Annotated in this window: 50 protein-coding genes, 2 pseudogenes and 3 riboswitches (1 of these 55 only partly in view); of the genes and pseudogenes, 4 read left to right on the forward strand and 48 right to left on the reverse strand. The window is 47.3% G+C overall.

Annotated elements, in window-relative coordinates; translation table 11 throughout:
- Window positions 1–28: 28 nt before the first annotated feature.
- From DYE48_RS10900 to DYE48_RS10980, 17 genes are all read right to left on the reverse strand, one after another.
- Window positions 29–316, reverse strand: coding sequence for a YkvS family protein (locus DYE48_RS10900; protein ID WP_115823656.1), 288 nt, complete (start codon window positions 314–316; stop codon window positions 29–31).
- A 295-nt stretch (window positions 317–611) separates the two neighbouring features.
- A complete protein-coding gene (locus tag DYE48_RS10905) occupies window positions 612–812 on the reverse strand; it encodes a hypothetical protein (protein WP_115823657.1) in 201 nt (66 codons plus the stop codon).
- Between the two features lie 13 nt (window positions 813–825).
- Window positions 826–2,229, reverse strand: coding sequence for a 23S rRNA (uracil(1939)-C(5))-methyltransferase RlmD (gene rlmD / locus DYE48_RS10910; RefSeq protein ID WP_115823658.1), 1,404 nt, complete (start codon window positions 2,227–2,229; stop codon window positions 826–828).
- Between the two features lie 149 nt (window positions 2,230–2,378).
- Window positions 2,379–3,299 carry a diacylglycerol kinase gene (locus DYE48_RS10915; protein ID WP_115823659.1) on the reverse strand — a complete coding sequence of 307 codons (921 nt, stop codon included), beginning with the start codon at window positions 3,297–3,299 and terminating at the stop codon, window positions 2,379–2,381.
- A 155-nt stretch (window positions 3,300–3,454) separates the two neighbouring features.
- Complete coding sequence (gene gatB / locus DYE48_RS10920) at window positions 3,455–4,885, reverse strand: Asp-tRNA(Asn)/Glu-tRNA(Gln) amidotransferase subunit GatB (RefSeq protein ID WP_115823660.1); 1,431 nt, start codon at window positions 4,883–4,885, stop codon at window positions 3,455–3,457.
- Window positions 4,885–6,354, reverse strand: a complete 1,470-nt coding sequence (gene gatA / locus DYE48_RS10925; RefSeq protein WP_115823661.1) for an Asp-tRNA(Asn)/Glu-tRNA(Gln) amidotransferase subunit GatA — start codon at window positions 6,352–6,354, stop codon at window positions 4,885–4,887. The genes gatB and gatA overlap by 1 nt, the downstream gene beginning before the upstream one ends.
- Before the next feature lie 12 nt (window positions 6,355–6,366).
- Window positions 6,367–6,657, reverse strand: a complete 291-nt coding sequence (gatC, locus tag DYE48_RS10930) for an Asp-tRNA(Asn)/Glu-tRNA(Gln) amidotransferase subunit GatC (RefSeq protein WP_089651494.1) — start codon at window positions 6,655–6,657, stop codon at window positions 6,367–6,369.
- 638 nt (window positions 6,658–7,295) lie between these two features.
- Entirely contained in the window at window positions 7,296–8,807 is a 1,512-nt protein-coding gene (putP, locus tag DYE48_RS10935; RefSeq protein ID WP_115823662.1) for a sodium/proline symporter PutP, read from the reverse strand.
- A 495-nt stretch (window positions 8,808–9,302) separates the two neighbouring features.
- A complete protein-coding gene (gene pruA, locus DYE48_RS10940) occupies window positions 9,303–10,853 on the reverse strand; it encodes an L-glutamate gamma-semialdehyde dehydrogenase (RefSeq protein ID WP_115823663.1) in 1,551 nt (516 codons plus the stop codon).
- 854 nt (window positions 10,854–11,707) lie between these two features.
- Entirely contained in the window at window positions 11,708–12,853 is a 1,146-nt protein-coding gene (locus tag DYE48_RS10945) for a CamS family sex pheromone protein (protein WP_115823664.1), read from the reverse strand.
- A gap of 89 nt (window positions 12,854–12,942) precedes the next feature.
- Window positions 12,943–14,943, reverse strand: coding sequence for an NAD-dependent DNA ligase LigA (ligA, locus tag DYE48_RS10950; RefSeq protein WP_115823665.1), 2,001 nt, complete (start codon window positions 14,941–14,943; stop codon window positions 12,943–12,945).
- A 14-nt stretch (window positions 14,944–14,957) separates the two neighbouring features.
- Window positions 14,958–17,195 carry a DNA helicase PcrA gene (gene pcrA / locus DYE48_RS10955; protein WP_115823666.1) on the reverse strand — a complete coding sequence of 746 codons (2,238 nt, stop codon included), beginning with the start codon at window positions 17,193–17,195 and terminating at the stop codon, window positions 14,958–14,960.
- On the reverse strand, window positions 17,192–17,902 hold the full coding sequence (pcrB, locus tag DYE48_RS10960) for a heptaprenylglyceryl phosphate synthase (protein ID WP_115823667.1): 711 nt from the start codon (window positions 17,900–17,902) through the stop codon (window positions 17,192–17,194). Before pcrB ends, pcrA begins: the two co-directional genes overlap by 4 nt.
- A gap of 295 nt (window positions 17,903–18,197) precedes the next feature.
- Window positions 18,198–18,785 (reverse strand): YitT family protein, encoded by a 588-nt coding sequence (locus tag DYE48_RS10965; protein ID WP_115823714.1) that lies wholly within the window; start codon window positions 18,783–18,785, stop codon window positions 18,198–18,200.
- A 129-nt stretch (window positions 18,786–18,914) separates the two neighbouring features.
- Window positions 18,915–19,217 carry a YerC/YecD family TrpR-related protein gene (locus tag DYE48_RS10970; protein WP_089651501.1) on the reverse strand — a complete coding sequence of 101 codons (303 nt, stop codon included), beginning with the start codon at window positions 19,215–19,217 and terminating at the stop codon, window positions 18,915–18,917.
- Window positions 19,218–19,230: 13 nt separating this feature from the next.
- Complete coding sequence (locus tag DYE48_RS10975; protein ID WP_425269301.1) at window positions 19,231–20,298, reverse strand: DUF3048 domain-containing protein; 1,068 nt, start codon at window positions 20,296–20,298, stop codon at window positions 19,231–19,233.
- Window positions 20,299–20,325: 27 nt separating this feature from the next.
- On the reverse strand, window positions 20,326–22,071 hold the full coding sequence (locus DYE48_RS10980) for an adenine deaminase C-terminal domain-containing protein (protein ID WP_115823669.1): 1,746 nt from the start codon (window positions 22,069–22,071) through the stop codon (window positions 20,326–20,328).
- A 73-nt stretch (window positions 22,072–22,144) separates the two neighbouring features.
- Between DYE48_RS10980 and DYE48_RS10985 the strand changes: the two genes are divergently transcribed.
- Window positions 22,145–22,399: a YgaP family membrane protein gene (locus DYE48_RS10985; RefSeq protein WP_115823670.1), complete on the forward strand. Its 255-nt coding sequence runs from the start codon at window positions 22,145–22,147 to the stop codon at window positions 22,397–22,399.
- 215 nt (window positions 22,400–22,614) lie between these two features.
- Window positions 22,615–22,722 (forward strand): EYxxD motif small membrane protein, encoded by a 108-nt coding sequence (locus DYE48_RS21555; RefSeq protein ID WP_341865616.1) that lies wholly within the window; start codon window positions 22,615–22,617, stop codon window positions 22,720–22,722.
- On the opposite strand, the gene purD is transcribed toward DYE48_RS21555, so the two are convergent.
- The 14 genes from purD to DYE48_RS11055 all read right to left on the reverse strand — a co-directional run bounded on the left by purD (window position 22,684) and on the right by DYE48_RS11055 (window position 36,402).
- The gene (gene purD, locus DYE48_RS10990; RefSeq protein ID WP_115823671.1) at window positions 22,684–23,964 is read right to left on the reverse strand and encodes a phosphoribosylamine--glycine ligase; all 1,281 of its coding nucleotides are present in this window, start codon (window positions 23,962–23,964) and stop codon (window positions 22,684–22,686) included. The genes DYE48_RS21555 and purD overlap by 39 nt on opposite strands.
- 18 nt (window positions 23,965–23,982) lie before the next feature.
- Entirely contained in the window at window positions 23,983–25,515 is a 1,533-nt protein-coding gene (purH, locus tag DYE48_RS10995) for a bifunctional phosphoribosylaminoimidazolecarboxamide formyltransferase/IMP cyclohydrolase (RefSeq protein WP_115823672.1), read from the reverse strand.
- A complete protein-coding gene (purN, locus tag DYE48_RS11000; RefSeq protein WP_115823673.1) occupies window positions 25,512–26,090 on the reverse strand; it encodes a phosphoribosylglycinamide formyltransferase in 579 nt (192 codons plus the stop codon). Before purN ends, purH begins: the two co-directional genes overlap by 4 nt.
- Complete coding sequence (gene purM, locus DYE48_RS11005) at window positions 26,087–27,091, reverse strand: phosphoribosylformylglycinamidine cyclo-ligase (RefSeq protein WP_115823674.1); 1,005 nt, start codon at window positions 27,089–27,091, stop codon at window positions 26,087–26,089. Before purM ends, purN begins: the two co-directional genes overlap by 4 nt.
- A 13-nt stretch (window positions 27,092–27,104) precedes the next feature.
- Window positions 27,105–28,517: an amidophosphoribosyltransferase gene (purF, locus tag DYE48_RS11010; RefSeq protein WP_115823675.1), complete on the reverse strand. Its 1,413-nt coding sequence runs from the start codon at window positions 28,515–28,517 to the stop codon at window positions 27,105–27,107.
- Window positions 28,493–30,718, reverse strand: coding sequence for a phosphoribosylformylglycinamidine synthase subunit PurL (gene purL, locus DYE48_RS11015; protein WP_115823676.1), 2,226 nt, complete (start codon window positions 30,716–30,718; stop codon window positions 28,493–28,495). The genes purF and purL overlap by 25 nt, the downstream gene beginning before the upstream one ends.
- Complete coding sequence (gene purQ / locus DYE48_RS11020; protein ID WP_115823677.1) at window positions 30,702–31,385, reverse strand: phosphoribosylformylglycinamidine synthase subunit PurQ; 684 nt, start codon at window positions 31,383–31,385, stop codon at window positions 30,702–30,704. The genes purL and purQ overlap by 17 nt, the downstream gene beginning before the upstream one ends.
- A 1-nt stretch (window position 31,386) precedes the next feature.
- A complete protein-coding gene (gene purS / locus DYE48_RS11025; RefSeq protein ID WP_089651512.1) occupies window positions 31,387–31,632 on the reverse strand; it encodes a phosphoribosylformylglycinamidine synthase subunit PurS in 246 nt (81 codons plus the stop codon).
- Complete coding sequence (gene purC, locus DYE48_RS11030) at window positions 31,620–32,342, reverse strand: phosphoribosylaminoimidazolesuccinocarboxamide synthase (protein ID WP_115823678.1); 723 nt, start codon at window positions 32,340–32,342, stop codon at window positions 31,620–31,622. The genes purS and purC overlap by 13 nt, the downstream gene beginning before the upstream one ends.
- A gap of 115 nt (window positions 32,343–32,457) precedes the next feature.
- Window positions 32,458–33,750: an adenylosuccinate lyase gene (gene purB, locus DYE48_RS11035; protein WP_115823679.1), complete on the reverse strand. Its 1,293-nt coding sequence runs from the start codon at window positions 33,748–33,750 to the stop codon at window positions 32,458–32,460.
- 10 nt (window positions 33,751–33,760) lie between these two features.
- Window positions 33,761–34,888 (reverse strand): 5-(carboxyamino)imidazole ribonucleotide synthase, encoded by a 1,128-nt coding sequence (purK, locus tag DYE48_RS11040; protein ID WP_115823680.1) that lies wholly within the window; start codon window positions 34,886–34,888, stop codon window positions 33,761–33,763.
- Window positions 34,878–35,369 (reverse strand): 5-(carboxyamino)imidazole ribonucleotide mutase, encoded by a 492-nt coding sequence (purE, locus tag DYE48_RS11045; RefSeq protein ID WP_115823681.1) that lies wholly within the window; start codon window positions 35,367–35,369, stop codon window positions 34,878–34,880. The genes purK and purE overlap by 11 nt, the downstream gene beginning before the upstream one ends.
- A 106-nt stretch (window positions 35,370–35,475) precedes the next feature.
- Window positions 35,476–35,576, reverse strand: a riboswitch (purine riboswitch).
- Between the two features lie 81 nt (window positions 35,577–35,657).
- A complete protein-coding gene (locus tag DYE48_RS11050; protein ID WP_089651517.1) occupies window positions 35,658–35,864 on the reverse strand; it encodes an NETI motif-containing protein in 207 nt (68 codons plus the stop codon).
- The gene (locus DYE48_RS11055) at window positions 35,827–36,402 is read right to left on the reverse strand and encodes a DUF2179 domain-containing protein (protein WP_115823682.1); all 576 of its coding nucleotides are present in this window, start codon (window positions 36,400–36,402) and stop codon (window positions 35,827–35,829) included. Before DYE48_RS11055 ends, DYE48_RS11050 begins: the two co-directional genes overlap by 38 nt.
- A 143-nt stretch (window positions 36,403–36,545) precedes the next feature.
- On the opposite strand from DYE48_RS11055, the gene DYE48_RS11060 reads away from it, so the two are divergent.
- Window positions 36,546–36,971, forward strand: a complete 426-nt coding sequence (locus DYE48_RS11060) for an Hsp20/alpha crystallin family protein (RefSeq protein WP_089651519.1) — start codon at window positions 36,546–36,548, stop codon at window positions 36,969–36,971.
- Between the two features lie 295 nt (window positions 36,972–37,266).
- On the opposite strand, the gene DYE48_RS11065 is transcribed toward DYE48_RS11060, so the two are convergent.
- From DYE48_RS11065 to DYE48_RS11130, 13 genes and pseudogenes are all read right to left on the reverse strand, one after another.
- Window positions 37,267–38,601 carry an NCS2 family permease gene (locus DYE48_RS11065; protein WP_089651520.1) on the reverse strand — a complete coding sequence of 445 codons (1,335 nt, stop codon included), beginning with the start codon at window positions 38,599–38,601 and terminating at the stop codon, window positions 37,267–37,269.
- Window positions 38,602–38,890: 289 nt separating this feature from the next.
- Window positions 38,891–38,993, reverse strand: a riboswitch (purine riboswitch).
- A gap of 79 nt (window positions 38,994–39,072) precedes the next feature.
- Window positions 39,073–40,611 (reverse strand): glutamine-hydrolyzing GMP synthase, encoded by a 1,539-nt coding sequence (guaA, locus tag DYE48_RS11075; RefSeq protein WP_115823684.1) that lies wholly within the window; start codon window positions 40,609–40,611, stop codon window positions 39,073–39,075.
- 107 nt (window positions 40,612–40,718) lie between these two features.
- A riboswitch (purine riboswitch) is annotated at window positions 40,719–40,820 on the reverse strand.
- A gap of 34 nt (window positions 40,821–40,854) precedes the next feature.
- Window positions 40,855–43,050, reverse strand: coding sequence for a transglutaminase TgpA family protein (locus DYE48_RS11080; protein ID WP_115823685.1), 2,196 nt, complete (start codon window positions 43,048–43,050; stop codon window positions 40,855–40,857).
- Window positions 43,050–44,315, reverse strand: a complete 1,266-nt coding sequence (locus DYE48_RS11085; RefSeq protein WP_115823686.1) for a DUF58 domain-containing protein — start codon at window positions 44,313–44,315, stop codon at window positions 43,050–43,052. The genes DYE48_RS11080 and DYE48_RS11085 overlap by 1 nt, the downstream gene beginning before the upstream one ends.
- Window positions 44,312–45,277 carry an AAA family ATPase gene (locus DYE48_RS11090; RefSeq protein WP_115823687.1) on the reverse strand — a complete coding sequence of 322 codons (966 nt, stop codon included), beginning with the start codon at window positions 45,275–45,277 and terminating at the stop codon, window positions 44,312–44,314. Before DYE48_RS11090 ends, DYE48_RS11085 begins: the two co-directional genes overlap by 4 nt.
- Window positions 45,278–45,793: 516 nt before the next feature.
- Window positions 45,794–46,867 (reverse strand): HAMP domain-containing sensor histidine kinase, encoded by a 1,074-nt coding sequence (locus DYE48_RS11095; protein WP_115823688.1) that lies wholly within the window; start codon window positions 46,865–46,867, stop codon window positions 45,794–45,796.
- Window positions 46,854–47,537 (reverse strand): response regulator transcription factor, encoded by a 684-nt coding sequence (locus DYE48_RS11100; RefSeq protein ID WP_115823689.1) that lies wholly within the window; start codon window positions 47,535–47,537, stop codon window positions 46,854–46,856. The genes DYE48_RS11095 and DYE48_RS11100 overlap by 14 nt, the downstream gene beginning before the upstream one ends.
- A 10-nt stretch (window positions 47,538–47,547) precedes the next feature.
- Window positions 47,548–48,111: a redoxin domain-containing protein gene (locus DYE48_RS11105; RefSeq protein WP_115823690.1), complete on the reverse strand. Its 564-nt coding sequence runs from the start codon at window positions 48,109–48,111 to the stop codon at window positions 47,548–47,550.
- A gap of 16 nt (window positions 48,112–48,127) precedes the next feature.
- The gene (locus tag DYE48_RS11110) at window positions 48,128–48,880 is read right to left on the reverse strand and encodes a cytochrome c biogenesis CcdA family protein (protein ID WP_115823691.1); all 753 of its coding nucleotides are present in this window, start codon (window positions 48,878–48,880) and stop codon (window positions 48,128–48,130) included.
- Window positions 48,870–49,472: a hypothetical protein gene (locus DYE48_RS11115; protein WP_115823692.1), complete on the reverse strand. Its 603-nt coding sequence runs from the start codon at window positions 49,470–49,472 to the stop codon at window positions 48,870–48,872. The genes DYE48_RS11110 and DYE48_RS11115 overlap by 11 nt, the downstream gene beginning before the upstream one ends.
- 615 nt (window positions 49,473–50,087) lie before the next feature.
- Window positions 50,088–50,171: pseudogene (locus tag DYE48_RS21400) on the reverse strand (hypothetical protein); the annotation flags it as partial.
- A 44-nt stretch (window positions 50,172–50,215) separates the two neighbouring features.
- Window positions 50,216–50,428, reverse strand: a pseudogene (locus tag DYE48_RS21560) (cytidylyltransferase domain-containing protein); the annotation flags it as partial.
- Window positions 50,429–50,501: 73 nt separating this feature from the next.
- On the reverse strand, window positions 50,502–51,485 hold the full coding sequence (locus DYE48_RS11130; protein WP_115823695.1) for a ring-cleaving dioxygenase: 984 nt from the start codon (window positions 51,483–51,485) through the stop codon (window positions 50,502–50,504).
- Window positions 51,486–51,721: 236 nt separating this feature from the next.
- Between DYE48_RS11130 and DYE48_RS11135 the strand changes: the two genes are divergently transcribed.
- Window positions 51,722–53,116: an L-cystine transporter gene (locus DYE48_RS11135; protein ID WP_115823696.1), complete on the forward strand. Its 1,395-nt coding sequence runs from the start codon at window positions 51,722–51,724 to the stop codon at window positions 53,114–53,116.
- Between the two features lie 41 nt (window positions 53,117–53,157).
- Here DYE48_RS11135 and DYE48_RS11140 read toward each other — a convergent pair whose 3' ends face one another.
- The 4 genes in view from DYE48_RS11140 to pgsB are tightly spaced (at most 21 nt apart) and all read right to left on the reverse strand, a layout consistent with a single transcriptional unit that may run on beyond the window.
- Window positions 53,158–55,002 (reverse strand): gamma-glutamyltransferase family protein, encoded by a 1,845-nt coding sequence (locus tag DYE48_RS11140; protein WP_115823697.1) that lies wholly within the window; start codon window positions 55,000–55,002, stop codon window positions 53,158–53,160.
- A gap of 13 nt (window positions 55,003–55,015) precedes the next feature.
- Complete coding sequence (locus DYE48_RS11145; protein ID WP_115823698.1) at window positions 55,016–56,272, reverse strand: CapA family protein; 1,257 nt, start codon at window positions 56,270–56,272, stop codon at window positions 55,016–55,018.
- A 13-nt stretch (window positions 56,273–56,285) separates the two neighbouring features.
- Complete coding sequence (gene pgsC / locus DYE48_RS11150; RefSeq protein WP_115823699.1) at window positions 56,286–56,735, reverse strand: poly-gamma-glutamate biosynthesis protein PgsC; 450 nt, start codon at window positions 56,733–56,735, stop codon at window positions 56,286–56,288.
- Between the two features lie 21 nt (window positions 56,736–56,756).
- A protein-coding gene (gene pgsB / locus DYE48_RS11155) for a poly-gamma-glutamate synthase PgsB (RefSeq protein ID WP_167449497.1) crosses the window boundary here: on the reverse strand, window positions 56,757–57,671 show its 3' portion. It continues 333 nt past the right edge of the window; only the last 915 of its 1,248 coding nucleotides appear in the window; its start codon lies off the right edge, out of view — the gene reads right to left on this strand; the stop codon is at window positions 56,757–56,759.

Raw genomic sequence — 57,671 nt, forward strand, 5'->3', positions numbered from 1 at the left:
TCTTATATATATATTACTATTGTTGAACTTACACGTCGCGACGTTTTTTAACGCTGTAGTTTGTATGAGCAACAACGGTTTTTTCGAAATCTAAATTGCGCTCGTGGAAATCATCCATAATGGTCATATCGCAAACAACGGAGTTTTGTAAATTAACAGAAGTTACGACAGCTTCAAACTGTTGGCCGTCTTTTTGAAAAGTTATAATATCGCCTACTGTTGCTTTTTCCTCTTCTTTTACTTCCTGTTCTTCTTCTGAGTTTTTCTTTTTAAAAGCAGCATCAACTAAATTTTTGCTTATATTTTCATCAGCCATGAGAAATTCCCCTTCCTAGTGAGTGAATGTAATGTGATTTTTGTAGTTTAGCTTACGTTTGTGGCAAGATTCTGGCCAAGGGTTTCCTTATCTATACCCTTAATCAATTGCCCTCATTCTCCTTAGAGTATTACTCTGGCACGATTCTTTTTTAAAAGAATCGGACAAAGCTCCCTAGATAAAGTTACCCTGCAACTCAAAGAATATAACATGTATAAAAACAAGCCGGTCGTTGTGTGGTTACCTCTCCAAACACAACAACCGACCCTTATAGGCTTAAGAATTTACTTTTTCTTCATTCATCCATCTCCACTACTCTCGCTACCTTACTGCCACAGTTTTCACATTTGCCATCCAACATAACACCCACAGGATGATCAACGATAATGAAGTCAGTAATTGTGACAGTATCACTACAGTTTGTACAATAGACATTGGCTATAAGTTGCTTTCTAAAATCCTTTGGTAAAGACAACCACATTTTGTTCGCTTCCACTTCAAGAACTCCCTTAAAAAATACTTCTGAGATTTACACTTCTTTCTTTCTCCAACCATGTCACACACTCTACATGACTCGTCTGCGGGAACATATCGACAGGCTGAACTTCCTTCGTTTCATACCCGCCATCTTCTAAAATACGCAAATCACGAGCAAGCGTCGACGGGTTACAGGATACATAAACAATCCGCTCCGGTTCCATATCCAGCATCGCTTTCAACAGCTCCTCATCACAGCCTTTACGTGGAGGGTCGACAACAATAACATCTGGACGAAGTCCCTGGTTACGCCACCAAGGCATAAGCTCTTCCGCTTGTCCGACATAGAATTCCGCATTGTCCATCTTGTTCAAGCGTGCGTTTTTCTTGGCATCAGTAACGGCTTCAGGTACGATTTCAACGCCGTAAACTTTCTTCGCTTTTTGAGCGAGGAACAAGGAAATGGTTCCAATACCGCAGTAAGCGTCAATGACGGTTTCCCCACCTCTTAAATCGGCATAGTCGAGAGCCTGGTCATAGAGTTTCTTCGTCTGGGTCGGGTTAACTTGGTAGAACGATTTCGGTGAGATCATGAATCGGATATCGCCGATCGTGTCATAAATGTACTCATCGCCCCAGATAATGTTCGTTTCTTTTCCGAGGATGACGTTCGTTTTCGCACTGTTGACATTATGGACGATCGATTTCACGTTTGGAAAAGCATCACGGATTTCATCAATCATTTTGTCTTTGTGTGGAAGCTTTTTCGTCTTCGTCACGAGGACAATCATGATATCTTTCGTATTTTGACCGGTACGGACCATGATGTGTCTCAGAACGCCGCGGTGGGTCTGTTCATCATAGGCATCGATTCCATGCTTGGATGCGATTCGGCGGACAGCTTCGACCATGCGATCGTTCATTTCGTCCTGAATAAGGCATGTGTCCATGTCGATGATGTTGTGGCTTCGTTTCTGGTAGAAGCCTGTCATCAGTTCGCCGTCTTCTTTCTGCCCGACAGGAATCTGGACTTTGTTCCGGTAACGCCACGGATCCTCCATACCGTCCGTCGGGTGGACAGGGACGTGTTCGAGGTGGCCGATTTTCTTCATGTTGTCTTTCACTTGTTTCTGTTTCATATCGAGCTGCATTTGGTAGCTCATATGCTGAAGCTGGCAGCCGCCGCACTGGTAAAACACATCACATGGTGGCTCGACACGGTCTTCACTTGCTTCAGTCACTTTCACCAGCTTGCCAAAGCCGAAGTTCTTCTTCACCTTGACGACTTTCACTTCAGCCTTTTCACCTGGAAGGCCATACGGTACGAAAAGTGGATAGCCATCGACTTTCCCTACCCCATTGCCTTCGTGAGTCAAATCTTCAAAGCTCAGTTCAATCGTCTCGTTTTTCTGTACGGGCGGTTTCGGTTTCGCCATTGTTCATCCGTCCTTTATCGCTTTATCTATATACTCTACATGTAAGTTTATCATATCTCTAAGTGCGGAGTCGCCCTGAGTAGTTATGACATGAACCACTCATAAACAAAACAAAAGAACGCCACTGTCTCACACAGCAGCGCTCCCCATTATTCTTCTTCGTCAGTTTCTTCTTCTCTGAATTTATCTTCTGGGACAAAAAAGTCCAGATGTCTGTATAAATTGACAAATTCCCCGGGCAATAATCCACCGAATTCCCCGTCAATATTCAACTGCATCTTTTCGTCTGTCTTCACCTTCACACGACTTGCGGTCGTGTGAATGAATTTCGGATGATTCAAGTGGTGGCCCTGGATCGCGAGTGTTGCTAAGCGGACGAATTCGGCGATGTTCATTTTTTCAATGATCATCAGATCAAACAGTCCGTCATCCATACGGGCGGATGGCGCTAGTTTTTCAAGGCCGCCGACAGAGTTGGTGTTACTGACGAGGAAAAGCATGATCTCGCCTTCATACCATTTGCCGTCATACTCCATCTCGACGTAGGTCGGACGGATGGATGGCAGCATTTCGATGCCTTTTAAGTAGTAGGCGAGCTGGCCGATCATCGTCTTCAGCTTACTTGGTACTTCATAAGAGATTTCGGTGATCTTACCGCCACCGGCGATGTTCATGAAATATTGGTCGTTGACACGGCCGATATCGAGCGGATGGCTGTAGCCTTCCAGGATGATATCCACCGCTTTATGAATGTTTCTAGGTACGTGTAAGGCACGGGCAAAATCGTTCGTTGTCCCGACTGGAATGATGCCGACTTTTGGTTTGTGTGGTTTTTCGGCGAGTCCGTTGATCACTTCATTGATGGTTCCGTCTCCCCCTGCAGCGACAACGAGATCGAATTCTCGGTCCACGGCGTACTCTGCTGCTTTGACAGCGTCACCAGCACATGTGGTGGCATGAGTGGAGGTTTCGTATCCGGACTGTTCGAACCGTTGCAGAATGTCCGGGAGAACCTTGCGTATGACTTCTCTTCCAGAGGTCGGGTTATATATAATTCGGGCACGTTTCATCGTGTATGACCCCCTTTTCTATCCAAGCATGTTCCATTCTACATCATAGCGCTTTTCCCTGGATTTGCAAACCATTTCTATAGTATATGATGGCAGGTCCTAAACCATACGAAAGCACGCACCAGCAAGTGCGTGCTTCCTTATCATTCAAGCGTTTAGCGCTTTTCCATTTCTGCAAGGATGATCTTGTTGACCATCGGCGGGTTCGCTTGTCCTTTGGTTTCTTTCATCACCTGTCCGACAAGGAATCCAAGGGCTTTGTCTTTTCCGTTCTTGAAGTCTTCGATGGACTGCGGGTTGTTGTCCATGATGCCGACGACGATTTCAGTCAGCTGGCCTTCGTCGGAAATCTGTACAAGTCCTTTATCCTTAACGATCTTCTCAGGATCGCCGCCTTTTTCTACAAGCTCTGTGAAGACTTTTTTCGCGATCTTGGAACTGATCGTTCCGTCTTCGATCAGCTGGATCATCTTCGCAAGAGAAGCTGGAGTCAGCTCAAGCTCATGAAGCTCTTTATAGTGCTTGTTCATGTAAGCTGAAACTTCACCCATCAACCAGTTGGAAGCCTGCTTGATGTCCGCTCCTTCGGCAATGGTTTTTTCGAAGAAATCGGAAAGCTCTTTGTTGTTGGTAAGAACCATCGCATCGTACTCTGGAAGCTTCAGTTCTTCAATGTAACGCTTCTTACGGGCATCTGGAAGCTCAGGAATTTCAGCACGGATGCGTTCTTTCCAAGCTTCATCGATGTGTAGAGGCACAAGATCCGGCTCTGGGAAGTAACGGTAGTCGTCCGAACCTTCTTTGACACGCATAAGGATGGTTTCTTTCGTCTGCTCATCGTAACGACGAGTCTCCTGAAGGATTTCTCCTCCGGAAAGCAATTCTTTCTGCTGACGCTTCTCTTCGAATTCCAGTCCTTTTTGTACAAAGGAGAAGGAGTTCAAGTTCTTAAGCTCTGTCTTCGTTCCGAACTCTTCCTGACCGATCGGGCGGATAGAAAGGTTAGCGTCACAACGTAGGGAACCTTCTTCCATTTTACAGTCGGAAACGCCTGTGTACTGGATGATGTTTTTCAAAGCTTCCAAGTACGCGTACGCTTCTTTCGGTGAACGGATGTCCGGCTCAGATACGATCTCAACGAGCGGAGTACCTTGACGGTTGTAATCGACAAGAGAGTATCCATCATCGCTGTGTGTCAGCTTACCTGCATCTTCTTCCATGTGAAGACGGGTAATGCCGATACGCTTCTTCTTACCATCGACTTCGATATCGATGTAGCCATTTTCACCAATCGGCTTGTCAAACTGAGAGATTTGATAAGCTTTCGGGTTATCCGGATAGAAGTAGTTTTTACGGTCAAACTTCGTGTCTGTCGCAATGTCACAGTTCAAAGCCATGGATGCCTTCATCGCGAAGTTGACGGCTTCTTCGTTCAATACCGGAAGAACACCAGGGTACCCAAGGTCGATCGGGTTCACGTTCGTATTCGGATCATCTCCAAACATGTTCGGAGACGGGCTGAAAATTTTCGAGTCTGTTTTCAATTCTACGTGGACTTCAAGTCCGATAATCGTTTCAAAGTTCATTAGCGCGCACCTCCAAGGGACGGGCGTTGTTTATGATAATCAGTCGCCTGTTCGAAGGCATGAGCGGCACGGTAAACGGTACCTTCATCAAAGTGTTTTCCGATGATCTGAAGGCCGATCGGAAGACCGTCTCCAGAGAAACCGCATGGGATAGAGATTCCTGGTACGCCTGCAAGGTTAACCGGAATCGTCAAAATATCGTTCGCATACATCGTCATTGGATCATCGACTTTGTCCCCTACTTTGAAGGCAGGTGTCGGTGTTGTCGGCCCGATGATGACATCGTAGTCTTCGAACACTTTTTCAAAATCGTTCTTGATCAATGTACGGACTTGCTGGGCTTTCTTGTAGTACGCATCGTAGTACCCGGAGCTTAGCGCAAAGGTTCCAAGCATGATCCGGCGCTTCACTTCGTCACCGAAGCCTTCGGCGCGGGAACGCATGAACATATCCAACATGTTTTTCGCATCTTCGGCACGCTTACCGTAACGGACACCGTCAAAACGGGCCAGGTTCGCAGATGCTTCAGAGGACGAAATCAGGTAGTACGTGGATAGCGCGTACTTGGAGTGAGGCAGAGAAACTTCTTCCCAAGTCGCACCCATTTTTTCGTATTCTTTAAGAGCAGCTTTGACTGCTTCTTTTACTTCTTCAGAAACCCCTTCAGAAAGGTACTCTTTAGGGACACCGATCTTCATGCCTTTTACATCACCAGTCAGAGACTCGGTGTATTTCGGCACTTCGACGTTCGCAGAAGTAGAGTCCATCTTGTCATGACCAGCGATCGTTTCAAGCAAGAACGCGTTGTCCTCGACGCTGCGAGTGATCGGTCCGATCTGATCAAGAGAGGATGCGAACGCGATTAGTCCGAAACGGGAAACACGTCCGTATGTCGGTTTCAATCCGACTACACCACAATAAGCGGCTGGCTGACGGATGGAACCACCTGTATCAGAACCGAGGGAGTATGGAACTTCTCCTGCGGCTACAGCTGCTGCAGAACCACCACTGGAACCGCCTGGAACGTAATCGGTATTCCAAGGGTTACGAGCCGCTGCATAGCTTGAGTTTTCGTTGGAAGAACCCATCGCGAATTCGTCCATGTTCAATTTTCCGATCGTGACGGACTTGGCATCATTCAGTTTGTTGACAACTGTCGCGTCATATAAAGGATCATCCAGATTAGACAGAATCTGGCTTCCTGCTGTCGTACGCAGTCCTTTTGTTACGATGTTGTCTTTCACACCGATTGGCAGACCAAAAAGCTTCGCATCGTCGTTGCCACGCTCCTGATCAAGTTCTGCTGCCTGCTGCTTCGCTGCTTCTTTGTTCAAAGTAATGAACGCTTGAACTTCCTCGTCCACTTCTTCAATTCGCTTGTAAGATTCCTCCACTAAGTCCGTGACAGAAATCTCTTTATTATGTAGCTTCTCTTGAAGCTCACGTAATGTATAGTCAAATAAAGACATCGTCGAACCTCCTTATTCCAATACGGATGGCACTTTGAACTGTCCATCCTGCTTGTCCGGTGCATTTTTCAGTGCATCATCCTGAGAAATCCATTTCTTCGGCTCGTCCTTACGCATGACGTTCTTCAAATCAAGAACGTGGGTCGTAGGCTCGACGCCTGTTGTATCTAGTTCATTCAACTGCTCGGCATACGTGATGATGTCATCAAGCTGCTTTGTGAATGTCGTTGCTTCTTCTTCCGTGATCGCAAGGCGCGCGAGATTCGCGACGTGCTTCACTTCCTCTTTGCTAATTCTGGACATAATGCGACCTCCATTTCGATCTCACATAATATATGATCATACCAAATATCAGAATCCATTTTCAACGTACGGATACACCTTTCTTATCTTAACACATCAGAAGGACGCTGTCTTATGGTGAAAGCTCCCTCTTGATGCGAGTGTTTCCATTGAGTTCGATTGAGCTAGGAGGTCCGGGAAACCACTCGCTTTCCATGGGCGTACGGTGAGCTTCCTCGGGCTGAAGCCCTGCGGGATCTCACCATGTACTCTAATCCCATAGGAGTCTCGCAGTTTCCCGGACCTCCTTGCGTGTATGGGTAGAACGGAAACATCAAAGGTAAGGCTTTAAGCAAAATGGTCTTCAGTGCTGCAGCATTCTAAATTCTAAATTATAAATTAAATACAGGAATCACTCTGTGTTTGGAATAATTCAGTATAAAACACTTCTTCTGCAAATCGTCGTTTTCCTGAACCCGTATCCACGGCCAAAAATGATCTATTCATGAATCTCTCGTGTCTTGCTTACAACAGGTTAATTTGGCTGGTAGAGAATCACCAACCTCCCGTGGAAAGCGGCTGCTCTTTCCATTCAAAAAGATCTCGAAACTAAAAAAATCCCCGGCCATAAGACCGGGAATTTTGTAGTGAAGAACTTTTTACAATTTCGTAACTTTATCAAATTCTTCAGCAATATCTTTCGGTGGTTGACCAGCAAGGCTGACAAGAATAGCGACAAGTCCACCAAGGATGAAACCAGGTACGATTTCATAAAGGTCGAAGATTCCGCCACTCAAGAAGTCTGCCCATACAACAACGGTAACAGCACCGACGATGATTCCGGCAAGCGCACCATTACGTGTGATGCCTTTCCAGAATAGGGACAAGATGATAACGGGACCGAATGCGGCACCGAAACCTGCCCAAGCGTAAGATACAAGACCAAGAACGGTACTGTCCGGGTTACCTGCAAGAAGCACGGCGATCAAGGCGATACCGGCTACCGCAGCACGACCAACCCATACCAATTCTTTTTCAGTAGCGTTCTGGCGGAACAGTGCTTTATAGAAGTCCTCTGCTAGTGCAGAAGAAGATACAAGCAACTGAGAGTCAATGGTACTCATGATGGCAGATAGGATCGCTGCTAGTAAGATACCTGCAATGACTGGGTGGAACAGGATTTGGGAGAACGTGATGAAAATCTTCTCTGAGTCGACAAGCATTTGAATGCCGCCTTCTGTCATCACTTCTGCGTTAAATGTAGAAAGATCAGCTACATCCGCAGTGTTGATGTACGCAAGTCCGAATAGACCTGTGAAGATCGCACCGTAAAGACCTAGAACCATCCAGCCGATACCGATCAAGCGTGCTTTCGGAACGTCCTTAGGAGAACGTAGGGCCATAAAACGTACAAGGATGTGCGGCTGACCGAAGTAACCAAGTCCCCAAGCAAGGGAAGATAGGATCGCAAGGGCACCAACACCTTGAACCATGTTCAAGTGAGATGGATCGATTTGGGCTACTGCGTCTGTTGCAGCATTCCAACCCCCAAGTTCAGTAATCGCAACAATTGGTACAGCGATTAATGCAAAGAACATCAAGATACCTTGAACAAAGTCTGTCCAACTTACGGCTAGGAATCCACCTAAGAAAGTGTAAGAAATAGTAACAATTGCACCTAACCATAGAGCTTGTGTATAACTCAATGCAAAGGAAGCTTCAAACAGCTTCGCACCGGCAACCATACCGGAAGATGTATAGAAGGTGAAGAATAAAAGAATGACAGCTGCAGAAATGACACGTAACACGTGGGAGTGATCACGGAAGCGGTTCTCAAGATAGTCTGGAACAGTAATCGAGTCATTTGCAATCTCCGTAAATACACGAAGTCGGCGTGCGACGAACTGCCAGTTTAAGTATGCACCAATAGCGAGACCGACACCGATCCAAGCTGCGGACAATCCTCCAGCATAAATCGCGCCAGGCAAACCTAGCAGCAACCAACCACTCATGTCGGATGCACCGGCAGATAGCGCGGCAACTCCTGGACCTAAACGACGACCACCTAAGACATAGTCAGATAAATCACTTGTAAGACGATATGCAGCAAAACCGATTCCCAGCATACCGATTAAATAGACAATAAACGTTATTAACGTAGCAGTACTCATGTTTTGTTATTCGCTCCTCTCAGTGAATAGTGTAATGATAGATAGAATGATTAAAATAGGCATTGGTACAAATAACCAGAACCATGTTGCTCCAGCGATGGTTGCTGATGTTGCAGTAGCGAGTTCAAACACATTTCCACCTCCCAAATGTTGGTTTATACAATCCTATGCAAATCGTACCGACGCATGGTTCTTAAGTCGTATTGACTTAAAAAAACCAAACACAGGTACAACTATATCATATAACTTTTGTAAGAACATTGCAAAAATTGTGTTAATGGGTCGTAATTGAATTTTTATTCGTTAATTCAGTATAAAAATACATATATGTGTCATTTTTATGATATTCATTCACAAAATTTATTTAAAAAAATTTTAGAGGTCATAAGAAAATGGGGAAATGTTCCCTTTTCCCGACAGCGTTAGTATGTTCTATTTTTCATAAAAAAATCCCTTTCCACATACATGTGGATGAGGGATTTTTTGGTCGTTCTATTACAACATTTCCGATGTTGTTTTGCCTTGCATATGGTGAATAAGATAATCAGGTCCACCGGCTTTCGAATCGGTTCCGGACATATTGAATCCACCGAACGGATGATAGCCGACGATTGCTGCTGTACATCCACGGTTGAAGTACAGGTTACCTACATGGAAATCTTCGCGTGCTTTTTCAATATGCTCGCGATTGTTGGAAATGACCGCCCCAGTCAAGCCATATTCGGTATTGTTAGCGAATTCGATCGCTTCATCGAATGATTTCGCCTTCGTGAAGCCTACAACTGGACCGAAGATTTCCTCCTGCATGATGCGGGCTTCCGGATCGAGGTCAGCAAAAACAATCGGTGCTACGAACCAGCCTTTACTGTCGTCTCCTTTGCCGCCTGTCATCAGTCTTCCTTCTTCCTTACCGATTTCGATATAATTCAGGATCTTGTCATAAGCGCCCTGATCGATGACCGGCCCCATATAGTTGCTGTTATCCGTCGGATCCCCATAGTTCACTTGTTCCTTCGTCTTCTGAACGACTCGATCCAGCAGCTCATCATACACATCTTCATGTGCAATGACACGGGAACATGCGGAACATTTTTGGCCAGAGAATCCAAAAGCCGAGTACGTGATCGCATCAGCCGCAAGCTCCAGGTCAGAATCGCTGTCGACGACGATCGTATCTTTCCCACCCATTTCAATAATGGTACGCTTCAACCACTTTTGACCATCGTGAACTTTTGCGGCACGTTCGAACAAACGGGTACCGACTTCACGAGAGCCTGTAAAACTGATAAAACGCGTCCGAGGGTGATCGACAAGATAGTCGCCGACCTCTTTTCCGCTTCCCGGGATATAGTTGATGACCCCTTTCGGCAGTCCTGCTTCTTCTAACACTTCCATCATTTTGTAAGCGATGATTGGAGTTGCACTCGCCGGCTTCAGAAGAACCGTGTTCCCTGAAACCATCGCAGCAACCGTCGTTCCGCACATGATGGCAAAAAGGAAGTTCCATGGGGAAATAACCACCCCTACCCCGAGCGGAATGTAATGGAACCGGTTATTTTCTATCGGACGGGAATTGATTTCCACGCCTTTATCAATTTCAAGCATTTGTCGCCCATAATACTCCATGAAGTCGATCGCTTCTGCTGTATCCGCATCTGCCTCTTTCCATGGTTTCCCGCCTTCTTTCACAAGGTGTGCCGTGAACTCATGCTTACGACGACGAACGATTGCCGCAGCGCGGAAAAGGATATCTGCACGGAACTTCGCTTTTGTCTTTCTCCACCAGTCAAACGTCTCGTCTGCTACCTGGTGAGCTTTCTCAGCCAAGTCCTGATTCGCCTTCGACACATATCCGATTACTTCCTTCTTGTTGGCCGGATTGACGACCTCGATCTTGTCATCCGTCATGATCCGCTCCCCGCCGATGATCAGAGGGTACTCTTTTCCAAGGTCCGCTTCTACCTGCTTGATTGCCGCCTGCAGAGCTTTCCGATTTTCTTCCACTGTGAAATCAGTAAATGGTTCGTGTTTGTAAGGAACTACCATAAAAAACCGCCTCCTTGAAAAGTAAAATGGGTGACACTGCGTAATAATTTGAAAATTACCACATTAAGCGTTTCCATAACTATTCTATCGTAACGGTGAATCTAGTTCAATCGATTGAGACTGATTTCATCGGAAATATCCGACTGTGCACAACTGCAGCCAAACATTTTCTAATATAATCGGATTTGCTCGATATATTTCTACTTTTGTCGATATTCAACCATTCCACGAACCACTTTATCTTATAAGAAATCTCCCTATTCTTGAAGACTCGGTTTCGAAACTTTTGTGTGAGTTTAGGGGCTGCGGGAAAAGGTTAGCTTTCCATGGGGCGGGCGGTGAGCCTCCTCAGGCTACGCCTTCCGGGGTCTCACCTGTCCCACACGTCCCATAGGAGTCTCACCGTTTCCCTCCGCCCCTTTGCCATATAAGTGTCTCGAAACCACTTCCAGAATAAGCTGCTTTTATGCAAAGATTAAATGGAGGACACGAACTTGCAGGGGCTCTATTCTAGGTGCGAAAAGCTTGATATGTAGCGCTTTATGCATATAACAAGAGGATAGTGGAAGATATCCTCCCTTGATAAAGGGGTTCGTTATTCACACATATATCGAATGGGGGGGGTTGGGAAGCTGCGAGACTCCCGTGGGAGAAAGGAGATAGGCGAGATCCCGCAGGACGCAGTCCGAGGAAGCTCGCCACTCCCCCACAGGAAAGCGAGTTGCTTCCCAGCCACCCCTGACGCTCAACACGGCAAACGAACCCTGAAAAGTCTCGAAACTGAGTCTTCCACAATCCTGCCAGTTTGTTTAATATAAAGACCGCACGGGGATTAGGCCCATGCGGTCTTTGTGTTATTCGTACACATGAACGAAAGGTTCCTGCTCGCCGGCTTTTTTGACGATCAGACTTTCCGGTTCATCCATGCTGTGGATATTCACTTGCACATTATAATGATCTGCAAACATTTCGTTTACAAGACTGTACACATATTGTGTAAACCCGACAACTTCCGATTCAGATTGGAACTGGATCGGAATTTCAATCGACACTTCGCGAAGTTCGTTATTCACGTAAAATCCATTGGCGATCATACCTACAAAGTTCGGGAAGTAGTCGGATACTTCTTTTCTGAAGTCCGTAAAGATCTGTGAGTCATCGAAGTGATCCTCTTCTCCTTCATTGGAAGGAAACAGGACGTGCTTTTCATCAATGTTATCCCAACCATTAATGGTAAGGTCGGACCCTTTGACATACGTTTTACTTAAAAACTTACCTGGGACCTTCGAACTCGCTTCCTCTTCTTCATATAAGGCAAAGACAACCGGAACATCGTTAAGCTCTTCTCTCTCCCGAATCCGTTTCAAAATTTCCCCGGCATATTCTTTCCCTTTTTGAAGAAGCTCCTCAGTTGAATGGTCTACAGAGAGGCTTTGGCCCTCAGTCGTGAAATTGTAGACGGTTCTCAATGAAATTCCGATGGTCACTCCGCTTAGCTCTACCTTATTTTCATCTTGTCTAACTAAGTAATTCTGCTCGATGATATTCGATATATAGCGTGGACTTTCACGAAACTCTTCTTCGGTCGCTTCATCTTCGTTAAGCTCCGGATTTAAGCCATCTTCATTTCCTGAACTCTCCCGGCCTAACCACCGGAGCAGCGTATCCCCTTCAAAGTATTGACCTGGCTGGAAAAAATACTTGTCCGGATCGAAATATTCTTTAGAATGGCGGCGGAGGCCACTTTCGAATTCATCGATGTCCATCCGGTTCCCCATTTGGTTCGTCGTCACGGCTCGTGCAGTTGAAACCTTCGGGCTGCTTTCTGTGAGGATCATCCGGTAATCCTGTTCCGACATATTGTAGTTCGGGATGATAGCGGATTGATTATTTTTTTCATCTTTCGTTTCTTGTATGACTTCTTCTCTGTTGTCAAAAACGGGCGTACACGCGCTTACGACGAGCAATGAACTAAGCAACAGTGCGTGCATCTTCCTCATGCTTTCCACTCCCTTAATGAGACCAGCCGGAGCGTCTATGTTCGATCACACTCCGGCTCCTCTTGTATAACCATTAAACGTTTGGTCAATTAGGATAAAGCGTTTTTGAACTGCTCTTCATCCCAAATTTCAATCCCCAATTCTGATGCTTTCGTGTACTTGGAACCGGCGTCTTCGCCAGCGATGAGAAGGTCTGTTTTCTTACTGACACTTCCTGTCACTTTCCCGCCAAGTTCCTCGATCATTTTCTTCATTTCCGAACGGCTGTATTCTTCCATTTTCCCTGTAAGGACCACAGTCTTATCGTTGAAAGGAGAATCGATGGGCTGATCGCTCTTCTTAGCGCCCTTATACTCCATGTTGAGACCGAGCTGATTCAATTCTTCCAATAATTGTATGACCTGGTCTTCATCAAAATAGCTGGCAATCGATTCGGCCATTTTGCTGCCGATTTCAGGGATGGCTTCAAGCGCAGCGGCATCCGCTTCGACGAGCGCGTCCATATGTTCAAAATGCTGGGCAAGCGTGCTGGCTGCTTTCGAACCGACGTAACGCACACCAAGACCAAACAGCAGTCGCTCAAGGGAGTTTTCTTTTGAAGCTTCTATCGCGTTCAAAAGGTTCTCCACCGATTTTTCACCCATACGGTCAAGTTGCAGCAGCTCTTCGCGGTCGAGCTTATACAAGTCTGCAATCGTATGGATCAAGTTTTCCTGGAACAGTTGGGCAATCACTTTTTCTCCAAGACCTTCGATATCCATCGCATTTCTTGAAACGAAGTGGATCAAGCCTTCCCTGAGTTGAGCCGGGCAATTCGGGTTCACACAACGTAAAGCAACTTCTTCATCGAGACGGATGAGCTCGCTGCCACATTCCGGACATTCTTCCGGCATGCGGTACGGCTTTTCCTCCCCTGTCCGCTGATCTTCAACGACACGGACGACTTCAGGAATGATGTCTCCGGCTTTTTTGATGACGACCGTGTCTCCGATCCGGATATCTTTTTCAATAATAAGGTCTTCATTGTGCAAGGATGCGCGTTGGACCGTTGTTCCCGCGACCTTGACGGGATCAAGAATCGCTGTCGGCGTCACGGCTCCTGTGCGGCCGACACTGAGTTCTATGTCTATCAGCTTTGTGATCGCTTCTTCAGCTGGGAACTTATAGGCCGTTGCCCAGCGCGGACTCTTCGCTGTAAAGCCGAGGTCTTCCTGTTGATCGAGGCTGTCCACTTTGATGACGATGCCATCAATCTCGTAATCAAGATCGGCACGGTGTTCGACCCAGCTATTGACATAGTCGATGACCTCTTCAATATCGTTACACTTTTTCCATTCCGGATTTGTTTTCAATCCTAGCTCTTTCATTTTCTCCAGGCGTTCACTGTGGGCTTCGGTCGGATCGTTCTCCCACACGCCGATGCCGTATAAGAAAATGTCCAGGTTACGCTTGGCTGCGATTTTCGGGTCCAGCTGTCTTAGTGAACCCGCGGCTGCGTTACGCGGGTTGGCAAAAGGCTCTTCCCCATTTGATTCTTTCGCTTCATTCAATGTCATGAACGATTTTTTCGGCATATACGCTTCCCCGCGGACTTCGACGGTCACCGGTTCTTTCAGGCGAAGAGGAATGTTTCGGATGGTACGAAGGTTTTTCGTAATATCCTCCCCGGTCGTTCCATCTCCACGCGTCGCTCCCCGGACGAAGATGCCATCTTCGTATTTCAAGGAAACCGCAAGGCCGTCGATTTTCAGTTCACATACGTAATTGACCTCTGCATCCGTGCCATTTTTGACACGACGGTCGAAGTCTCGAAGTTCTTCATCATTGAAAGCATTTCCGAGGCTGAGCATCGGGATGTCGTGCTGTACTTTTACAAAAGCATCGAGAGGCTTTCCGCCGACCCGCTGGGAAGGCGAATCCGGCGTCTGCAAATCCGGATATTCTTCTTCAAGCTTGATCAGTTCCTGCATCTTTTTATCATATTCATAGTCCGAAACACTCGGAGCATCGAGCGTGTGGTATTCATAGCTGTACTGCTCAAGATTCTGTCTGAGTGTTTCGATCTTTTGCTTAGCTTCCGTTGCGTTCATATCCATCCACTTCCTTACGCTTTCGTAATCGGAGCAAAACGGGCAAGCAGGCGCTTAATGCCTGTCGGTGCTGGGAAGGCAATATCCAATTCCATCGCATCTCCTTCACCCTGCACTTTGACGACCGTGCCCTCGCCCCACTTCTTGTGCTGCGCTTTGTCCCCAGGCTGCCAGCCGATCTTCTCTCCACCTGACGAAGCTTTTTTCTCAGGCTTCTTCGCGGCACGTTTTTTCGGAGCTGCTTGAGGCTTCGTACCGAACGGCGTGCTTTCACGTTTCTTATTGAAAAATGGCAGTTCTTCTTTCTCTTCTTTTCCTTCAATCAGCTCTTCTGGGATTTCATGAATGAAACGGCTGATTGGATTCATGTTCGTCCGACCGTATAGCGTACGCATTTTTGCATGAGAAATGAACAGCTCTTTTTCCGCACGGGTGATTCCGACATATGCGAGACGGCGTTCTTCTTCCATTTCTTCTTCATCCATAAGCGCACGACTGTGTGGGAAGACGTTCTCTTCCATACCGATCAGGAAGACGACCGGGAATTCCAGTCCCTTCGCTGAGTGCAGCGTCATCAACGTAACCGTATCGTCACTACTAGGGTCTTCATTCATAGAATCAATATCCGCAATCAAAGCGAGATCCGTCAAGAAAGCGACGAGTGTTTTATCCTCTGCGTTCTCTTCGAAATTCTTCGTAACGGATTTGAATTCTTCGATGTTCTCTAGACGGCTTTGTGCTTCGATGCTTTTCTCGTTCATGAGCATCTCTTCATAGCCTGTCTTGTCGATGACTTCCTGGACCATATCGGTCGCAGAAAGGAATTCCTGCTGCTCGGCCCAGTTTTGGATCATTTTACGGAAGCTCATGATCGCTTTTGCTGCTTTAGCGCTGACGCCGACAAAGTCAACTTCGGCCGCAGCTTCGTATAGGGAAATGTCGTGATCTGCCGCATAGGCAAGCATCTTATCCATACTCGTTTTTCCGACACCGCGCTTCGGTTCGTTGACGACACGTTGGAAGCTGAGATCGTCGTTTGGGTTGGCAATAAGACGGAGATAGGCAAGCAGGTCCTTGATCTCTTTACGATCATAGAACTTCGTGCCACCGATCATCTGGTACGGGATGCCTGCTTTGACGAACGTTTCCTCAATCGTACGCGATTGGGCGTTCGTACGGTACAAGATCGCCACGTCCTGATAGCGGAATTTTCCTTGGCGGACGAGGTCTTCAATTTTGTCTGTGACAAAAAGACCTTCCTCACGTTCGGTTCCTGCCTGCTTGTAATGGATTTTCTCTCCACCTTTATTATCCGTCCAAAGACGCTTCGGCTTACGTCCACTGTTTTTATCAATAACATTGTTGGCAGCATCCAAGATCAATTCGGTGGAGCGGTAGTTCTGCTCAAGAAGAATCGTTCGTGCTTTCGGGTAGTCACTTTCAAAGTTCAGGATGTTTTGAATATCAGCTCCGCGCCACGCATAAATCGACTGGTCGGAATCTCCGACGACGCAAAGGTTCTGGTAACGGCTCGCCAAATGTTTAACGAGTTGATATTGGGCATGGTTCGTATCCTGATACTCATCGACATGGATATACTGGAAGCGGCGCTGATAGGATTCAAGCACTTCTGGAACTTCATCGAAAAGTCTCAGAGTCTGCATAATCAAGTCATCGAAATCGAGCGACTGGTTTTTGCGGAGTTTCTTTTGATAGCCTTTGTAAATCTGGGCGATTTGTTCTTCATGCATGTTGTTCGCTTTTTTTTCATAATCCTCCGCGGTCATCAGTTCGTTCTTCGAATTACTGATCGCACCGAGCATCGCTCGCGGGTCCCATTTTTTCGGATCGAGGTTGATCTCTTTCAGCACTTGTTTAATGACAGAAAGCTGATCGCTCGAATCCAAGATGGAAAAGTTACGGTCATAACCGATCCGGTCGATGTCACGTCTCAGGATCCGTACACACATGGAGTGGAACGTGGACATCCAGATTTTTTCTCCGTCCTTGCCGACAAGAGATTCGACACGCTCTTTCATTTCGCGTGCCGCTTTATTTGTAAACGTAATCGCTAATATATTCCGTGGCGCAACATCTTTTTCACTAAGTAGATAGGCGATGCGGTGTGTCAGCACACGTGTTTTACCACTTCCGGCACCTGCCATGATAAGCAGCGGGCCTTCTGTGTGGGTTACCGCTTCTCGTTGTTCTGTATTCAAGCCTTGAATCAATGCGTTCATAGCCTGTGTCATGAGGGTCCACCATCCTTCATCTTCATTGATTTAACGGCTTCGACCGTTTTAAGAGCAATCTCTAGGTTATCATAAATCACATCGCCGACAACGATGACATCTGCGAAGGCGGCCATTTCTGATGCCTGTTTTTCCGAAGTGATGCCTCCGCCGTAGACGAGTGATGTGTTTTCTAATTGTCGGGAAACGGCTTTAACTAAGTCAGGATCGCCATAGGTCCCGCTGTATTCCATGTAAAAAACGGGCAGACGGAAAATATGTTCAGCCATCTGGGCATAGGCGAGGACGTCTTTTTCATACGGAAGCGAACAATCCGTCCGTTCGAACACTTTCGCTTCAGGGTTAAGCACACAATACCCTTCTGTTAGCATGTCCTGCCACTCAATCACATCTGCATATTCTTTGATCGCCTGATGCTGCACATCAATCATCCACTTCTTATGACCACTGTTCAGGACAAGAGGGATGAAATAAGCATCAAAGCCGGGCGCAATGGCTTCCATGTCTGACACTTCAAGCACAAAGGGGATGTCATAGTTCTCCAAACGCTCTTGCAAATCCGTGACGTTTTCGAACGTGACACCGTCTGTGCCGCCGACAATAACCGCATCCGTCCCTGATGTGCATATCTTCTCTAAGTCTGCGTCTGTGATCGTCTTATTAGGATCAAGCTTGAACACATGATCCCACTCGCTTATATTGTACATTTCCGTCCTCCAAAACAACAGTTATCCATCTACCCATTATAGCAAATTTTCATCCCCGGGTTGAGGGGCACAACCAAACAATTCTATGACCTTTGTGAGAGGGGTTGCGGAAGGTTGTTTTGGTAATATATGTATGACCTGGTACACCATAAATTGTAAACACAAAAAGCTCGTCCTCTCTATTTAAAATGAGAGTCGAGCCTGTGTAGTGCTTATGGAAAATTATTGGAGACAAGGTCATACAATTATTACCAAACTAAATCATCAAAGACGATGTCATACATATATTACCAGGTCACGAAGGTTGCTCAGGTAGGAGGCGGGTGGATGTGAAGGTCATGGTTACGAGTCCGACGCTTAGGATGGTGATAGCGGAGAGCATGAGTGTCTCGAGCGAAAACAGATAGCCACTGGCACCGATGACAACGGCATCTATCGCGAGGATGACGAAGCCGACATTGACTTTGCACCAATCGGCGATCATTTGGGCGAGCAGGTCGGTGCCACCCGTACTTGTATGCACGCGGAGCATCAACCCGATTCCTCCGCCAACGAGCGCTCCTCCAATGATGGAACTGATCGCTGGATCGAGCGGCAAATGATGGGCGCGCAACCCTTGGAGAACGTCAATGGAAAAAGAAGAAATCAACAGCCCATGCAGACTGTTGTAGAAATACGTACGGTAATAGAACCAGGCGAGCGTAAAGATCGGAATGCTGAAGCAGATAATCGTCAGCCCGACCTCAAGCCCCCATATGTAATTGGCGATCATCCCGATTCCGATGATGCCACCATCTAAAACGTGGTCCGGAATCAGGAAAAAGTTGATGCCAAGTGAAAGTATCGTACTGCCGATAATGATCATGGCGCCTTTTTTCAACATCGTCTTCATCGGACAGCTCCCCTTCCATAGTACTAGCCTATGCCTGTCCGTTTTCTCTTAGAATCATGGAAGTGTTTCACCAGCGCCAACAAAAAAGACTGCCTAACAATAAAGGCAGCCTCTCATAAACTATTCGGTTTGTTTCGCTTGCACACGGTCAAGCGCTTGTGTATAAGCGTCATTGCCATAATTCAAGCAGCGTTTCACACGGGAGATCGTCGCCGTGGATGCACCTGTTTCGGTTTCAATTTTATGATAAGTGAAGCCTTCACGCAGCATGCGCGCTACTTCCAATCGCTGAGCGAGTGACTGCACTTCATTCATCGTTGCGAGATCATCAAAGAATTCATAGCATTCTTCTACACTTTGCAAAGATAAAACCGCTTCGAACAGTTGATCGAGCGTTTTTCCTCTCAATTTATCGATCTGCATGCCTTTTCCCTCCTTACTCCGATTCTACTGCAGCGTTTCCTGGAATGATGTTCACCCAAGTCTTCCCTGGTGTAAATGCCAGCGGGCTGCCGTCTTTATAGGGAAGCAATCGTCCATCGACGTTCTTCCACTCTACTTCTTTCATTTGTCCTTTTTGTAAAAGATACCCGTTCCCGCCTGAAGTGAGATCAATCGCACGACGACCGGCGTTATCAATAATCCGGTGGTCTGCTTCTATGATCCAGACATTTTCTACAGCCACCCGTTCTTCATTCAAACGGTCGATGGTCGGCTCTCCATCACTGGAACGTAAAAACTGCTCTTTCGCAGCATCATAAGTAAAACTTACATTCGTCCGACTGCCATAAGTAATCTGGACGTCATCCACGGGTGTTCCTTCAAACGAACCTTCTTCAGCAAACGGTAGTGCTTCAGGTTCTCCTGATTCATCATAGCCTTTGCTCGCAACCGCCTGCTCGACTCCCTCTGTCAAAAGATAAGAGTTATGAGGAGCTGCACGATCCGAGGACCGTTCGAATAACCAGCCGTTGTTATCATACATCGCTCCATCCAGGTAATCGACACCGCTGCCTGCTACTTGTTGATTGATCGACGTCGACGCACCGTGGTACGTATAAAGCGCATCAAAGCCATCAGCGATTTCGAAATAGTATGGACGTGCACTTCTTACCGGACCTATTGTATCAGGAATGTCACTATGGAACAAAGCAAGGAAACGTGTGATCTGCCCCTCTGCCAAAACTTCATAAACGATGTCGGCCTGACTCAAGCCTGATTGAGGTCTTGCTTTCGGATGGTTGTTCACCATGACGGACAAGGCACGGTGGTCTGCTTTTTCAGCCGTCGCTTCCCCCGTCAGTGGAAATGTTTCTGTGTGGGCTTGTTCGGTTTCTTCCTTTTCATCAACGGTCACGTTCTCTTCTGTCTCTATTTGTTCTTCGACCGCTGTTTCTTTCTCTTTCGTTTCTTCAGGTTGGGCAGCCCCTGCTTCCTCATTACAAGCTGCGAGAAAAAGGACGGCAAGCAAGCTGAAGAATGTAAGCTTTCTCAATGACAGCACTTCCTTATCTGTATTCCCTCTCTTATTTTAACGCATTATCGAAGGAAAGAGTACCTCTTTCTTTTTCACATCCATGATTCCAAGCGGTGTGATGCGAATGAATGGCAGATGCATGGATGACAAAAAGAGAAGCGTGTAAACGGGATCATTGAACGTAAAACCATGATCCAGCAGGCATTCTTTCAATTTCGCTTCTTCCTCCATGAGCTCTCTCATCGGCAGATCGGCCATCATGCCGCCAAGAGACAATGGCAGTTCAAAAAGGATTTCTCCTTCATTGACGAGCACAATTCCCCCACCGATTTCCTTCATGCGCTGAAAGGCCTTTTTCATATCTTTACGTGACTTTCCTGTCAATATGATATCCCCAGTATTGCTGTACGAGCTGACAAGGCCACCTAATGTCTGCGTAAAACCTTTCAGCAGTGTATTGACCATCCATTCGCCTTCACGGTCCATCAGCATGAGGTAGGATTCTTTATTTTCATCGCTCAATCGGTCGGTGGAAATGTCCGTATCGATGGCATAAGGTTTCATGATGACATCATTCACCATCTCAAGACCGATCGGCATGGAAAACTGCATATCTGCATCGGTCACTTCCCAATCGAGATCGAGCGGCTTCACGCCATTTTTTTCCCACTGGATTAGTGTTTCTTTTTTCAAAACCTCACCATCACGTTTCGTCCATTCACCTTTTGCAATGACGGAGTGAGGCATCGGGTCTTTCGGGTCTGATAAAAAGTTCAGGTGAGCGACGCGCCCGGCGTTCAAGCTTCCTACACGATTTTCAATTCCGAAATGACGGGCCGCCTGATACGTCGCCATCATGTACGCATCAATTTCCGGCACGCCGGCATCCAATGCAATTTGGATACATGGATTGATCAGTCCTTCACGATAAAATCCAGGCGTGGATCCATCGGTCGTGTACATCATATGGTCGAAGTGAGTATGCCCTTGTTCCACAAGCCCTTGTAAAATATCCGGAAGATCCGGGCGGATGGACGAGTAGCGTAACCCTGTCTGATAACCGATTTCCAATCGTTTCAGAACATCGTCAGCACTCATCGATTCATGCTCTGAATCCATTCCGAGCAGGCGCATTTTCACAAGCGTCTGTTCAGAAGCGCCCGGCAGGTGGGCTTCCAAAGGCTTCCTTGAACGTTTGGTTTCCTGCATAAAGTGTAAAATCTGCTCGTCCCCTTGATGAAGGACATCCGGCCAGGCGGTCAGTTCTCCGCCCTGGATGACAGCATCATGAGCGATCCAATCAGGGATCTGGGAATCGAATGCAAATCGGTCTTCATCACGAAGCACGGACTGCGGGTCGAAACGGGCCCACCAGTACATGGTTGCAGGCAAATCCATGAATTCTTCTAATAAAGAAAACGCTTTCTCTTTTTCCGTTAAAAAAAGCCACATCAAGTTATCGTTGACGAGCGTTGTCGTCCCTGTCTCTGCCGCATATTCTGCAAAGCTCTGGGGATTATATAACTGAAATGGGTGGGCATGCGGTTCAACATAGCCAGGCACAATATAACTGTCTGTGCCATCAATGATTTCCGTACCTTCTGTATTGGAAGGAAGCTCCTGGCCGGTATAAATGATGCGATCATTATACACCCAGATATGGCCATGCATCCATTTCTTCAAGTAAACATTCAAGTAAGTTGTATTTTTGATTAACTTCGTCGGCGCCGTTTTTCCATCAATGACGGCTGCATGTTCACGCAGCTGACGGTTCCGCCAACGAAAGCGTGTTTCGTTCATGGAGCGTACCTCCCTGAGATCATTATGTTCTATCGTAACACAGGAACTTCCATTCTGGTAAGGAGGAAGCACAATGAAACCGAATATCGGAATCATCAACAGTATGGTCCGCATCACCGCAGGTCTTAGTATGCTGACCTATTTGACGATCCGCGGTGCACGCAGAGAGTGCGATTCTTCCCACCCCCTTCTCATCATGTTGTCTGCATTGAAGGTTGCGGAAGGAATTGTACGTTTCTGCCCGTTGACAGCCGTTTATGAGGAAATGTCTACAGAAAAAGACGGCATTGAGCAAAGCTGGCAGCAAAATATTCCGCAGGACCAATAAACGCGGAGGTGTACGGCATGTTTCTGCCGATGATTTTCCTGTTCCGTCGATATATTAAACATTTGGCCGATAAAAATAAAGTTTAGCCGATATATCCAGATCTTAATCGATATAACCAAATATTCATTGAAATATCCGACAACCAGTTGATATGTCACCATCACCAACAAAAGAAGAGCGGGCTGCCCCGCTCTTTCTTCAAAAGGATGAAACGTATGGATTTTATGGAATACTTTACAGACGTCGGGTTCGTCATCGTCACCGTCATCGGTTCGATTGCCGCTTTATTCTACGTCGGAACGCGAAGCCGCCGAAGAGACTGATGAACGTCCAATATCTCTTCGATAGAAAAAGTCGCTCTGATCCTCAAATGGACGAAGCGATTGATACGTACGATCCAGCGCTTGCGCAAGGTCTTCTCCTTTGTTCCCAATCAAAAGGACGCGCCCGCCGCTGGATACATACTTCCCGCTTTCCCAAGCTGTCCCTGCATGGACGACAAAACCATCATCCGCTTCAAGCTCAGGTAACGGACGCCCTTTTTCATATGGACCAGGATAGCCCGCGGAAGCGACTACAACACCTGCACAAACTCCCTCTGACCACGTCAGTTCAGGATTTTTCCCATCCAGTACATCGTTCACCACTTGCACGAGATCATTTTCTAACAAAGGTAAAACGACCTGCGTTTCCGGATCACCGAATCGCGCATTGAATTCAATCACCTTCGGCCCCTCTGAAGTTTCGATCAAGCCTGCATATAAAATCCCTGTAAACGGGCGGCCTTCTTCCACCATCGCTGCCGCTACCGGCTTCACAATCTCCTCGACGGCAAAGGCGTACGAAGAATTATGCAATGCTTGCACAGGAGCGAAGGCGCCCATTCCGCCTGTATTCGGACCTTGATCTCCATCGAATGCGCGCTTATGGTCTTTCGCAGGAATCATCGGATAGACATTCGAACCATTCACAAACGCCATCAGCGAAAACTCTTCTCCTGCCAAAAACTCCTCCACAACGATTTCACGGCTCGCATCCCCGAACTGTCCATTTTCAAGCATGTCTTCCACTGCTGACAACGCCTCTTCCACGGTTTCAGCCACGACGACCCCTTTTCCTGCCGCCAGCCCGTCCGCCTTCACGACAATCGGCGCACCTTTTTCCTTAATGTAAGATTGAGCCGCTTCCACATTGGAAAAAGCTTCGTATCCAGCCGTCGGAATCTCGTATTTGTGCATCAGCTGTTTAGCAAAATGCTTGCTTCCTTCGATGAGAGCGGCCGCTTTGGTCGGACCGAACACCCGCAGAGCCGCTTCTTGGAAAGCATCCACCAATCCATCAAGCAAAGGGTTCTCAGGGCCTACCACGGTCAGGCCCACATTGTTCTCCCGGGCAAAAGCAACCAGCCGGTCAAAATCCTGCTCACTCGTATCGATGCATTCAGCAATTTTACTCATCCCTGCATTTCCAGGGGCAGCGAAAATACGCTCTACCTGATCACTTTCTGCGAACTTTTGTACAAGACTGTGTTCCCGGCCACCTCGACCAACGACCAATACGTTCATAAGACTCCACCCTTTCGATTAGTGTTTGAAGTGACGCATTTTTGTAAAGACCATCGCGATGCCATGTTTGTTACAGGCATCAATGGAATCTTGATCACGCTTGGAACCGCCAGGCTGGATGATCGCTGTCACACCCGCTTCCGCTGCGGCCTCCACAGTATCCGGCATCGGGAAAAAAGCGTCGGACGCCATGATGCTGCCTTCTGCTTTCTCACCTGCCTGCTCAAAAGCGATTTTCGCTGCACCGACACGGTTCATCTGTCCCGCACCGACACCGAGCGTGCGGTCCCCTTTCGCTACGACAATCGCGTTCGACTTCACGTGTTTGACGACTTTCCAACCAAGCTTCAAATCTTCAAGCTCTTGTTCAGACGGCTCACGTTCTGTTGCGACTTCAAGCTCGACATCATCAAGGGAACCTTCATCCGCATCCTGGACAAGCAGCCCGCCATTGACGGTGACCAGCTTATGAGCCGGACGGTCGGCTTTTTTCATATCCACTTTCAACAGGCGGAGATTCTTCTTCGTTGTCAGAATATCAAGCGCTTCTTGACTGAAGGACGGAGCGATGATGATCTCAAGGAAAATCTCTTTCAACTTCGCCGCCGTATCGGCATCGACTTCTCTGTTCAAGGCAACGATTCCACCGAAGATCGAAACAGGGTCGCCTTCGTACGCTTTTACATACGCGTCATGCAAGTTCTCGCCAACCCCGACACCGCATGGGTTCATGTGTTTGACCGCAACGGCTGCCGGCTGGTTGAACTCAAGCACTACTTCAAGAGCCGCGTTGGCATCTTGAATGTTGTTGTAGGAAAGCTCTTTTCCGTTCAGCTGTTCCGCTTTAGCAAGAGACGTGCCATCGAAGTTCGCTTTCTTATAAAAAGCCGCGTTCTGATGCGGGTTTTCTCCATAGCGTAAGGATTGAACCTTTTCATAAGTGACGGAATACGTCTCTGGAAATAGCTCTTCTGTCAAACCGGAAAAGTATTCGGCGATCATCGCATCGTAATTGGCGGTATGACGGAACACTTTGGCCGCAAGCTTACGCCTGACCTCATAAGTAAGCGCATCGTTTTCGAGACCTTCGATGACCTCATCGTAATCGACAGGATCAACGACGACCGCGACGTCTTCAAAGCTTTTCGCCGCAGAGCGCAGCATCGTCGGTCCACCAATATCGATGTTCTCAATCGCATCTGCTTCCGTAACGCCTTCTTTCGCGATTGTCTCTTTGAACGGGTACAAGTTCACAGCGACAAGATCGATCGTCTCGATGTTCAGTTCCTCGAGCTGCTTCATATGCTCTTCATTCGAGCGCTTTGCGAGTAATCCACCATGGACCGAAGGGTGAAGCGTCTTCACACGTCCGTCCATGATTTCCGGAAATTCAGTGACCTCGGAAATGGATTTGACCGGGACTCCTGCTTCTTCAATGTCTCGTTTCGTGCCACCTGTAGAAATAAGCTCGTAGTCAAGTTCGTGAAGTTTCTTTGCAAAATCTGTCAATCCTTGTTTATTGGATACGCTCAGTAGGGCACGTTTTTTCATAAAGATTCCTCCTTGATGAATAATGATTGAATCACTTGTGGGTAGAGGCGATGCTCGACCGCCTGGATTTTGTTTTTCACATCATCCGCTGTATCGTTTTCTTCAATATCGATGGCTTCCTGGGCGATGATCGGGCCTGTATCCATACCGTCATCGACATAATGGACCGTCACGCCGGTCACTTTCACTTTTTTCTCCAGCGCCTGACCGATGGCATCTTTCCCTGGGAACGCCGGCAGCAGGGAGGGGTGGATGTTGACGATGCGGCGCTCATAAGGCTTCAATAACGTCGGTCCGATAAGGCGCATATATCCAGCAAGCACGATGAATTCAATCCCTCGCTGCCGGCAGTCATCGAGCACCGCCTGCTCATAGGCGGCTTTGTCTGCAAAACTTTTCGCCCGGTAAACGACGGTATCGATTTCATGCTTCTGAGCCTTTTCGATGACAGGAGCCCCGATGCGGTCACAGACGAGCAGGGCGATGTTCGCTTCGATCTCTCCGGATTCCACTTTGCTGACGATTGCATCGAAATTCGAACCGGTGCCGGAGGCGAAGACAGCGATGTTGATCATATTCCCTGCACTCCTTCCTCGTTCGTCACTTTTCCGATGACGACCGCATCATCACAAGCTCCGAACGCGGCGTTTACATCAGAAGGATCAAGCACGACGACCATGCCGATGCCCATGTTGAACACACCGAACATCTCCTCATTGCTGATCGATCCTTTTTCCTGTAAAAAGCGGAACACTTCCGGCACCTGCCAACTGTCGGTGTCGATTTCACACCCAAGTCCTTCCGGCAGTGTGCGTGGAAGGTTTTCGTAAAAGCCTCCACCTGTAATGTGCGCGATGCCTTTGATGGTGGTGTTCTTCTTCAGCGATTGAATCTCAGGAACATAAATCCTCGTTGGCGTCAGCAGTACGTCTCCAAGTGTGCGGGTCCAGCCCGCAGGTACCGTCTCGAGGTCCAGGTCTGCGATGAGTTTCCTGACAAGAGAAAAGCCGTTCGAATGGACGCCGGAGGAAGGAAGGCCGACTAAGACGTCTCCTTCTTTGATCTCAGAACCTGTAATAATCTGCTCCTTATCCGCCATTCCGACGACAAAGCCGGCGAGGTCGTATTCATCCGCCTCATACATGCCTGGCATTTCTGCCGTTTCGCCACCGACTAGAGCAGCTCCGGACTGTTCGCAGCCATCCGAAATTCCTTTGACGATCTGCTCAATCCTGGCGGGATCATTTTTTCCACAGGCAATGTAATCCAAAAATAGAAGCGGATCTGCGCCTTGTGCAACAATATCGTTGACACACATTGCGACAACATCTACGCCGATTGTATCATGCTGATCCGTCTCGAACGCCAGCTTCAGCTTCGTTCCGACTCCGTCTGTGCCTGTCACAAGGACAGGTTGTTCATAGCTCATGCCGCTGAGGTCAAACAATCCAGCGAAAGAACCGAGTCCTCCCATCACTTCCGGACGCATCGTGCGGGCCACATGCTTTTTCATCCGCTCGACCGCTTCGTAACCAGCTTCGACATCAACGCCCGCCTGTTTATACGATTGACTCATCTCGCTTCCCCCCCTACGCTTTTTCATATGGATGCATCGTGTTCGGATAAATTTCTGTCGGGTAATTGCCGGTAAAACAGGCCATGCACCCGCCGTGTCTCAGCGACTCTTCTCCCTGATATATACTGTCATTCAACCCTTGAACGGATAGAAAAGCGAGACTGTCAGCGCCGATTTGCTCTTCGATTTCCTCGATGGAATTGTTCGCTGCGATCAATTCCCCGCTGTTTGAAGTATCAATGCCGTAATAGCACGGGTTTTTAATCGGTGGAGAAGCAATCCGCACATGGACTTCCTTCGCTCCCGCTTCCTTCAACATCTTCACAATTCGGCGGCTCGTTGTACCCCTTACGATCGAATCATCGACCATGACCACTCTTTTTCCTTCGACAATCCCTCGGACAGCGGAAAGCTTCATTTTCACACCTTGTTCACGTAGCTCCTGCGACGGCTGTATGAATGTCCGGCCGACATAGCGGTTTTTGATCAACCCGAGCTCATACGGAATCCCGGAAGCTTCTGCGTAACCGATGGCTGCCGAAATACTTGAGTCCGGAACACCTGTCACAACATCCGCATCAATCGGAGCTTCTTCCGCCAGCGATTTGCCCATCCGTTTACGGGAAGCGTGGACATTTTTTCCGTCGAGATTGCTGTCAGGTCTTGAAAAGTAGACATATTCCATCGAGCAGAGCGTGCGCTGAATCGGAGCGGAGAACCGTTTGGATTCCACTCCCTCATCTGATATGATCAAAAGCTCACCAGGATCGATTTCCCTATCATACTCGGCACCGACAACATCGAAGGCACATGTTTCTGAAGAGACGATCCATGATTCTCCCAGATGACCAAGGCTGAGTGGACGCAACCCGCGCGGGTCATTGGCGACAAACATGCGGTCCTCAGTCATGACGAGAAACGCATACGCGCCTTTGATCATCGACAGAGCCTCCATGATGGCCTGCTCGAGAGGCAGATGGCGGGCACGTTTAATTAAATGAGCCACAACTTCTGTATCCGAAGTCGTCTGCAAAATGCTTCCCTGCGCCTCCAGCTGGTTTTTCAACGCTTGGGCGTTCACAAGGTTTCCATTATGAGCAAGCGCAAGTCCTCCTGTTTGGGAACGGAAGAGGAGTGGCTGGATATTCTCATAGCCGCCGTCCCCTGCCGTTGCGTAGCGCACGTGACCGATCGAAGCATGTCCGCTCAAGTCATCGAGCTGATTTTCTGAGAAAACTTCATTGATGAGGCCGTGTCCTTTGGCAAGCTTCAACTGTTCTCCGTCCGTTGTGACAATTCCAGCTCCCTCTTGACCGCGGTGCTGGAGGGCATGTAAGCCGTAATAAGTCAGCTGGGCCGAATCCTGATGACCCCAGACGCCGAAAATGCCGCATTCTTCATTTAACCCTTTGATTTCACCAAGCATCCGATCGCTCCTTTCCACGCTTCTTTCAGCACTGATGTCTTTTCTTCCAGAACGACGCCTTCCTGCTTGATTCTGTACACCCCGTTTTCCGTCACGGTCCCGATCAGACGAGCATCTGTGACACTCTGTTCGAACGCGCCCTTTTGTTCCGGCGCTACGGTGACGATGAAGCGTGACTGTGATTCTGCGAACAGCGCGGTAACTGGCTCACCTTCGAGCGTCACCTCACAGCCGAACTCGTTTTCAAAAAGCTTTTCGGCAAGGGCAACAGATAGACCACCTTCTGATACGTCATGAGCAGAGACGACAAGTCCTGCGCGAATCGCTGTCAGAAGCTGTTTTTGACGGTTATACTCGATCTTTAAATCCAGCGACGGGGCTTTTCCAAAATGCTTCCCTTCAAGCATGCCCTGCAGTTCACTGCCCCCGAATTCTGCATTCGTTTCCCCAATGACATAGATGAGGTCGCCGGCATGTTGCGCATGGGAACGAGTGATATGCTTAACATCATCAATCAAACCGACCATACCGACGATCGGTGTCGGGTAAATCGCCTGACCTCCGAATGATTCGTTGTACAAGCTGACGTTCCCACCGATGACTGGCGTTTCAAGATTACGGCACGCCTCGCTCATGCCGTCGACGCTTTTTTCCATCTGCCAAAAAATTTCAGGATTTTCCGGTGATCCGAAATTAAGTCCGTCTGTGATTCCCAGCGGGCGACCACCAGAGCAGACGATATTCCTTGCTGCTTCAGCAACTGCGATTTTCCCACCGACTTCAGGGTCTACATAGAGATAACGAGAATTGCAGTCGGTCGTCATCGCAAGCGCTTTGTTGGTACCGCGTACGCGAAGCACAGCCGCATCAGATCCTGGTGTGACGACGGTATTCGTCTGGACCATGGAATCGTACTGATCGTACACCCATTCTTTGCTGGCGATTGTCGGCTGTTTCAATAGATTCACCAATGTTTCCCGGTAGTCTGTGATTTCTGGTACATAATCTTCCATACTTTGAAACTCTTCATAATACGCCGGAATACGGGACGGCTGATGGTAAACCGGTGCATCCTCAGCAAGAGAATCGACAGGAACATCAGCAACGGTTTCCCCGTGGTGCTCGAGGCGGAAGCGTTTCGAACCTGTCACTTCACCGACCGCTACCGCTTCAAGATTATATTTACGGAAAACTCTTGCAATCTCTTCCTCGCGTCCTTTTTCTACGACGAGCAGCATCCGTTCCTGAGATTCAGAAAGCATCATTTCATAAGCCGTCATATTTTCTTCCCGCTGCGGGATATGATCGAGATTCATCGTCATTCCTGTGCCTGCTTTACTCGCCATTTCACTTGCCGATGAAGTCAGTCCTGCCGCTCCCATATCTTGAATACCAACAAGAGCGTCGTGTTGAATGACATCAAGACAAGCTTCGATGAGCAGTTTTTCCATGAACGGATCCCCGACTTGTACGGATGGACGCTTTTCTTCGGACTCTTCCGACAATTCTTCCGATGCGAAAGTAGCGCCGTGGATGCCATCACGCCCGGTCTTGGCTCCGACGTACATGACCGTGTTACCGATACCGGCCGCAATTCCTTTTTGAATATCTTTATGATCGATCAACCCGACACACATCGCATTGACAAGCGGATTGCCATTGTACGCATCATCGAACTGGACTTCTCCGCCGACCGTTGGGACACCGACACAGTTACCGTAACCTGCAATACCGCGGACAACTTCTTCAAAAAGGTACTTCACACGTGGCTGCTGCAATGAACCGAACCTGAGCGAATTCAGAAGCGCGATCGGACGGGCTCCCATCGAGAAGACGTCGCGCAGGATTCCACCCACCCCTGTGGCTGCACCTTGGTATGGTTCAACAGCGGACGGGTGGTTGTGGCTTTCAATTTTGAAAACGACGGCCTGATCATCACCGATGTCGATGATCCCGGCGCCTTCCCCGGGACCTTGAAGCACGTGTGCACCTTCAGTAGGGAACTTTTTCAAAAGCGGTTTAGAGTTTTTGTAGCTGCAGTGTTCCGACCACATGACTGAAAACAAGCCGGTCTCTGTGTAGTTCGGACGACGACCGAGAATCGAGCAGATGGAAGCATACTCGTCATCCTTCAGCCCCATCTCTCTATAAACGTGCTGTTCTTCGATTTGTTCTGGACTGATCTCAAGCATTGATGGCATGGTGTTCCCTCCAGTGTGTCAAAATCGATTCAAATAGACGAAGACCGTCATCGTGACCAAGAAGCGCTTCGACCGCCCGCTCCGGGTGTGGCATCATACCGAGCACATTTCCTTTTTCATTGGTGATGCCGGCAATATTCCCGACAGACCCGTTCGGGTTCTGGTCATACGTAAAGACGATCTGCTTGTTGTTTTGGAGCTTCTGAAGTGTTTCTTCGTCACAAAAATAATTGCCGTCTCCATGTGCGATTGGAATTTGGATTTTTTCCTTTTTCTCGTATTGACGGGTGAACATCGTGTCGGCATTTTCGACGGTCAATGTTTCAAAATGGCACATGAATTTGAGCTTTTCATTCGGAAGCATCGCACCTGGTAAAAGTCCCATTTCGAGAAGGATCTGGAACCCGTTGCACACGCCAAGGACTGGTTTTCCGGCTTCTGCTGCTTCGCGGATTTGTGTGATGACATCAGAAGTAGAGGCAATAGCACCTGAGCGCAGGTAATCGCCATAAGAGAAACCGCCCGGCAGTAGAATCCCGTCATAGTTTGCTAGATTTGCTTCCTTATACCAGACTAAATCCGCTTCTGCTCCGAGTTGATCTTTAACAGCAAAGTACATATCACGGTCGCAATTCGATCCTGGAAAAACGATGACAGCGAATTTCACGTTAACCCGCCTCCTCAATCGTGTAGCTGTAATTTTCGATGACAGGGTTGGCAAGAAGCTGGTCGCACATGCGATCGATCTCCGCTTCAAGATTGTCACTGTCTTCAACCATCACTTCCATGTATTTTCCGACGCGTACATCCTGGACGTTGTTATATTCTAAAGATTGCAGGGAGTTGTGGACAGCTTTTCCTTGTGGATCAAGGACCCCTTCTTTCAACGTGATGTGAATCTTTACTTTGCGCATACGCTCTCCTCCAGTCGATGTAGTATTTTGGTGTACGTATCGATCAAGTCACCGGTACTTTCCCGGAAGACGTCTTTATCCATTTTCTCGCCTGTTTCTTTGTCCCAAAGCCTGCACGTATCCGGGGAAATTTCATCAGAAAGGACGATCGTGCCGTCTTTGAGGCGGCCGAATTCCAATTTGAAATCGACAAGCGTCAGCCCTGCCGAACGGAAAAGCTTTTGAAGTTCAATGTTGATGTCTAAGGCTTGCTGTTTAATAAACGTGAGTTCTTGTTCCGTGATGTCCGTGAGATGATACGCGTGGACATCGTTGATGAGCGGGTCATTCAATTCGTCTTTCTTGTAAAACAATTCAATGATCGGTGGAGTAAAGCTCGTTTTTTCCTCGATGCCGAGCCGGCGCGTAATGCTGCCAGCAGCCTGGTTGCGGACAACGACTTCAAGAGGAATGATGTCCGTTCGTCTGACCAGCTGTTCGGTATCGTTCAGAGCTTTAATAAAGTGGGTCGTAATGTTGTGCTGGTGTAAGTATTGGAATACTTTCGAGGTAATCAAGTTGTTGAGGCGTCCTTTGCCTGCGAACTCGTCTTTTTTCTTGCCGTTAAATGCTGTAGCGTCATCTTTATAAGATAAAACGAGCTGATCCGACTCATCCGTCGTATGATACACCCGTTTCGCTTTCCCTTCGTACAATAAAGAACCCTTCATACAGAAACACCTCGCTAAGGAATTGGGATTTTTTGTATGACCTGGTACACCAGATCCTGGTGTACCAGGTCATACAGTATTTTCCATTATCTGTCCATCATCTTTCGGTACAGCTTTACAGTCCGATGCGGTCGAAGATGCGGTCGACTTGTTTCAGGTGATGCTTGTAGTCGAAGCAGGCATCCAGCTGTTCTTTTGACAGGGTGGATGTGATCTTGTCGTCTGCTTCAATCAGTTCACGGAACGGGATGCCGCGCTCCCATGCTTCCATGGCTTTCGGCTGGACGAGGTCGTAAGCTTCTTCGCGGACCAAGCCTTCATCGATGAGCGTCAGCAATACACGCTGGGAGAAGATGAGTCCGTATGTTTTCTCCATATTTTCCTGCATCCGTTCAGGGAAGACAGTCAAGTTCTTCACGATGTTACCGAAACGGTTCAACATGTAATTCAAAGCGATCGTTGCATCAGGCAGGATGATTCGCTCTGCGGAAGAGTGAGAGATGTCACGTTCATGCCATAGCGGTACATTTTCAAATGCCGTCAGCATGTTGCCGCGCAGAACGCGTGCCATTCCGGTCATGTTTTCAGAACCGATTGGGTTTCGTTTATGCGGCATCGCAGAGGATCCTTTTTGACCTTTCGCAAAAAATTCTTCCACTTCACGTGTTTCCGTTTTTTGCAGGCCGCGGATTTCTACAGCAATTTTCTCAATCGAAGACGCAACCAAAGCAAGTGTGGATACATAATGAGCATGACGATCACGCTGCAGGGTTTGTGTCGAAACAGGTGCTGGCTTCAGGCCAAGCTTTTCACACACATACTCTTCAACAAATGGATCGATGTTCGCATACGTTCCGACCGCTCCAGAAAGCTTTCCGAACTGGATGTGGTCCATTGCAAGATCCAAACGCTCGAGATTACGCTTCATTTCTTCATAATAAAGAGCAAGCTTCAGTCCGAACGTCGTCGGCTCGGCATGCACACCGTGTGTACGGCCCATCATGACCGTGTGTTTATGTTCCTTCGCCTTTTCACCAAGGATCTCAATGAAGTTGACGAGGTCTTTGCGAATGATTTCATTCGCCTGCTTCAATTGATAGGACAGCGCTGTGTCCACGACGTCTGTGGAAGTCAGTCCGTAGTGCACCCACTTCCGCTCTTCTCCGACCGTTTCTGAAACGGCGCGGGTAAAGGCCACAACATCGTGACGAGTTTCTGCTTCAATTTCGTGAATGCGGTCGATGGAAAAGGATGCATTCTCGCGTAATTTTTTCACGTCATCTTTTGGGATGACCCCAAGTTCACTCCACGCTTCACAAGCTAAAAGTTCAACCTCAAGCCAAGCCTGGTATCTATTTTCTTCTGTCCAAATCGCACCCATTTCCGGGCGTGTATAACGTTCAATCATTGTCTTCCTCCTACCATAAATGGATCTGATTTTCTGTGATGACTTTGTCGATTTCTTTTAAATTGTCCCCCACAAAGGTTATGTGCCCCATTTTACGGGTCTGACGGGCTTCCTCTTTTCCATAGTCGTGAAGATGAAAGCCATGATAATATTCCAGACGATCCAGCAAAATGCTTCGATGCTTCCCAAGCACGTTCACCATCACCGCTGCCCCGAACGAATGGACCGGTAACAGCGGGAGACCGCAAATCGCACGGACGTGCTGTTCGAATTGTGACACGCTGCACGCTTCGATCGTATAATGCCCTGAGTTATGAGGCCGTGGCGCCATTTCATTGATGAAAATGTCCTTTCCTTTGACGAACATTTCAACAGCGAATGTACCGACCACTCCGATTCGTTCAGCTAATACTTCAACAGCTTCACGGGCGCGCTCTTCCACTTTCCCAGGAATGGTTGCCGGAACTCTTGATTCATGCAAAATGTGGTTCTTATGGATATTTTCCGCAATCGGGAACGGGATGATACGTCCATCCATTCCTCTAGAAAACACTTGAGAAATTTCAAGATCGAATTCAAGCCACTGCTCCACAATGTAGGTGCCGCCTTCTTTCATGAAATACCGGACATCTTCGAGATGAGTTTCGTCTTCGATTTTCTGCTGTCCCTTGCCATCATAGCCGCCGCTGACCGTCTTGATGACAGCAGGATAGCCTGTGACTTCCATCGCTTCTTCCACCTCTTCAAAAGTGGTCACGATACGATACTCAGGGACGGACAGTCCAGCATCGACGGCGATCTCCTTCTCTTTGGCCCTGTTTTGGGTCACTTCAAGCGCAAATGCTCCTTGCGGCAGCTTCCCTTTTTCTTCAAAAAGCCGTGCCACATCGAGGTCAACGTTTTCAAATTCGTAGGTGATCACATCACTGACCTCACTCAATCGTTCCGCTGCTTGCAAGTCATCATATTCAGCGATGATGTGTTCCTCAGCGATTGAGGCACAAGGGCAATTTTCTGCAGGATCAAGCACAGCGATTCGATAGCCCATATGTCTTGCTGCGACAGCCATCATACGACCGAGCTGGCCGCCTCCTAAAATCCCGATCGTCCTTCCTGGTCGAATCACTTCAGGTTTCACGAAGATCCCTCCTCATTCCGTCGACTTTATCTACCATCTGCCGGCGATAGTCTGATAGTTTTGAAGCTACTTCCTGATCGAAAGCTCCAATCATTTCCGCTGCCAGAAGACCCGCATTTTTCGCGCCTGCCTTCCCGATCGCAACGGTAGCGACAGGAACGCCCCCTGGCATCTGCACGATGGATAAAAGAGAATCCAACCCTTGCAATGCTTTCGATTCCACCGGCACGCCGATGACCGGTAGTGTCGTTTTAGATGCGACCATCCCAGGTAAGTGAGCCGCGCCCCCTGCCCCTGCAATAATCACTTTCAACCCTTTTTCCCGGGCCGTTTCCGCGTATGTGAACATATCTTCAGGTGTACGGTGTGCTGAGATGATTTCTTTTTCATAATCGATTGAAAGCTCATCCAAAACGCTGCACGCTTCTTTCATCGTCTCCCAATCTGAAATGCTGCCCATGATCACGCCTACACTTGCCATCGAATCCCTCTTTTCTTTCGTAGCATGAAAAATGCCTGCTCGACGCCCCTCAAAAGATGAGAGGAGTCGAACAGGCACACGTGTGTCCGGTCTGAGAAAGCTTTTTCACAGCTTAAACTCCCCTCATAGTCCGGAAATTTACGGTTCCCAGGTAGAGACGTACGGGCCATATCCCCGTCATATATGAGGTCGTCTATGCAATTCTGCCTTCATCATATCAATTTCTGTTCCAACATGTCAACGCAAATATCGAACATTAATAAAAACGTAACAATTGATCGTTCGGTTTTATTCCTTTACCGCATGAAATACGATCGTTTTTCCTACAGGTTCCATCACTTTTTCCCCATTACGGGTTTCTTCACGGAAGACAGGCTCTTCCGCGCGACGTATCGGCGTGTATCCTTCTTTCTTCATCCGATCGAGACATTGACCGATCGATTCCTTTTCACCGACTTCAAAGCGCTTCTTGCTGTTCTTGTTCTTTTTGGGCATCACGGATCTTTCCTCTCTTAACGGATTTCGCCCAGAATCCACCATGAATCTGCTTCGGTTCATACGCCACGATAAAAGCTTTCGGGTCGATATAACGGATCGTTTCATACAAAGCGAGTTCATACTTCCGTGGTGTCAGGATCTGCATCGCCAAGCGGTCGCCTTCCATGCCATACGCGTACCAGCTCGTAACACCATATCCTTTTTCACGAAGTCTGCGGGTGAATTCGATGTCTGGGTCTGAAGATATCACATTAACTGTAATATACCCGAGAGCGAGCTTCTCTTCAATCTTCATCCCGACGATGACGCCGAGACCATACCCGACGGCATAGGCAATGACGTTTTCAATTTGATCCAGGCGGTCGAGGACGAGCCCCAGTCCGTAAATGTACGTCACGATTTCGAACATGCTGATGAACGCAGCAAAATAGCGCTGTCCCTTCAGCGTGAAAATCATACGGAGGGTGAAAAACGAAACATAAACAATGTTGACAGCTAAAATAATCCCAACGAGCAATAATGGGTTTTCAAACATAGTTGAGAGCCTCCTACGCTAGGGTTTGCACAAACCGTCACATTCACCTAGACGATGTACTTTGCATACACTATAAACCATGAGAAGAGACGTGCACAACAAGTTTTTAACGCAATCTATGACATTTTTTGGAGGACGATGACATGAATCAATTTAAAGATTGGAAAACCAACCTCGACCGCTTCTTCGGGCAGGACTTCTGGGGAGACTTCGACGGCATGATGAAACCCGCCGTTCCAGCAATCAACATGTATCAATACGACAATGAACTGCTTTGCTTCGTCAACATTCCTGGAATGAATCACCCGAAAAATGTCGACGTTCTTGTTGACCATTCGACATTGACGTTAAGTGGAAAAATTGAAATCAATAACCGTGGGGGCCACCAGATCAAATCAGAGATCGCCGATGGAGCGTTTGAAAGAAGCATCGATCTTCCCTTCCCCGTTCGGCATGACAAAGTGGAAGCGACGTATAAGCATGGACTGCTCGTGATCCAGCTCCACCGCTATATTTCAGATTCAACGAAACAGCGTCCGATCACGATCCGCCATTTGGAAGATGAATAAAACCGGCAGCCGCTTGGGCGACTTGCCGGTTTCTTTTTTTGCTGATTGAGCTGGGTAGCTCTAGCTTCTACTGACATATTAGCAGCTTTGAAGCTTTTATTAGCAGGTTCATCGAATATATTAGCAACTTTCAGCATATATTAGCAGGTCATCCTACTATATTAGCCACTCCCCCCATATCAACGGCTTCAGCTATTTTAACGGTAGCTTTGCACCATTTATCAGTCGGTTTTAGCAGTTTATCAGTGACTTCCGCATATTTATCGGTGAGATTCGCTGTTTTATCAGTATCTCCCTATGCCAGGAAGATAAAGTACAACACAAAGATAACAAACAGGAAGTACATAATCGGATGGATCTCTTTCCCGCGCCCCTTCAAAAGCATCGTAATCGGATAGAAAATAAATCCGATGGCAATCCCTGTTGCAATGCTGTAGGTCATCGGCATCGCCGCAATCGTAAAGAAGGCAGGAACCGCGATTTCAAACTGATCCCAATCGATATTTTTCAAAGTGGAAGCCATAAGCACACCGACAATGATCAACGCAGGCGCCGTCACTTCTGCAGTCACAACAGATAGTAATGGTGAGAAGAAGAGCGCTAGAATGAAGAATCCAGCGGTAACGACAGATGTGAACCCTGTGCGTCCACCAGCTCCGACACCAGCTGTAGACTCAATATAAGATGTCGTTGTGGACGTACCGACAGCGGCACCGACTACTGTTGCTGCTGAATCCGCAAATAACGCACGGTTGGCACGCGGCAATTTATTATCTTTCATAAAACCAGCTTGTGTCGCTACTGCTACAAGCGTTCCAGCTGTATCAAAAAAGTCGACGAATAAGAACGTTAAAATGACGACAAGCATTTCAATCGTGAAAATTTCACCGAAATGGGTAAAGGCAGCACCGAAAGTCGGCGCAACGCTAGGAGCTGTGCTTACAATATCTCCAAAGCCGGCCGGCGGAGCAATCAAACCTGTCACCATACCTGCGATGGATGTCAGGACCATTCCGTAAAAAATACCGCCTTTCAATCCCATCGCCATCAGCATGACACTGACGATGATTCCGAAAATGGAAAGCAGCGTCGGCCCTGCCGTCAAGTCGCCAAGCTGTACTAATGTCGCATCACTGTTCTGCACGATCCCGGAATTCTGGAAACCGATGAATGCGATGAACAAACCAATCCCGGCACCGACCGCGAGCTTCAAGTTCGCAGGAATCGCATCGATGATCATCGTCCGCAGGCCTGTAACGGTTAATACAATAAAAATAAGTCCAGAAGCCAAAACACCTGCGAGTGCTGTTTCCCACGGAATCCCGAAACCTAAAACAACGGTGTACGCGAAGAACGCATTCAAACCCATTCCCGGAGCGAGGGCAATTGGATATTTCGCGAACAATCCCATAATGAGTGTACCGACAGCCGCTGCAATCGCCGTCGCTGTAAACACTGCTCCTTTATCAATCCTTGTCACACCCTCAGGAAGCTGCTCTATTCCATCAAGTGCAAGTGTGGACGGGTTAACGAACAAAATGTATGCCATCGCGAGGAAGGTCGTTAAACCTGCCATAAACTCTCTGCGATACGTCGTCCCAAACTTTTCAAACTTAAAAAACTTACTCATATACGTTTCCTCCCCTTTTCCCTCTATTCATCTCACGCCGTATCTCTATTCGCACCCGGTACACAACAATAAATTTTCCATACCTGGCACTACGTTCACCTAGATCGGTACCGGGTACGCTTTCTCTTTTTTTCGTACCTGGTACCGGCCTGAGGCCATCTGGTACCAGGTACACATCAAGCATGCGGATGTACCTGGTACCAAAAAAAGACACTCTTGGAAGCTCCAAGAGTGTCTACATCTATACGAAGGAAACGGACGAAAGGTGAGACTATTATACAGGTCTCCCTCATCGTCTATTCACCAACGTAGTCAGACCGATTTACGGTAGTCTGGTAGAAACTCATGGGCCTTATCCCCAAAATTATACGACGGTGTTGCTTTATTCATTTGTCTCTATCTTACAAGGTTCGACATCATTCGTCAACCCCAAATCCGAACATTAAAACATAAATATAAACTAACGTTCGATTATTCCCACTCAATCGTTGCAGGTGGCTTACTCGTCACATCATAAACGACCCGGTTAATGTGATCGACTTCGTTGACGATTCGCGTAGAGATCTTCTCTAGGACGTCCCATGGAATACGGGCCCAATCCGATGTCATTCCATCAATGGATGTCACCGCACGGATACCGATCGTGTAATCATACGTACGCTCATCGCCCATGACCCCAACGGAACGGATGTCCGGAAGCACGGTGAAGTATTGCCAAATGTCACGGTCAAGACCTGCTTTTTTAATTTCATCACGAAGGACATGGTCTGACTCGCGAACGATTTCAAGCTTCTCTTCTGTCACTTCTCCAAGCACACGAATCGCAAGTCCGGGTCCTGGGAACGGCTGGCGCCAAACGATATGTTCAGGCACACCAAGCTCTGTTCCAAGCGCACGCACTTCATCCTTGAACAGCGTGTTCAACGGCTCGATCAATTCGAACTGCATGTCCTCAGGAAGGCCGCCGACATTGTGGTGAGACTTGATCGTCTGTGCGGTCTCTGTACCACTTTCGATAATATCCGTGTAAAGCGTTCCTTGTGCTAGAAAGTCGATTTCTTTCAATTTCTCTGCTTCGTCATCAAAAACATAGATGAATTCATTGCCGATGATCTTCCGCTTCTTCTCAGGATCCGAAACACCTGCAAGCTTGCTCATGAAGCGGTCTTTGGCATCAATTTTAAGGATGTTCATGTTAAAGCCGTCTCCGAGAGTGCGCATAACATCATCCGCTTCATTTTTACGAAGCAGACCGTGGTCGACAAAAATACATGTGAGCTGATCACCGATGGCACGGTGAATCAAAGCAGCGACGACAGAGGAATCTACGCCACCACTCAAGGCGCACAACACTTTACGGTCGCCGACTTTTTCACGGATCTTCTCCACTTCCATTTCCACAACATGTTCCATCGTCCAATCATCGGTCGCCTCACATACGTCAAAAACGAAACTGCGGAGGATGTCGTTTCCGTATTCTGAATGGCGGACTTCCGGGTGGAACTGGACGCCATACATGCGTGCTTCATCGTTGCTGATGGCGGCTACTGGACAGGACGGGCTTGTCGCATCCACTTGGAACCCTTCAGGAGCTTCAATGACTTTGTCGCTGTGACTCATCCAAACCGTTTGTTCTCTCGGTGTTTTAGCAAAAATCACCGGCTCTTTCGCCACGTTGATATCCGCTTTTCCATATTCACGCTCTTTAGCACGTTCGACTTTTCCACCAAAATGATGGGTCATCAATTGCATGCCATAGCAGATCCCAAGGACTGGAATGCCAAGTTCGAAAATCTGCTCGTCACAACGGAAGCTTTCCTCCCCGTAGACGCTGTTCGGGCCACCGGATAGGATGATTCCACTAGGGTTCATGTCTTTAATCTCTTCGATGCTCATTTTGTGAGAGTGAAGCTCACTATACACACCGAATTCACGGATTCTGCGTGTAATCAATTGGTTATACTGGCTCCCGAAGTCCAGCACGAGAATCATGCCTTGTACTTGTTCCATCTGTTCCACTCCTTGATCTAAAGACTTTTATTTTCATAAAAAATGGATGGATTCCCTGCCTCAAATCTACGACGACGAAGGCAGAAATCCATCCATGTACATACATGTCACGTGATTCCCACCTTCATAGTCAGGGCGTTTACGGTGCCCCGGTAGAGACTCTCGGGCCATATTCCCGAGGATATACGAAGGAAGAATGCATCTGATAATTTTCATTCATTCTATCAACCGCATGAAAAGGAATCAAGACAATGTCTTTTTGATTAAATTTTCCCATAATTCAGTGACTTTAGGCCAATGTGTACTTTGAGCTTCATTTCGGTAGATGACACGTTCATAATGGTTGGTCAACCGCCGCATGTCATTCGACTGATAATGCTGATCGACCAATACCGCAAACTCACGCAAGGTTTGTTCCGGCTTACGCTTGAATCCTTTATGATCAAGCACCTTCAAAAGGTAATGATAGGCTTTTTCGTACGTTTCTTCATCTTTGTTTTTCCTATACTTACGAATGAGCAGCGCCGTCATCCAACGATACCTTGTGAAGTAAAGAATGATCACTACTACAAGGATTACGCTCAATAGCACCCATAACCATGTGTAACTTTGATCGGAAGAGCCTGCTGCGCCTGCAGCATCAGAACTTTCTTCCTCTTCCATTTGCTGTGGGTTCCCCATTTGATCTTCCGGTGTCTCACTATCCGGGGCTGCTGATGGATCTTCCCCTTCTTCTGTTTCCACATCGGTATAGAAGTCCGTATTGTTCGTAAATCCTTTGGTCGGCTCAAAAGGCACCCAGCCGATTTCAGGGAAATAAACCTCTACCCAGGAGTGGGCGTTTCCGCTTGTGACTTGATAAACATTTTGCAAATCATCACTAAGTCCGGTTTCACGCGTGTCTATGCGCTCTCCTCCGGTAAATCCTTTCACCCAGCGGGCAGGAATCCCTTCAGAACGGAGCATGACGACCATGGATGTAGAGAAGTTATCACAATAACCAAGCTGGGACTCAAATAAGAACTGATCGACGTAGTCTTCATTTTCATCTGGCACGGGAACGTCGGTCGTCGAGTATTCAAAGCCATTGGAAGAAAAATAAGACTCGATCGCTTTGGCACGATCATATCGATTGTCTTCTGCCTCGACGATTTGAGCTGCCAAGTTCCTCACCCGGTTCGGCAATCCATCTGGAAGCTGAAGGTATTGATCGCGAATTTCTTGAGGATCGTCATCTCCTGCTTCACGTAATTGATTGTATTCAAAGGAAGGATACTCATAATTGGCGATGAATTCATTCACCTTCGCCGGAGAATCTCCTTTTACGGTATCCATCTCTCCCGTGTTCTCATGGACCAAAAGCTCGTAATCATTCGGGAACCTTACAAGGGAAGATAAGCCATAGGGATAGACCAACTTTTGGAAAGAAGCCTGCCGTGACATTTCAATCATGACCGTCTGTTCTTCCACTTCTACATTGTCCGTAAACAATTCATAGCTGATGTTTTGCGGGTCCATGCTGGTCACTGGCTCTTCAAGTGTATCTTCCCACCCTTTTCCTGTGTACGTATCTTTCGACTCGATCCGCCAATAACGCTCTCCATCCGCCGTCGCACGGAACATAGGAGTGTCATCTTGTATGAAAGAACCGCCAAGCCGGCTGTCGTCTTCTCCATACCCGACTTTTTGAACGGTGCCACTGCCACTTCCACCAGGTCCAGCCCCGCCTGCCGCGCTTTCGATATAAGGGACAGGATCCGGCCATTGCGGATCAAGCTTCGGTGAGGCGTAAGCAGCCGCAGAGGAAAACAAAATGATCGCAAGGAGTGGAAGAGCCCATACTTGCGCTTTTTGCAATCCTTTAAAAGAAATCGACTCTTGTTCCATCACTTTTGCAAAACTTGATAACCCGAGCGCAACCATGCCCAGGATGAACGTTCTTACAATCGCCCATTTACCATCAAAAATCGTAAACGTATCGACGACTGTGACGTAAATGAGTGTCAATACGACGAAAAAGAACATTCGGCGGGCTACGACGAACCAATAATAAAGTAAATAGCTCATCAGCCATAGAAGAATCAAAAACAATAAACTTCGGAAGAGCGGTGTCATCTGCCACCACTCCTGGGACTGGATCATCTGGATGTTGAATAACACCTGTTCATATAAAACAGAAAACCAGTCACGCGAAAAGATGCGTTCCGCGATATAAAGTCCATCAATGATGAATGCAAGCCCCAGCCCTTTCAAGGGAATGGACAGATACCACGGCACTTGCAAAAAGGATATAAAAAAGCAGAACGTGGCGTAGATGAAGAACACACGCACATCATTCGTATCGGAAATCTGCTCCATCGGCCGCATCCATTCACAGAACAACAGAAAGCCAGTAATATAGAGAATCAGTTTATAGATGAACGATTGTCTCTCTTCCATTATGTGTTCACCTCAAATTGTTGTTTCGTCAACTGTTCCTCATTCAGTACGTTGACAACGACGCCCTGACTTTTCATCTGCTTCACAGCTTGATGGTCCTGGAACGACATTTGTCCATGAGGACGTACATAGAAAAAGACAACACGCTTACTCCTTTTTGCCAGTTTACTAATCGCAACCTGGACCTCCTTGTCCAAATGATGACTGACGATCATGAGCATCACACCACTTGGAATCAATGATTTTTCCCGCTCCAACTGTTGTGCAAAAGGAATACGCCCGACAGGACGGATTCTCGCCAAATGCCCTTGCATTTGTTGCTGGTGAGCGTGGTCCTGATGAAAAGGAAAGTATTTACGTTCGTCACCGAGGGACATGAAAGATAGCGGGGAAGATGTTTTATGGAACTCCTTCATCAAGGAAGCTGTGAATTCCACCGCCCCTTCAAAACTCAATTCGCTCATCTCCGGATGATAGACGCCATTCAGGATCAGCATCATGTCGACACTTTTTTCCTGTTCAAATTCTTTCGTCATCATCTCATTCTTCTTCGCCGTCGTTTTCCAGTCCACCCAGGCAAAGCGGTCACCTGGCATGTATTCACGAACACCTGTTACCATGTTCGTGTTCTTTTCATTCAGCTTGAAAGAAGGACTTGCCCCCTGCTCAAAACTGTACACCCGGTCTTTCATTTTCACAGGGCGGGTATATGGAAAAACAAGCAATTTGCTTTCTTGATGATAAACGTGCTCCTTTTTTACAAAACCGAAGAAATCTCCTGTCTTAATTCTGAGTGCCTTCAGCTTATGGTCTCCCCGGGGGACTTTCTCAAGCTGGTAACGGTAAGTGATCGTCTTACTGAACCAAGGAAAAACAACCTTTTTCACTTTACGTGGTTCATAGAATTGATCCGCTTTATCCATGGTCTTGTATTTATCCAAATGCTCGTCCACTTTCTTCAGCGATTCCGGTAAGTGTTCTTCGATAATACAATAATAGATGGGAAAAGGAACTTTCCGTTTCAACCTCACTTCGACATCAATGGTTTCACTTCCCATCGCCATCCGTTTAGAAAGATTCCGTTCGATTTTCCAATTATGGACCGGATAAATGAGGACAGCCGCCATATAAAGGAGAAACGGCAGAAATGCATAAAAAAGGAACCAGCTGACAAAACCACCCTGAAACATGGCGTAGGAAAAGAGGATGACGAAAAGGATCGCTACGACAAGGCTTCTAGCGATGATTCCAAGTTTCCGTCTCATTCACTGATGTTCCTCTTCACTGGAATGGACGTGGAGGATAGCAGGCTGTCAATAATCGCATCAGCCGTCTGCCCTTCAAACCGTGCTTCTGATGTAAGAATCATACGGTGAGAAAGGACATATGGAGCCATGAATTGAACGTCATCAGGTACGACATAATCGCGGTCGTGAATAAACGCGTAAGCCTTAGCCGCTTTCATCAATGCAATCGATCCACGCGGGCTGACCCCAAGGTAAACGCCGTCATGAGTCCTTGTCCCTGTCACAAGATCGATGATATAACGGTTAACCGTACGATCGACATAGACCTCCAACACTTCTTTTTGCAAATCAACAAGCTCGTCCCTTGTCAGCACAGCGGAAATCCCTTCGATCGGGTGGCCGTTCGATGTCCTTGAAAGCATCTCCATTTCCTGTTTCTCTGAAGGGTACCCCATCTTCATTTTAATAAGGAAACGGTCGAGCTGGGCTTCCGGCAGTGGATAAGTCCCTTCATACTCAATCGGGTTTTGCGTCGCCATGACGAAAAACGGATCACTGAGTGGAACCGTATTTCCATCCACTGTAATACTCGTCTCTTCCATCCCTTCCAAAAGAGCAGACTGGGTCTTCGGTGATGTCCGGTTGATCTCATCCGCTAAGACGATATTGCCGAGAATCGGACCAGGCCTGAATTCGAATTCCATACTTTTCGGATTATATATTGATACACCCGTCACATCAGAAGGAAGCAAATCTGGCGTGAATTGGATGCGTTTAAAGTCACAATCCAGGGATTTAGCCAGCGTTTTCACAAGCATCGTCTTCCCGACACCCGGAACATCCTCTAAAAGGACGTGCCCTTTCGCAAGTAAGGCGACAAGGCTCAACATCGCTGCTTCTTCCTTCCCGATCATGACCTTCCTCATATTTTTAAGTACTTCCGATATTTTCGGCTGATACAAAAATGTCTGCTGAGTCATTTGGTGTACCCCTTTCTCCCTAAAATACTATTTTTTCAGAAAAATCAAGCTCATTTTAACTATACTATAACGCACAGGCATGAACAAAGGTTGTGAACCATTGGATATTAAAGGAAATGGCGTCATTACAGTCTTTTTACTTTATAAAAAAATTTGTCGATAGAAGAAGAAAAAGATTATCAATGGTCCCCCTGTTTTTTCAAGAAAATGGTTAACTTTCATGACTATTTATGGTATCTTGAATTTGAGCCATCTTAATTAAAGATAAAAGAATTCAAAGAGACGAAAGTTTGTATAGGTATAGGTGGCGGGTGCCTCAGCGTTGAGCTGGGGCTTTTCATATGTTTGAGTTTGTGAATATATGAGCAGAAAGTCTGGCACCGTCGAAACCGGTTGTGGTGCCTGGCACTACTTCGTCAGACATAGTGCCTGGCACCAGAAAGATCGGAAAGCGATAAAACCGCACACCGTTGAAAACCCCTACTCCACCCAACAAAAAAAGCGTAAACTTTTCGTCTACGCTCGCATCGGTAATGTTATAGAAAAACAGTGTTGCCGGCCGTCGGTTTCCAATTGAATCTGACCACCATGTCGTTCAACGATCTGTTTACTGATTGAAAGCCCGAGCCCCGAACGGCCATCTGAACGGGAACGGTCCACGCGATAAAAGCGATCAAAAACTCGATCCTTTTCATTTAAAGGAATCGCTTTTCCTCCTCCTTTTACCTTGATCACGTATTCTTCGCCTTCTGGTCTCCCTTCGATTTTCACTCCATCTGTGCCCTCATGGTACTCAAGAGCATTCCTCAATAAATTCGTCAGAACCTGCTGGATGCCTTGTCTATTTACAGGCACTTCCGAAGCTTCAACCTCACTCTTCAACCCGATGCCCTTTTTCTCAAATTCCAACGTGAACATCTGGATTACTTGAGAGATCACCTGGGTCATTTCCTCTTGGCTGACCTCCAGCGGCTTCGAAGGGGTCAGCGTTGTCCAGGCTTCCATGTCGTCCAGCTGGGAGAGCAGTTGAGAGACTCGATCGGTTTCTTCGGCCAGAGAGCGGTAAATCGTCTGATCCCCTGAAATCACCCCTTTTTCAAGGGCCTCCAAATATCCTTGCAAATTGGATAATGGTGTACGTAATTCATGAGATAAGTCACGAAGCATTTGGTGACGAGAGCGCTCCTGTTGCTGCAAACGACGGTTCATTCGATTGAAGTGGTCCACAAGTTCTCCTATTTCATCATTGGTATGGACGTTCAAATTTCCTGGGTAAGTCCCTGATTTCATCGTTTCCATAGCGGAGGTCAGCTCTTTGACAGGTACAAGTACTTTCCTTGTCACGGTTGAATATAAAAAAGCACCCATCAATATAACGACTCCTCCAATCACCCATGCGTAAATGAGCAAAGAGTTGTTGAAGGTCAACTGTGCTTCACGCTCGACGCCTGTAATATCAGCAGCCAGAAAACAAGCCGTTTGATAGAGTGTCATTCCTGTAACGATGACGACTCCAATAAGAAGCGCAATGTTCACGATTGTCATCTTCACCCAAAGTTTCGGCGGCAGGACCCGTTCAATGAGACGCATATTTATACCCCATCCCTCTTACCGTCACAATTCTCTTCGGATCAGAAGCATCCGTTTCTATTTTTCGGCGGAGCTTTTTAATGTGCGCATCAATCGTACGGGCTAAAATGTCTGCTTCGCCGTGCGGATGGATTTGTTCAAGCAGTTGTTCTCTCGTAAACACTTGATCTTTGTGATCCATCATAAAATAAAGCAGGTTGAACTCGTAGTGCGTCAACTCCAGCCGTTTACCGTCCAACCATACTTCTCCTTTCCGCGGCTTCACTTCAAGTCCTTCATGGGAGAGCTTTTGGCACACATGGCCCGTTCTCCGTAAGACCGCTTCCACGTGCGCCATCAATTCTTCCGGGCTGAACGGTTTCGTCATGTAATCATCAGCACCGAGACGCAGCCCTGAAATCCGGTCTTCCGTCGTTCCCTTCGCAGACAACATAATGACGCCAGGGGAGTCCTTGCTTTCTTCCTTAACAAAGCGGCATAACTCTTCTCCACTCCATTTCGGCAGCATCAAATCAAGGATCAGCAGGCAGGGACGGTGCAGAAGATAGAGCTCCTTGCCCTCTTCCCCGTCATAAGCCTGTTTGACGCCATACCCTTCATTCGCTAAGTAAATACTTATGAGATTTGAAATTTTCCGGTCATCTTCAACGATCAGTACTTCTGGTTTCATGTAATCACCCTTACATTTCTTCCATCCTTTGTACCATCATATCGTAATTCATCGCACCAAGCATTACTGAGCTGATCTTCCCTTCTTCATCTACGAAGATAGAGGTAGGAACGGGATTGACCTCATACTGATTGGCTACGGAAACATCTTTATCAAGCAATATAGGGAACGTTAATCCAAATTCGTCTACAAAGCTCTGAACACCCTGTTCACTTGCCTCTGTTTCTGTCAAATTGACGGCCAGTACCTTTATATCCTCGTTCTCGGAAAACTTCTGCATGTCCGGCATTTCCGCACGGCATGGCGGGCACCACGTCGCCCAGAAATTAATCATTACTTTTTCTCCACGATAATCAGACAAAGAAACCTCTTCGCCACCGAGCGTCTGCAGCGTGAAATCCGGCGCTTGCTGCCCTTTTTCCAACCCAATGTCGACTTCTTCCGTGGCCGGGCCCTCGGCGACCATCTTCTCGCCTTCAGCAACCGGCTCCTGACTTTCCCCTTCATACACAAAATCATAAACAGCCCAACCAAATAAGGCGGTTACAATGACAATGAGCCCCCATTTCTTCATACAATCTCCTTCCTTTCTATAAAAAGATCATTCCTAGATTGGCAAGCCATGTATCCTGGACCAAATTCAACAGCAATGTCGAAACTCTCGTCATATAACCGGTATAAAGAAACGCACCAGCTAAAATCATCGCCACTCCACCGATTTTCAAGATCCGCTCACTGTATTTCAAGATTACTCTTGTTGATCCTATGAAAAAGGAGAATACGAGAAACGGCAGGGCAAATCCGATAACATAAACGACGGTGTACAAGATCCCCTGCGTCGGATTGCTTGCGGATAACAAAAGAATCGATGCAAAAATTGGCCCGATACAAGGCGTCCACCCTGCTGCAAAACCCATGCCTGCAAAAAAAGTGCCCGCTAAGCTGAGTGACGTTTTCGGCTTCGTCTGCACCCTTTTCGTTTTCATAAACCAGCCGATCTTCAACCAACCGGCGACGAACAGCCCCATCAAAATGATGAAAACCCCAGCCAGACGCTGCAAGAGCAGACCTGAGCTCCCGGTTAAAATGTTTTGTACAGCACCTCCTACATAAGAAGCGCCAATCCCTAAACTGATAAAAATAGAGGAAACGCCTAGAAGAAAGAGCAAAGAGTGTGTGAGTAATCTCTTCTTCACTTTAAGGCTGCGATTCTCTTTCATCTCTTTCACACTCATCCCGGTAATATAAGATAAATAGGCCGGGAACAAGGGCAGGGTACACGGTGATAGAAAAGAAATGACCCCTGCGCCGAGCGCAAGCCAAAGCGTTACATCAGTCCCCATGATTCATTCCTCCTTTTTTCACTAAAACCAACGTTAAACTAACCAGTGTAACTACAAGATAAAACCCGAGGTCCATTCGATACCCCATCACGTCAGGAATCCGATACAGCATCCCTGTGAGCAGCGCCCCACTGAATGCGAAGAAAACACTCCATAGACGCTGCTTATGTAAGACAACCAGGAAAAAGAAACTGAAAGCAAAGATGACATCGACGAGATGGCCTTGATCCAATACGAGCTTCTCTAATAAGGCAAAGCCTACAAAACTACTGGCCAACATCAGAATGTAAGCCTGCAAATAGGGTTTGTGAACATGACGCTTCCGCCATTCCCACAAGATTGTAGCTATACAGGCGATGTAAAATTCAACCGTTCCACTCGGATAAGCAAGCACCGAGAGCGGATAATCCAACAAAAGCTCCCATTGCGTCAATCCTTTCGCTCCTATAAAAAACAGAAGCCATGTAGTGAGGGTCGAAGCGTAGCTTTCAATCGTCTTCTTTTTTCCCTTTTGTGAGGAAAGAATCCAAAATACAGCCAGTCCCATAAGCAATGCGATGACCCTGATGACCAGCAGTGGTTGCAAAATCATATGAAAACCTCTTTTCCTTCTGTCTATCCTAAATCACATGTGTGAAAATATCATGAAAGAACAGACACCCGCGACATTTTTCCATAATAAAAGAAGCCTCTGGACTTCAAAAGCCCCGGCCTCCACTATCTTACACTATAATCCTTCCGATTGGCTGTTCATTGATTTTCAGCCGTTTTCGATAAACGCGAGGACATCTGTCATAGAAAAGGATGAGTTGTGGAGATGGACATGTTCAAAAATCTTCTCCATAAACTTAAAGTCTTCCAACGTATCCACGGACCAGTCATGATGACTGAGGTCTTGATCATGGACAACCTTCCCAACAGCTGCCTCCCCCACTCGTTTCACGATAAATGGGGTGACCTGTTCAAAGTCATGAGAGGAGCTTGCATTCATGTAAGCATCTTTCAAAGCTTCATAAGTAAAGACTTCAATATCCATTCCTTTGGGATAGGTTCTGTGGAGAGTATTTGAAACATACAAGCGCTTAGGATAATGCTGAAGGAACATATCAACCACTTGATCGATAATCACAGGATCCATACAGGGGCCTGTTCCCGACAGTTGAACAATCACATCCGCTTTAAATTTTCGACCGGTTTCATAATATCGGCCGATCACTTTCGCTCCACGATCATGCATGAATTTCGCTAGGAAACTTCCGGCATTACCGAAGCCTTGGACCACGACCCTTGCACATCTTTTTCTGAACCACGAAACGTCTCCACGTTCAACTGGTGACACAACTGAACAATTGGATCATCGGTTTCCTTCGTCGATGTACTCACTACAAGTTGATCAATCTTCTTCGCACGCCGTACCCTTTCTATCAGATAGGTCAAAAGCGGCTTTCCATTCACTTTGTTCATGATTATTCCCGGACATGCGGATCCTTCCATCCGCGCCTGTACAATAGCTACAACGTTCATTGTCTCCCCCCCTACAATAATCATCTTATGAGAAAAAGAGGAGGATCATTAATCATAGAAAAGCCAAGGCGCCATACTCCAGCACCTTGGCTTTCATTCATTCATATTCTTTTTCTATATCCTTCGTACTTCGAACCGTATCGATTGGACGAACATAATTCTCAATCTCTTCACGCTTCGGTTCAAGCTTCGGCGGCAGAGACAGCTTTTCACCAAGGGTTTCATATGGTTCATCGCCCATGAAGCCCGGCCCGTCTGTTGCCCATTCAAATAAAATGGACGGGGAAACTTTTGCATATAAAGAACCAAAATAGTGGCGATTGACGAACCCTGAGTTCCTTAAGCCGAACTTCGATAAACGTTCGATCCATTCCTCCAACGCTTCTCTGTCTTCCACACGGAAAGCAGCATGGTGGACGGTTCCATATCCTTGACGTGCCGGAGGGAGAATCGCGTTATATTCTACGATGACCGAAGCCCCGTTTCCACCTTCCCCCACTTCAAACAAGGTGAACGCCCCTTCTTCATCCACTTCCTTAAAATTCATGACTTTCTCCAGCACTTCCTTAAAATATTTTTTATGTTCGACTCTCACGTACAAGGGACCGAGACCAGTAATCGCGTACTCCAATGGAACAGGGCCATTCTGCCATGGTGTACCCGGTGCTACTCCATCGTCGTTTTCATCGGATACTAGTTCATAAGCCTGATCATCAAAATCGACGAACGGAAGCACCTTTTTACCAAACCGCTCCTGGATTCCTTTGTGTTTCACTTCCAAGCGGTCAAATCGCTTCACCCAGTAGTCCAATGCCTCGTCACTCGGTATGCGGAAGGACGTTTTCGCGATCTCATTCGTCCCATGCGAGCCTTTCGGAATGCCCGGAAAATCAAAGAAGGTCATATCCGTACCTGGATTTCCCTCATCATCTGCGAAAAATAAATGGTACGTTTCAATATCATCCTGGTTGACCGTCTTTTTGACAAGACGCATCCCAAGGACATATGTGAAAAATTCATAATTCTTCTCTGCACTGCTTGTTATGGCGGTTACATGGTGAATCCCTTTCAATTCATTCATTCGATCGCCTCCCATTTATCTATGGCTACATCGTAAATATCTCAGTTTCAAGATAAATATAATATATCTACAATGCCTTGTCAATTTATTGAGTTCATACAATAAACATCCCGCTCATACCTTCTGTATAGGAAGGTACCATTTTTTCACCTTAGACCGATATTAAATCCTAGCTTAAGTTCTTCGGTCTGACGTAAGTTATTCAGTTAAATAAGTTAAAAGGAGGTAGTATGAACATGGAAACATTTTTCGTTATCGTCAACATCGCTCTTATTTTTGCGCTTATTTTTGTCCTTATCCGCATGCAGCAAAAACATGTCTCATTCAGTAAGCGTGTCTTTGCAGGCCTTGGACTAGGGGTCCTCTTAGGTATGTACTTACAGGTCACCTTTGGAACCGATTCCAGCATCACCGCACAGACAACAGATTGGTACAACATTGCCGGACGTGGGTATGTACGCTTGCTCATGATGATTGTCATCCCCTTAATTATGGTGTCCATCATCCAATCCATCATCAACCTTGAAAAAACATCACAGTTAGGGAAAATCTCACTCTGGATCATCGGTGTCCTCGTAGGAACAACGGCAATTGCAGCACTTGTGGGGATCGGAAGCTCCTTTTTGTTCGATTTGAATGCAAGTGAAATTGAAGCCGGTCAAGCAGAAGAAAGCCGGGGATTATATTTAGAAGAACGCCTGACAGATGTTCAGGATATGTCCACACCACAAAAGATACTTGAATTCATTCCAGCGAACCCTTTCCTTGACATGACTGGAGATCGCGCGACGTCTACCATCGCTATCGTCATCTTCTCTGCCATCATCGGCATCGCTGTTCTCGGGGTGCGTCGTAAACAGCCGGAACAAGCGGAAATGTTCGTCAAAATCGTAAACTCCTTTTATGCGGTCGTCATGCGGATCGTCACGCTTGTCCTCCGTCTCACTCCCATCGGAATTTTAGGACTGATGGCTACCACCGTAGCGAAAACAGATGTAGCCGGGATTATGGAATTAGGAAAATTTGTGCTCGCCTCTTATGTCGCCTTAGGTGTGATGTTCATCATCCACCTTGTATTGATTGGGATCTTCGGGTTAAATCCTTTCACTTATTTACGAAAAGTATTGCCCGTTCTCAGTTTTGCCTTCACTTCAAGATCCAGTGCAGGAACGATCCCGCTGAATATTTCTGCACAGAAAAACAGCCTTGGGGTTGAAGAAGGGGTCGCCAACATGTCGGCCTCCTTCGGTGCGACCATCGGTCAAAATGGCTGTGCCGGCATTTATCCAGCCATGCTTGCTGTCATGATCGCCCCTTCTGTCGGGATCGATCCGTTGAGCCCTGGATTCCTCATTCAGCTCGTGTTGATCGTGGCCATCAGTTCATTCGGTGTCGCAGGTGTTGGAGGCGGAGCAACATTTGCGGCATTAATCGTGCTCTCTTCCATGAACCTCCCTGTAGCCCTTGCCGGATTGCTCATTTCTGTTGAGCCTTTGATTGATATGGGGCGTACAGCATTGAACGTCAATGGGGCGATGACTTCAGGAACATTGACCTCACGTGTCATGAAGACCTTGAATCTCGAGCGCTTCAATGATAAAAAAGCGGTTGAAAAAGATATTGCGGTTTAAGCCAAAAAAGGCCTCTCCAGTTAAGGAGAGGCCTTTTCCATCTATTTTGCTGTACTCACATCATCCATACCATCCTGGTTCCCAATCTGCCACGTTCCTAAACGTCGAGGATCTCCGCCCCCATACATTTGGAGGACATCCCCGTTCGTGCGGATTCCAAGTCCCTGGATGCCGCCATAGAAAACAGGAGAATCATGCTCAATGACAGAATAGCCTTTCAAATCCCTTAAGCGGGCGATTGGCTGCTGTTCAATCAAGTTTTCAACATGGACGACGTTATCTTCTGTATAAAAACGACTGCGGCCGATGGCTTCCTGCAAGGTCAGCTGCTCACCAGTGTCTTCATTCAATCCATATTCGTATTGAATCAAGGTTTGAATCAGCATCGCAGGGATCCTTTTCCCACCTGGAGAACCGATGCCGAGGACCGCTCTTCCGTCTTTTTCGAAAACCATCGGTGAGACGAACGATCGCGGTCGTTTGCCTGGTTCATAGGCGTTCATAGAATCTTCCGCTGTATCGAAATTGTTCATTTGGTGGTTTAAAAAGAAACCATCGACGTACAAACCGGAGCCGAAGAATTTCCCTAGGGAGTTGGTCGCAGAAACCATCATCCCGTTTTTATCGACTACGACAAAGTGCGTCGTATTGCGGTGATCGGCTTTCTCACCTGGTGCGGTGTACAAGTCCGCGGAACTTGTCAGTGCCCCACCAACAGAAAATTCTTCTTCATACAACTGATTTGTATATTCTGTCGAGGTCAATTTCTCCTGCTCCACTTCCTCAAATGCAGGATCGCCCAGGGTGTACACTCGATCTGTGTAGACCTTGTCGATGATTTTGTTCACAAGGTGGATATAGATATCTTGATATTGTTGATCATTGACAATCTGTTCCATGTTTTCTGGAAGGTTTCCATCCAGAAAAGCAGGCCATCCTCCACCAGGCAGGGCATATTCCTCTTCCAGTACTTCATCCAGGTTCGCTTCCAACTGTTCCAGCATCTTCAATGCCTGGATAACAATGATGCCTGATGTCGGAGAAGATCCGGCATACAAGGTCTGGCCTTTGAATTCTCCTTTTGGCGCAGGACGCTTACCGACTTCATAAGCTTCAAGATCACCCGGTTGAAAACCGAGCTGACTTGTAAGCGAGTCAGCGATCTCCCCTTCATAGAAAGATTCCGCCCCTTCTCGCTGCAGTTTTTTCAATGTCTCCGCAAGCTCTGCTTGGACAAGGGTATCGTTGATCTGCAACGGCCGATCTTCGGGGTAAAACATGTTGTAAACGGCCGGGTCTTCATTCCCTGACTGAATGAAACGTCTCGAGTTTTGAAGCTGCTCATTGAAAATTCGTCCGACTTTGATGCCTTCTTCACTATGAGTGACGGCATCTTCAAGCAGCTGATTCCACTCCATTTCATCTCCGTAATCTTCGTAGACTTTGCCCATCCCTTTCACAAAACCAGGCACAGCAATTCCGCGTTGAGGCCGCGCCCCACTTACAGGAGCTGCTTCGCGGTAATCGTACGTGATGGCTCCTTCATCCGGCTCGTGGACAATCATTTGTCCACCCCCGCCGATCCCAGAGCCATAAGGTTCAACGACATTCAGTACAAAGGAAACGGCAATGGCTGCTTCAGCAGCATTCCCTCCCTCGTTAAGCACCTTCATCCCAGCTTCAACTGCGAGAGGATGCACAGCACTGACGCCATATACAAAAGCTTCTTCCTCTGTGGAAGTATCTACTTCAACCGTCTCCTCACGACCTTGGACTTCATAAGGTTCCCGGAACTGGTCAAACTCTTCTTCAAAATAAACATTCCATCCAACTAAGCCGACGAAAATGATGCCGGCAAGTATATAGGTCACCTTCAAATCACTCAAACCTGTGAACCTCCTATCCTTCAATGACGCCAGCTTTTTTCAAGTCGACCACGAGTCTGCCGTCTTCCATGCGCCATAGTTCATCGTCCAGTTCTTTCCTAAGTGTCCGGAAAATACGGTAATCGCGGAACGGCTTCAGAATTCCATCTGTCTCTCTCGGTCTCGTATCGGAAATTTGCATAGGTACGAAGGAAAGTTCCGCTCCCCCGTCCTGCAAAAAGTCAAGTTGAGCAAGTGTCGAATCTTTCGTACGCGACCAGCCCTGGTCAAAGACGAAATTTCCGAGACTGTTCATAACGATCGACGTCTTATCTTCACTTCCCGGGTCATCCGGGTCTCTCTCGATATGTACACGAGTGATGGGCTCAAGCACGTGAGAGTGGTGGCCGATGATGACATCCGCCCCCATATCGGTCATCAAATAGGCAAGTGTCTCCTGGGTATCATTTGAACCCACCTGATATTCGTCTCCCCAATGGGTATGGACCATGACGATGTCCGCTTGCTCTTTGGCTTCACGGATACGGCTTTGCAAGACACCAAGACCAGCATTCGTCAAAACCCCACCGACGTATTCACTGGCGCTGTATCCTTGAACAAATACATCCGTAAAACCTAGAATGGCTACATTTCTTCCATTCGCATCAAAATAATGAATTTCACCGGCATCCGTCAATGTTTCCTCTTCCTCAAACATCCCCTCAGCAGGATCTAATGCACGGCCGATTCCGAGCAAATCAAGATCAACCTTTTCCATATGCTCCAAAGTTTCTTCTAATGAAAGGTTTCCGTAATCCATGATATGGTTGTTTGCTAGATTGACAGAGTCGAAACCAGCATCCACCAGCGCCTCTTCGGCTCCTTTTTCTGCATACAAATGGATATCCTTATTACGCAGCTCAAAATCTTCCATAACCGATTCAACTTCAGAATCTTCTGCATCAATAACCGGGTTTTCAAAGTTTCCCGTAACATAATCGGACTCTTCAAAATATGGAGTCACATAATCAAATACACGACCAATCGGTTCTCCACTTCTGACAGCGGCATCACGGACGTGACGACCGAGCATCATATCTCCAACCATCGAAATTCTGAAATCGACATCATCGGGACGTGTATCTTCCGGCATCTCCGGCTTGTCGATCCATTGATGACCAAAGAAAGGCACAGCTAACAGAGCTGCGAGCACCATGGAATGGAAAGGCGCTTTCTTTTTATGCTTCTTCGTCCATACCTTCATCTTATATTTAAGATCTTTTTCTTCCATTGAAAAATCTCCTCTAAATCAAATGGTACGCCGTAATCAATACAAAAGTTGCGAACGCAATAAGGAAAGTGGCACTGAACGTAGGCAGCACTCCCTGCTTTTGTATTGAGTTTGCGATCAATCCGGGCACAATGACTCCAATTCCCCTTAATTCCATGACAGGAAAAGGGGTGAGAGGATATAAATAATCCATCGACATCTTCATCAAAACCCCGACGGTCAACATCGCAGCAAATTTACGACGACCGTAAAGAACCGTGAACCTTGCCAGCACTTGAGAAACGAGTAAGTATGTAACCAAGCTGATCAATCCAACAGCTAATACGTACATCACTTGATCGAATATCAAAGCTATGTAGCCCGGGACAACCAATCCCGCGGGCACGATCCCTGTTTTCTCTGCATACAACAAACTTAATAAAACACCTATGACAATCGCGATATATAAATCAGTACCGAACACGTGGACTCCAACTCCCTACCATTATTTGTTCGCCTGCAACACCTTACGAGAAAAAGATCGGCTCTCTTCCGACTCTTCTATTACGTCCCAGCCTGTGTCTTCCCGAGATGAAGGACGGAATTCAAGCTCTTCGACAGCGGCCGCCACTTTCTCACCAGCTCCGACGATGTTTCCGATTCCGTAAATGACACTATCATCCGGAAGCTCTTTCAGATGCTCGACAATTACCTCCGTCGATGCTTTTTCCAAGTTTATGAGATTGAGAGGCCTGATTTTTCCTTCTTCATAGGCTTTCGTAATCGGCCAAACACTTTCTCCCATGACAATCAACCGCTCCATTTCAATATGGGGCAGGACATTTTCCGCGAAATCGATGGTCCGCTCTACTCTGTCACTGCGGCAGCTCATGACGATTGTACGCTCCTGATCAGGGTAATCCAACTGTTGAATTCTTTCCCAAATGTTCAACGTTGATGTTGTATCATTCGCGGCAAATCCGTTGAAGAAGTATTTAGGCGCTTCTTCTCTACCGAAACGGTGCACGCGCATCGCTCCCGGATCGACAGGTGCCTGCAGCATTCCTTCAAGCGCGACATCACGATCAATATCCAAAATCTCAGCAACAGCCATTGCAAGGGCCGCATTTTGAGGGAAAATCATGAACGGGAACTTTTGTAAGTAAGCTTCATCAATCCAGCTTTCATCCGCAACCACAACTTTTGAATTCTTGCGGCGCGCGATTTTTTCAAAATACTTCTGATAAGGCGTTTCCGGAATGATGACATAACCGTTTTCCGGAATGGTCGAACTGAAAGCTTCCGCAATATCATCAAGGGTGGGACCCATCACGTCCATATGGTCTTCAATGACATTGGCAATAATGGTAATATTCGCCTTCACCAGCCGCTCCTGGAAGACCTTCTGATATTCAGGATT

Origin of the sequence: Halobacillus trueperi (assembly GCF_003386945.1) — a bacterium.
In the GTDB taxonomy this organism is placed as follows: domain Bacteria; phylum Bacillota; class Bacilli; order Bacillales; family Halobacillaceae; genus Halobacillus; species Halobacillus aidingensis.

Coding starts and splice junctions, on each gene's coding strand:
- DYE48_RS11105 (WP_115823690.1), bottom strand. CDS start 48,111: ATGAAGAAATGGGGGCTCATTGTCATTGTAACCGCCTTATTTGGTTGG.
- DYE48_RS11095 (WP_115823688.1), bottom strand. CDS start 46,867: ATGCGTCTCATTGAACGGGTCCTGCCGCCGAAACTTTGGGTGAAGATG.
- purH (WP_115823672.1), bottom strand. CDS start 25,515: ATGAAAAAACGTGCCCTACTGAGCGTATCCAATAAACAAGGATTGACA.
- purL (WP_115823676.1), bottom strand. CDS start 30,718: ATGCCATCAATGCTTGAGATCAGTCCAGAACAAATCGAAGAACAGCAC.
- pcrA (WP_115823666.1), bottom strand. CDS start 17,195: ATGACACAGGCTATGAACGCATTGATTCAAGGCTTGAATACAGAACAA.
- purE (WP_115823681.1), bottom strand. CDS start 35,369: ATGGCAAGTGTAGGCGTGATCATGGGCAGCATTTCAGATTGGGAGACG.
- ligA (WP_115823665.1), bottom strand. CDS start 14,943: ATGAACGCAACGGAAGCTAAGCAAAAGATCGAAACACTCAGACAGAAT.
- DYE48_RS11065 (WP_089651520.1), bottom strand. CDS start 38,601: ATGAGTAAGTTTTTTAAGTTTGAAAAGTTTGGGACGACGTATCGCAGA.
- rlmD (WP_115823658.1), bottom strand. CDS start 2,229: ATGGCGAAACCGAAACCGCCCGTACAGAAAAACGAGACGATTGAACTG.
- purM (WP_115823674.1), bottom strand. CDS start 27,091: ATGAGTCAATCGTATAAACAGGCGGGCGTTGATGTCGAAGCTGGTTAC.
- DYE48_RS11060 (WP_089651519.1), top strand. CDS start 36,546: ATGAATCAATTTAAAGATTGGAAAACCAACCTCGACCGCTTCTTCGGG.
- DYE48_RS10985 (WP_115823670.1), top strand. CDS start 22,145: ATGAAACCGAATATCGGAATCATCAACAGTATGGTCCGCATCACCGCA.
- gatB (WP_115823660.1), bottom strand. CDS start 4,885: ATGAACTTTGAAACGATTATCGGACTTGAAGTCCACGTAGAATTGAAA.
- DYE48_RS11130 (WP_115823695.1), bottom strand. CDS start 51,485: ATGAATGAATTGAAAGGGATTCACCATGTAACCGCCATAACAAGCAGT.
- purF (WP_115823675.1), bottom strand. CDS start 28,517: ATGCTTGGTGAAATCAAAGGGTTAAATGAAGAATGCGGCATTTTCGGC.
- DYE48_RS10945 (WP_115823664.1), bottom strand. CDS start 12,853: ATGAGGAAGATGCACGCACTGTTGCTTAGTTCATTGCTCGTCGTAAGC.
- DYE48_RS10970 (WP_089651501.1), bottom strand. CDS start 19,217: ATGCAGATCGATAAATTGAGAGGAAAAACGCTCGATCAACTGTTCGAA.
- guaA (WP_115823684.1), bottom strand. CDS start 40,611: ATGGAACAAGTACAAGGCATGATTCTCGTGCTGGACTTCGGGAGCCAG.
- DYE48_RS11115 (WP_115823692.1), bottom strand. CDS start 49,472: ATGATTTTGCAACCACTGCTGGTCATCAGGGTCATCGCATTGCTTATG.
- DYE48_RS10915 (WP_115823659.1), bottom strand. CDS start 3,299: ATGAAACGTGCCCGAATTATATATAACCCGACCTCTGGAAGAGAAGTC.
- DYE48_RS11050 (WP_089651517.1), bottom strand. CDS start 35,864: ATGCCCAAAAAGAACAAGAACAGCAAGAAGCGCTTTGAAGTCGGTGAA.
- purS (WP_089651512.1), bottom strand. CDS start 31,632: ATGCGCAAAGTAAAGATTCACATCACGTTGAAAGAAGGGGTCCTTGAT.
- DYE48_RS11090 (WP_115823687.1), bottom strand. CDS start 45,277: ATGACTCAGCAGACATTTTTGTATCAGCCGAAAATATCGGAAGTACTT.
- purD (WP_115823671.1), bottom strand. CDS start 23,964: ATGAACGTATTGGTCGTTGGTCGAGGTGGCCGGGAACACAGTCTTGTA.
- DYE48_RS11145 (WP_115823698.1), bottom strand. CDS start 56,272: ATGGAAGAAAAAGATCTTAAATATAAGATGAAGGTATGGACGAAGAAG.
- DYE48_RS11100 (WP_115823689.1), bottom strand. CDS start 47,537: ATGAAACCAGAAGTACTGATCGTTGAAGATGACCGGAAAATTTCAAAT.
- DYE48_RS11135 (WP_115823696.1), top strand. CDS start 51,722: ATGGAAACATTTTTCGTTATCGTCAACATCGCTCTTATTTTTGCGCTT.
- DYE48_RS10965 (WP_115823714.1), bottom strand. CDS start 18,785: ATGTTGAAAAAAGGCGCCATGATCATTATCGGCAGTACGATACTTTCA.
- purC (WP_115823678.1), bottom strand. CDS start 32,342: ATGAAGGGTTCTTTATTGTACGAAGGGAAAGCGAAACGGGTGTATCAT.
- DYE48_RS11085 (WP_115823686.1), bottom strand. CDS start 44,315: ATGAGACGGAAACTTGGAATCATCGCTAGAAGCCTTGTCGTAGCGATC.
- DYE48_RS11055 (WP_115823682.1), bottom strand. CDS start 36,402: ATGTTTGAAAACCCATTATTGCTCGTTGGGATTATTTTAGCTGTCAAC.
- purB (WP_115823679.1), bottom strand. CDS start 33,750: ATGATTGAACGTTATACACGCCCGGAAATGGGTGCGATTTGGACAGAA.
- putP (WP_115823662.1), bottom strand. CDS start 8,807: ATGAGTACTGCTACGTTAATAACGTTTATTGTCTATTTAATCGGTATG.
- DYE48_RS10980 (WP_115823669.1), bottom strand. CDS start 22,071: ATGAACGAAACACGCTTTCGTTGGCGGAACCGTCAGCTGCGTGAACAT.
- gatC (WP_089651494.1), bottom strand. CDS start 6,657: ATGTCCAGAATTAGCAAAGAGGAAGTGAAGCACGTCGCGAATCTCGCG.
- gatA (WP_115823661.1), bottom strand. CDS start 6,354: ATGTCTTTATTTGACTATACATTACGTGAGCTTCAAGAGAAGCTACAT.
- pcrB (WP_115823667.1), bottom strand. CDS start 17,902: ATGTACAATATAAGCGAGTGGGATCATGTGTTCAAGCTTGATCCTAAT.
- purN (WP_115823673.1), bottom strand. CDS start 26,090: ATGATCAACATCGCTGTCTTCGCCTCCGGCACCGGTTCGAATTTCGAT.
- DYE48_RS10900 (WP_115823656.1), bottom strand. CDS start 316: ATGGCTGATGAAAATATAAGCAAAAATTTAGTTGATGCTGCTTTTAAA.
- DYE48_RS11080 (WP_115823685.1), bottom strand. CDS start 43,050: ATGGAAGAGAGACAATCGTTCATCTATAAACTGATTCTCTATATTACT.
- pruA (WP_115823663.1), bottom strand. CDS start 10,853: ATGGTAGTTCCTTACAAACACGAACCATTTACTGATTTCACAGTGGAA.
- DYE48_RS11110 (WP_115823691.1), bottom strand. CDS start 48,880: ATGGGGACTGATGTAACGCTTTGGCTTGCGCTCGGCGCAGGGGTCATT.
- DYE48_RS21555 (WP_341865616.1), top strand. CDS start 22,615: ATGGATTTTATGGAATACTTTACAGACGTCGGGTTCGTCATCGTCACC.